The following is a 56,146-nucleotide window of genomic DNA, read 5'->3' as shown; positions in this document are numbered from 1 at the left end:
CGACAGCGCGTCCAGATCGCGGCGCACGGTCATGTCGGAGACGCTGAGCCTGCGCGTCAGCTCATTGACCCGGACCCCGCCGCGCCTGCGCACCTCGTCCAGGATCAGGGCACGGCGCTGCTCCGCGAGAAGATTCTGGTTGTCGCTCACCGCAGGGCCGGTCCTTCCGCGTCGTGTTCGGTCGTCAGGGGCCTCATCCTCCCACGCGGTTCCGGCGCCCGCCGCAGTGGTTGACGGGGCTGGGGGGAGGGGAGGTTCAGTGAGGGCCGGAACGCGACGCGACGGCCCCGCCGTCGTACCGAGTCCTTCCGAGAGCGAGCCACCGAAGTGTCCCCAGAAACACCGGATCCGGAGCCGCGGAGCGGAGCGGCCGCGCTCGAACTTCTGGTCCACGGCGTCGGCGGGGCCACCCCGCAGAAGATGCTGGACGATCCGCGTACGGTCAGGATCACCGGAGACGAGACGGCCGCCGTGTACCGGCGCGCGGATGACGTGGACGCCGAGCTCCACCCCGAGCGCTACCAGGGGCGGCCGGTCCCCGAGGCGTACTGCTGGTCCAATCTCACCTCGGGCAACGGCTCGCGCGCCCTGTGGCTGCTGCTGCTCCCGTTCATGGTGGTCAACCTCGCGCACTGGATGCGGCCGGCCACGAAGGGCCTGGGCAGGTCGCAGCGGCTGTACGGCGTGCTGGTACGGCTGGTCGCCCTCACCCTCACCGTGCTGCTGACGGCCGCGGCCTGCGAGGTCGCGCTCGATCTGACGGCGTGGCAGTGCGCGGGATCGGCGCGGTGTGTCGCGGACCGCTCCTGGCTCGGCTTCCTGTCGCCGGAGCGGCACGGCTGGTGGTCGCAGCCGGGGCGCCGGCTGGCCCTCGCAGCCGTGGTGCCCACGGCGCTGGTGGTGCTGTTGTGGTACCTCTCCAACCGGACGTGGAGCGCGTACGAGGCCCAGCGCCCGCCCACCGACGAGCCCACCGACGAGCCCACCGGCGAACCCGCCGAGCCCACCGGCGGGGTCTCCGGCGACAAAGCCGAGAAATCCGCCGCCACGCACGAGGCTCCGGGCTCCGACGGGGCTCCGGCCGCCGACGAGAGCCGGGCCGCGAGCGACGACCCGGTGACGGTACGGCCCGCCCTCGGCCGCCCCGGCTTCTGGTACGGACGCCGGCTGGTCGCCCGCCTCCGCGCCGCCCACACCGCCGCCGGCTTCCTCACCGTCGCCGCCGCGCTCACGGCCGCGGCCACCGACCACGACCGAAGCGCCGACAGCGGCACGCTCGATCTGCTCGGGCTGCTGCTCCAGGCAATGCTGGCCGGGTGCGCGGCCGTTGTGCTCTGGGTGGTGTGCAGCCGGGGCCGCAGCGAGCGCAAGCGCGACGGCTCCCTCGACAAACTGCTGATCAGCGCCCTGCCCGCCACCGCGCTCGGCGCGCTCGCCCTGGCCGTCGTCCATGCCGCCTGGTCCAGACCCGGCTGGGTCTCCACCGGCGGGCTCCCCGGCAACGTGTCCTTCCTGGTGCTCGCCCTGGCACAGATCGCCCTGATCGTCGTGCTCGCCGTCACGGCTCATGTCCTGCACCGCCGCGCGCCGCATCCACGGATCGCGATGCGAGGCCTCGGCGGACCCGCCGTCGCGATGCTCGCCTGCGCCCTGGGCGGGGTGATGACCGGCGGCGTCGCCCAGCGCGTCGCCGACTGGCTCGACGGGGACGCCACCCCCGGCACGGGCGAGGGCGCGATCGTGGGCCCGCCGGTACTGCTGAGCTGGCAGGCCTCGGTCATTCCCGTACTGCTCGTACTGCTGCTGATCCCGGTGGCCGTCCTCGGCATCCGTACGGTACGGGCCGCCCGCCGGCTGGCCCCACTGGTGGAGCGGGAGTACGGGAAGGAGACGGCGGACCCCCTCCGTACCCGCCAGGTGGCGGGCGTGCGGGCCAGGGCCGAGCTCACCGACTACGCACCCCGGCTCGTCGGAGTCGTCTCCGGGGCCTCCCTGCTGCTCGGCGCGGGCGCCGTCGCCGGGTCCTGGCTGAGCGGACAGGTGCCGGGGGAGGCGGCGGAAGGCACCGACTCCTTCGTCGAGTCCGTGGCCGACACCGCGCAGTCGATCGGCTCCTGGCTGGTCGGTCTGGGCTTCCTGCTCTTCATCACCTGGGGCCGTCGCGCCTACCGGGACGCCTCCGCCCGGCGCACCATCGGCATCCTCTGGGACGTCGGCACGTTCTGGCCGCGCGCGGCCCACCCCTTCGCCCCGCCCTGCTACGCCGAGCGCGCGGTCCCCGACCTCACCTGGCGGATCCTCTCCTGGACCGGTCGCACCGGCGGCCGGCTCGTACTCTCCGGCCACTCCCAGGGCAGTGTGCTGGCCGCCGCGGCCGTCTGGCAGCTGCGTACCGCCACCCGCCACCGCGTGGCGCTGCTGACGTACGGCTCACCGCTGGAGCGGCTCTACGGCCGCTGGTTCCCCGCGTACTTCGGCGCCGAGCGGCTGGGGCAGCTGAGCAAGGAGGTGCACTGCTGGCGCAATCTGTGGCGGTCCACCGACCCGATCGGCGGCCCGGTCCGTGTCCCCGAGGACGGCGACCGCCCGGAGGTCGACCGCGGACCGCTGAAGGACCCGCTCGCCTACAGCCGTACGGTGCTCCACCCGCTGCCCGAGCCGATCCTCGGCCACTCCGACTACCAGGCGGACCCGGTCTTCGCGGAGGAACGCGCCGCGCTGCTCGACCGGTTGCCGCCGGCGGCGCTGCCGGGGCAGCGCGGCGAGCGGGAGCCCGAGAGTCAGGGCAGTTCGGGCAGATCGTCCGCGTAAAGCAGGGTCAGGTCGTCCGTGCTGGTCTCCGGCAGCTGGGCGACCCGGCCCGCGTGCCGCTCCACCATCGATTCGAACGTCTGGCGCGCGGTACGGCCGTTGCCGAAGGCGGGCCCCTTGGGCAGCGCCGTGAAGTACTTCAGCAGCGCCTCGGCCGTACCCTCGCCCAGCCGGTACTCCTGCTCCTCGGACTGCTGCTCCACGATCCGCAGCAGTTCCTCGGGCACGTAGTCGCTGAAGGTGATGGTCCGTGAGAACCGGGACGCGACACCGGGGTTGACCGTCAGGAACCGCTCCATCTCGGCGGTGTACCCGGCGACGATCACCACCACCGCCTCCCGGTGGTCCTCCATCAGCTTCACCAGCGTGTCGATGGCTTCCTTGCCGAAGTCCCGGCCCGAGTCCTCGGGGGAGAGGGCATAGGCCTCGTCGATGAACAGCACACCGCCCCGCGCCCGGTCGAACGCCTCCTGCGTACGGATCGCGGTCGAGCCGATGTGCTCGCCGACCAGGTCGACCCGGGAGACCTCCACGAGATGGCCGCGTTCCAGCACTCCGAGGGAGTGCAGGATCTCGCCGTACAGCCGGGCCACGGTCGTCTTGCCGGTGCCGGGGGAGCCGGTGAAGACCAGATGGCGGCGGACGGACGCCGCTTTGAGGCCCGCTTCCTTGCGGCGGCGGCCGACCTCGATCATGTCGGTGAGCGCGCGGACCTCGCGCTTGACGCTGTCGAGGCCGACGAGCGAGTCGAGTTCGCCGAGGACGGCCTCGGAGGCACGGGCGGGAGCGGTCGCCTCGGGGGTGAGGTCCGAGGTCCGCGCCGCGGCGCTCTGCGCCGGGACCGCGCCGAGGAGCCCGGTGGACTGGGTCGCGGTCAGCACGGCCGACGGTTCCAGGGACGGCGTCGGCGGGGTCAGCACGCCGCTCTCGTCGCTGGTGCAGTCCTCGACGGTCGGCCCGTCCTCCGCGAAGTCGTACCCGCCGCGCGCGCACCGTTCCGTACGGCAGCGGGTGAGTGTCGTACGGCAGCCGTCCATCACATGGAAGCCGTACCCGCCGCTGCCCGTCACCCGGCAGCTGTGGAACGTGCCCCGGCCCTCGGCCGAGACGTAGAAGCCGGCCTCGGCGGGCGAGGTGACCGTACAGCGCTCGATGGTGGGATCGGCGCCCTTGGTGACGATGACCCCGGTCTGGACACCGTCGATGGTGCAGGAGTTGAGCGTGCCGCCGCTGCCGTGGTCACGGAACCAGGCCCCGGTGGACGCCTCCCTGATCCGGCAGTCGTCGAGCTGCGCGGTGGCCCCGTCGCTCACGGACACCGCCGTGTTGCGCACCTGCGAGATGTCCGTGTCCACGACATCGGCGCGCGAGCCGCGGTCGAGGACGAAGAGCGCGTCGGGCACGTCATGCACCCGGCAGGAGTCGAGCACGACGGTCGCGCCGTCGCTGACCCAGACGGCCGGGTAGTCGCCCGTACTGTCGTGGATCTCGCACTGGTTGGCGTCGACGCGTGTGCCCGGGTCCCAGACGGAGAGACCGTTGCGGCCGAAGCGGCGCACAGTCGAGCGGGTCAGCGTCAGCACCGAGCGGGAGCGCAGATCGACGGCGTTCTCCGGGATGTCGTGGATGTCGCAGTCGGAGAGGGTCAGTACGGCGTCGGTGTCCAGGGTTATCCCGTCCGCCGAGGTGCGGTGCACGGAGGAGTCGGTGAGATGGGCCGCGGCCCGGGACGCGATCTGCACGCCGGTGCCCTTGATCTCGTACACCTCGCAGCCGACCGCCTCCAGACCACTGCCCTCGCCGGTGACGGACAGCCCCGAGCCCGAGGCGTGATGGATCCGGCAGCGCTCCAGCCGCGGATGGGCGCCGCCGCGCACGGAGATACCGGACTGTCCCGCGGCGACGATCTCGCAGTCCTCGAACACCCCGCCCGCCCCGTCGAGTACGCCGATGCCGACCCCGGCCGGATTGTCGACGGTGCAGCGGCGGACGGTCGGGCGCGCCGCGCCGCGCACCTCCAGGCCGGCCGCGGAACGCGTCACGATCCGCAGGTCCGACAGCTCGGGGGTGCCGTCCTCGACGAGCAGCGCGGGGGCCGCCGAGTCCTGTCCCTCCACATGCAGGTCCTGGACGGTGGCGGAGGCGCGCACGGTCAGCGGCACCCCGTCGGCGGGCGCGATGCGTACGGAGCCGAGCGAGCCCTCCTGGCCGCGCAGCGTGACCGCTCGCGTGACGATGAGATTCTCCCGGTAGGTGCCCGGGGCGATCGTGAGGACATCGCCGTCACCGGCGGCCTCCAGGGCCCCGGCGAGGGAGGCGTATTCGCCTGTGCGGCGCCGCCAACGCGATGTTCCGGTGTGCGTCACCTGGACCGTGCCCTGTGCCATGGCGCTGCTGTGCCCCCACCTCGTGCGTGTGCGCGTGCTCTGCCGTCCCGGGTACCGGCCCCGGACCCCGGCGCAACGGCGACCGGGCGGCACCACCGTAGCGCGCGTGGCGGCGCGGAGTTGACGCGAACGACTGGTCTCAGCTGCCGGGAGACATCGTCTCAGCTGCCCGCGTCGGTACGTCCCCAGTCGGGACCGGTCGCGGCCCAGGCCCGGTCGAGCCGCTGGTAGCGCCGCTGTACGAGCCGCCATATGATCAACCGCCGGGCGCACTCCACGAGTCCGACGGCCAGCGCCGTCGCGCCGAATCCGGCCAGAACCGCGTGAACGCGCGCGCTGGTCGCGTTCATCGGGCCCCGTACCTGCTTGTTCGTCCTCCGGTCGGTCCACATGCCGAACGTGTCGCCGGCGCGCGGTTTTCGCAGCGGGGCGGAGACCGTGCCGGTGCGCGCGCTGCCGTCCGGCGCGTACCACTTGGCGGTCACGCGGGTGCCCGAGGGGTGATCCGAGACCGACTCGGCGTCGTATGCGATGTGGCGGTGGTCCGCCGCGCGGCCGACGACCACGGCGGTCGTGCGATGCCGCTGCTCGTGCTGGGCGCCTACGGTGTTCCGCAGTGACGCGTCAATGGTGCTGCCGCAGATCCAGCCAACGGCGGGGGTGGCGAGGGCGAACAGCAGCACCGCCGTCAGCGCGACCCACGCCTCCACGAGATCGGTGCCTCGGCGCAGGGGATTGCGCCGCCAGCGCCAGAGTCCCACGATGATGCGCACAGTCCCACACCTCCTTCCCGTGTCCGTCCTAGCCGCGGGAAGCGAGGTTTACCCGCGAAAGACGGCAAGAGAGAGCAAGCTCACCTCGATGCCCCGTGCACGTAATACGCCGGATGCCGGGTGGTGTTCCTGTGACGGGCGGGTTTCGCGCCGGTGTCACGCCGGGGCGAACGGGTGTCCGGGAAGGGTGCGCGTCATTCGAGAACGGTCACCGGATCGCCCACCCGGAGCGTGCCGGTGGACTCGGGGACGAGATTCTGCCCGAAGACCAACTTGCCACCGAACCGGCGGTAGTGGCCGAGGGTGCGCAGCGGCTCCTTGCCGCGCTCGCCGGTGCGTTGGTCCGTGGTGGTGACGACGCACCGGCCGCACGGCTTGGCCACCCGGAAGGTGACCTCACCGACGGCGATACGCCGCCAGTCGTCCTCCTCCCAGGGGCTCGCCCCGGCCACCACGAGATTCGGCCGGAACCGCTCCATGGGAAGAGGGCCCTCGTCCGCGTGATCCCCGCGCGCGATCAGGGAGTTGAGGGCGTCGAGCGACGCGGTCGTGGTCACGAGCAGCGGAAACCCGTCCGCGAAACTCACCGTCTCCCCGGGCCGCGCGTAGGCCGGGTCGACGGGCCGGCGGACGGCGGGATCATCGAGATGTACGAGCCGGACCTCCACCCCGAGGTACCCGCTCAGTGTCCGGTGTACGTCCTGCCGCGTATCGTCCGCGTCGCGTACGTCAGGACCCGCGAGCACCGACTCGACCTTGGTCCCGAAGATCTCCGCCACCACGGTGTCGTCCGCCCGCGGCACACCGATGACCAGCGGGCCGATTCCCGGTGCGGTCAGCCGGATCCCGCCGTCCGGCCGTGGTTCCGCGCGGGCGAGCGCCAGGCGCGGCCGCTGGCGCTGTGTGACCGCCTTCCCCGTCGCGTCGATCAGCGTCCAACGGCGGTCCCCGGCAAGCCCCCAGGGCTCCACGACCGCGCTGTCCGGCGTGCAACCGGCCATCGACTTGACCGGGTGGATCCGCAGGGCGTGCAGAACGGGAGTGGCTGGCTTCGGCATACGGCCATCCTGCCAGCTACCCGAACGCACAGCGGGTCGGTACCCCCCGTCGGTACTCGCGTGCCCGTCGGTACTCCCATGCCCGTCGATACGCCCGCGTGGTCGATACGGCCGAGCTGTCAACCTCCCCGCGCTGTCAGTACCCCCGCGGCTGGTAGGGCCGGTTGTACGGGTCGTCGTACTGCGGAGGCTGCGCGGCGGGCACCGGACGCGGCGCCGCCGGACGCATCGCCTCGTAGCCCGTACCGGGCATGGGACGCTGCGGCTGCGCCTGCTGCTGGGGCTGCTGGCCCGGGTAGCCGCGGGGCGGAGCCTGCTGCGGGATGTACGGCGCGGGCGCGTGCTGGAGCGGCATGGGCCCCGGCGCCGGCTGCTGCTGGTAGCCGCCCCCGTACGAGGAGTACGAGGAAGCCGACGGGGAAGGCCCCGCCGGGAGGGCGGGCAGCGCGGCGGGCAGAGCCGGCAGATAGCTGTTGCCCGTGTCGTAGGCGGAAGGCACTCGGATCGGGGCGATCTGAGGCGTGCCCCGCTCCGCGACCAGGGAGTCGTAGATCGGGGTGTCCGGGAACGACGGCGCGGTGTAGTAACCGCCGCCGTAGGTGGCGCGGGGGGAGGTCATAGAACATAAGTTAAGCCCACCATGTGCCGGTTGGGGAGTCCGATAAGGGGGTTGTTTCGGGAGCTGTGGGTGACTTCGGATCCCCAATGCGAGCGAACATGGGAAAAACGGTCGTCCGATGGTGTTCGGATCGTGTAAAGGGCAGGCTAGCGGGGGGTTACGGCGGATCCCGGAGGTCCGTCGGGCGTTCCAGCGATTAGGTTGGCCGCACGTAATCTTCGGACACCCCGACTCGCGATGGGGGCGAGCATGTCCATGCTTAAGGGAGCCAATCTTCCGGTACAGGCGCAGGCCGTCCGGGTCGAATTGGGATGGCGTTCAGGACCGGGGGTGCCGGACGTCGACGCCTCGGCGCTCCTGCTGGTGTCGGGAAAGGTCCGCTCGGACGCGGACTTCGTCTTCTACAACCAGCCGGCACACGCGTCGGGGGCGGTACGCCACGAGGGCAAGCGGACCGGCGCGGACGGTGTCACGGACACGCTCGCTGTCGATCTCGCCCGGGTCGAGCCCGCCGTCGAGCGGATCGTGCTGGCGGCCTCGGCGGACGGCGGCGGTTTCGGCCGTGTGCCGGGCCTGCGGGTGAGAGTCCTGGACGCGACGTCCGGCGCCGAGATCGCGCGGTACGAGAGCCAGGACGCGACCGTCGAGACGGCGTTCCTCCTCGGTGAGCTGTACCGGCGCCAGGGGAGCTGGAAGTTCCGGGCGGTGGGACAGGGGTACGACAGCGGACTCGCGGGCCTGGCAACGGACTTCGGTATTTCGGTCGACGACGAACCGGCGCCGCGCACCGCCCCGGCGGCCCCGGCATCCGCGCGCCCGGCGCCCGTACGCCCCGAGCCCGTACGCGCCGAGCCTGTACGCCCCACGAGGCCCGCCGCCGCACCGGCTCCGGCACCCGCCGCACCGGCTCCGGCACCCGCACCCGTACGGCTGACCAAGGTGACACTGACGAAGGACGCCCCGTCCGTCTCCCTCACCAAGCAGGGCGGCACCTCCGGCGCGATGCGCGTCAACCTCAACTGGCAGACGCGTAAACAGTTCAGGGGGTGGGGCGCCAAACTCGGCCGGGCCGTCGCCAACCACAGCGATCTCGATCTCGACCTGTGCGCCCTCTATGAACTGACCGACGGACGCAAAGGCGTTGTCCAGGCGCTCGGCAATGCCTTCGGCGCGCTCAACCAGCCGCCGTACATCCATCTCGACGGCGACGACAGGACCGGAGCGGTCTCCAGCGGTGAGAACCTCACCATCAACCTCGACCACAAGGACCGGCTGCGCCGCATCGTCATCTTCGTGACCATCTACGAAGGCGCGCGCAGTTTCGCCGATCTCGACGCGACCGTCACTCTCCAGCCGCAGCACGGCGCCCAGATCGACTTCGCGCTCGGGGAATGCACGGTGCCCTCGACGGTCTGCTCACTGGCCCTGATCACCAATACCGGGTCCGACCTCGTCGTCCAGCGCGAAGCGCGCTTTCTCGTACCGGAACGCGGAGTCAGCCCGCAGCGCACCATCGATCACGCCTATGGCTGGGGTATGAACTGGACGCCCGGCAGGAAGTGAACCGCGCGCGAAAAGCTGGTCCCCGCCACGCGATGGATCAGGGGTCCGGCGCGGTCTCGGGACGGGTGTACGTACGCCCCTTCCAGGCCGCGCCCCGGCCCCGGTAGTGCCGCACCGCCGAGTCGACCGTCATCAGCAGATAGAGCAGCGCCGTGAACGGCAGCAGCGGAGCCAGCCACGGCGACAGCCGGTAGTAACGCAGTATCGGGAGGTACGTCCCGGTCATCACCGCCCACGCGGCGAACCCCAGCCACCCCGCGGCGGTGTCCCCGCCGAACACCCCGGCACAGAGCGCGACGGGCGGCGCCAGATAGACCACTCCGAGGCCCGCCACCGTGAGCACGAGCAGCAGCGGGTTGTGCCGGAGCTGCGCGTACGCGCTGCGCGAGACCATCCGCCAGAGATCGGCCAGCCGCGGATAGGGGCGCACGCTGTCCACCCGCTCCGCCAGCCCCAGCCAGATCCGTCCCCCGCTGTGCCTGACCGCCCGCGCCAGGGACACATCGTCGATCACCGCCTGGTGGATCGACTCGGGCACCCGCGCGCGCTCGGCGGCCTCCGTGCGCAGCAGTACGCAGCCACCGGCCGCCGCCGTGGTGCGCGCGCCCGGGCTGTTGATCCAGCGGAACGGATAGAGCTGCGAGAAGAAGTACACGAACGCGGGCACGATCAGCTTCTCCCAGGCGCTCGCGACCCGGAGCCGCGCCATCTGCGAGACCAGGTCCAGTTCGTGCGTCCTGGCCGCGACGACCAGTTCCCGCAGACTGTCGGGCTCATGCGCGATATCGGCGTCCGTCAGCAGCAGATACTCGGGATCGCCTGCGCGGGCCAGCGCGATGCCGTGCCGCAGCGCCCACAGCTTTCCGGTCCAGCCGGGCTCCGGTTCGCCGGGCGTGGCCACCGTCAGCGGCAGACCGCCGTACCGCGCGGACAACTCGCGGGCCAGTCTGCCCGTACCGTCCTCGCTGCCGTCGTCGATGAGGAATATCTCCGCCCGGCCCGGATAGACCTGCGCCAGCAGGGACGGCAGGGACTCGGGCAGTACGGCCGCCTCGTCCCGCGCGGGTACGACGAGAGCGACGGACGGCCACCGCTTCGGGTCGTCGTGGTCGGCGTCCTCCGGGCGGCCCCTGTGATCACGGCCGCGGCCGTCGTAGCGCGCACCCCCACCGGCCGCGCTCTCACCGGCCGCACCGTCACCGGCCGTACCGTCCTCGCGCGCGGGCAGCCGTTGGTCGGTTCGCCAGAAGAACCCCTGACCCAGCAACAGCCAGCCCCAAGCGGCCAGCGAACCCACGGCGATCCAGGCAACGGTGCTCATTCGCCGCAGTCTGCACCACATGGACCGGACCGCACATGCTGTCGACTATGGTGACTGGGTGAAGATCGCACTCATGGACTCCGGCATCGGTCTGCTGGCGGCGGCCGGTGCGGTACGCCGACTGTGCCCCGAAGCCGATCTCGTCCTCTCCTCGGACCCGGACGGAATGCCCTGGGGTCCCCGTTCCCCACGAGATGTCACCGAGCGCGCGCTGGTCGTCGCACGGGCCGCGGCCCAACACCGTCCCGACGCGCTGATCGTCGCCTGCAACACCGCGTCCGTACACGCCCTGCCCGCGCTCCGCGCCGAGCTGGAGCCGCGACTGCCGGTCATCGGTACGGTCCCGGCGATCAAGCCCGCGGCGGCGGGCGGCGGGCCCTTCGCGATCTGGGCCACCCCGGCCACCACGGGCAGCCCGTACCAGCGCGGTCTGATCCGTGACTTCGCCGCGTCCGCCGAGGTCACCGAAGTGCCGTGCCCCGGACTCGCGGACGCCGTGGACAACGCCGACGAGGCCGCCATCGACCGCGCGGTGGCCGCGGCCACCGCGCTGACCCCCCGTGATGTAAGGGCCGTCGTCCTGGGCTGCACCCATTACGAACTGGTCGCCGAGCGCATCCGTACCGCCCTCGGGCTGCACGGCCTGCCGGCCGTCGTCCTGCACGGCTCGGCCGGCGCGGTCGCCGTACAGGCGCTGCGCCGTATCGGCGGCGTACGGGCCGTTCCGGCGGGGCTGGAGGAAGGCGAGGAAGGTTTGGTCCCGGCTTCGGCGGTTCAGGGGGCCGCCGGGGTGAACGTTCCGGTGACCGGGCGCCTCACCGTGCTGCTCAGCGGGCGCGAGTCCGCACTGCCGGAACCCGCGTTGGCGTATGCCGAGGGGCGGCTGCTCGCCGCCGTGAGCCAGGTGCACTGAAGTACTCCGGGTGCGCCGAAGGACTGAGGACCGGACCGCCGGACCATGTGACGTCGCCCTCCATTCGGCGGTCATAACAGTCCCCCTTGGGTGGAATCTGAGTACGCTGCTTGCCATGAGGGAGTACCCCCGGCAGGAGGGCCAAGGCGCCGAGCCCCTGCCCGAGACCTGGACAGGACGCGCCACCAACCGTGTGCAGTGGCTGCTCGCCGCCGCGGGCGCCGGGTGCGTCGCGCTCGGGGTGGTGCTGGCCGTGGACTCCAACTGGACGTCCGGTGTCGCCGCCCTGCTGATGTCCGTCATCGGCTGTGTGGCGGCGGGCCTGCTGATCCTCTTCGGCACCCTGGCTTTCGTCCATGTGGCGGTCAGGGTCGACGGCGACTGCCTGGAAGTGCGCTGCGGCCACATGGGACTGCCGCGTCGGCGTATCGAACTGGCGCATGTCGTGGACGCGGACTTCGTGCCCCGGGTCACCCCGCGCCAGTGGGGCGGCTGGGGATACCGCTGGCGTCCCGAGATGGGCACCGCCGTGGTGGTGCGCCGAGGGGAGGCGCTTGTCCTCAAGTTGGGCGACGGCAGGACCTTCACGGTGACGGTGGACGACGCCGAGTCGGCGGTGAGGGTCATCCGCAGCCGGCTGCTGCTGCTCCCCAAGCCCAACGCGGCGGGTGTCTGAGCCGTCGTTCCGCTTCGGCGTCCGAGCCGTTCCGCCGGCGTCCGAGCTGTTTCGTGGGACAGCGCTTAGGCCGGGCCGGCCGCCCTTCTCGCCGTCGCCAGGCCCGCGAGCAGGCTCGCGCCCGCCGTCACCGGTGTGAAGCTCAACGCGTTGCCCACGCTCGCCATCGCGGCCAGTGCGGTCAGGGTGGCGCCGGCCGTCAGCACCACCGGAGTGGAGCAGGGCGAGCGCCCCAGTCCGTACAGCAGCCAGCAGAACACCGCTCCGAGCAGCAGTACGCCCACCACGCCCTGCTCCGCGGCCTGCTGGAGCGGCGCCGAGTGCGGCTTGCCGTCGGTGTCCAGAGACTGCGAGACGGTCGGGCTGAGGTCACCGAAGCGGTCCGGGCCCGCGCCCAGCAACGGATTCTCCTTCGCCAGCTCGGCCGCGTCGTGCCACAGCCCCACCCGGTACTGGGTGAGCTGCCCCTCCAGCGAGACCGAGAGCCCCTCGGGCAGCGCCCGCTCCGCGACCGCCCAGGACGTGCCGACGACCATCGCCGTCACCAGCCCGAGACCGGCGAGGGCGAACAGCCTGCGCCGCATCCTGGCCGCCGCCAGCGAGCACAGCAGCACCCCGAGGGCCGCGACGAATCCCACGAAGGAACCGAGCAGCGACGCGGTGCCCGCGGCCGCCGGCGCCAGCAGCCGCAGCGCCGTGCGCGCGGCCGGCCGCCGGGCCGCCGTGGCCGCGCAGCAGGCCGCGCCCGCCGCCAGTACGAGCAGCGCGGCGACCGCGCCGGTGTCGCCGGACGGTGTGACGACGGCCACGGCCGTGCCGAACGTCTCATGGCTCGATACGAGCGCGGCCAGCAGCGCGCCGACCGACACGACGGACGCGGTGGCGACCGGCACCAGCGACCCGCTGATCCGGCCGAATACATATCCTGCGGTGACGGCGAGCACCGCCAGCAGGGCGCCCTCGGGCCTGCTGTCCCGTCCCGCCGCGCTGACCAGCGGCCACACGGCGCAGCCGCCGAGGACCAGCGCGCCCAGCACGTCGGGTCCCCGGTCCCGATCCCCCACGGGGTCGCTGACGTGTTCCCGTACGGCTTCCCGTACCGCGGAGTGCTCTGCCCGCTCAGCCATCCCGTCGACCCCCCGAGCTGTGACGGGCCCCGTCCGATGACGGCCGGATCCGGCCGTCATGGTCGTCAGGGCTGGCGCACACGGTAACCGCAATCGTGGGGATGTGTGGAGACATTGTGGAGGAACGTTACTTCGTTCAGATGACCACCGACTCGACGGGGTCACCCGGCGGATCTCCCACCGCATCACTCGACCGGGCTACTCGACACGGACGGTTCGGCGGGCACTCGACGGGACGATCGGCGGACCGGTCGACGCGACGCCCGGCGGACCGGTCGACGGATCACCGCGCTGCCCGGCGCACAGCGGATCACCGTAGACTCCGCCGGGTGAGCGCCACCATGACCACCGTAGAGCCCCCTTTGCCCGCCCCCGCGTCCAGCCGCGGGCAGCGCCTGCTGCGAAGGCTCGCGAGGCCCGGCGCCGCGGTGGTGTCCGGCGTACTGCTCTACGCGAGTTTCCCGCCCCGCACCCTGTGGTGGCTGGTGCTGCCCGGTTTCGCCCTGCTCGCCTGGAGCCTGCGCGGGCGGCGGGCCCGCGCGGGGTTCGGCCTCGGCTACCTCGCGGGCCTGGGGTTCCTGCTGCCGCTGCTGTTCTGGACGGGCGCCGAGGTCGGGCCGGGGCCCTGGCTCGCGCTCGTCGCGATCGAGGCCCTGTTCATCGGCTTCACCGGACTCGGGATCGCGGTCGTCAGCCGGCTGCCCGTCTGGCCGGTCTGGGCCGCGGGCCTCTGGATCCTCGGTGAGGCGGTCCGCGCTCGGGTGCCGTTCGGCGGATTCCCCTGGGGCAAGATCGCGTTCGGCCAGGCCGACAGTGTCTTCCTGCCCCTCGCCGCGCTCGGTGGTACGCCGGTGCTCGGCTTCGCCGTCGTGCTGTGCGGCTTCGGACTGTACGAGGCGCTGCGCCACGCCCTCGCCCACCGGCGGACCGGAACGCTCCCGCGCCGGGCCGTGGCCGCCGCCGCGGCCACCGTGTTCGTCCCGCTCGCCGCGGCGTTCGCCGCCCTGCCGCTGGTCGACGACTCCGCCGAGGACGGCACCGCGACCGTCGCCGCCGTACAGGGCAATGTGCCGCGAGCCGGCCTGGAGTTCAACGCCCAGCGCCGCGCGGTCCTCGACAACCACGTACGCAGGACGCTCCAGCTCGCCGCCGACGTGAAGGCGGGCAAGGTGCCCCAGCCCGACTTCGTGCTGTGGCCGGAGAACTCCTCCGACATCGACCCGTACCGCAACGCCGACGCCCGCGACGTGATCGACCAGGCCGCCAGGGCGATCGGGGTCCCCATCTCCGTCGGCGCCGTCGTCACCCCGGACACCGGACCGCTGCGCAACACCCAGATCCTGTGGGACCCGGAGCGCGGCCCGACCGACACCTACGACAAGCGGCAGATCCAGCCCTTCGGCGAGTTCCTTCCGATGCGCTCGCTGGTGAAGACGATCAGCCCCGGCTACGCCGAGATGGTGCGCCGGGACTTCGGCCGCGGAACGAAGCCCGGGGTCTTCGACCTCGCGGGCACCGAGGTGGGGCTCGCCACCTGTTACGAGGCGGCCTTCGACGGGGCCGTACGGGACACGGTCACGCATGGCGCCCAGCTGATCTCCGTACCCAGCAACAACGCCACCTTCGACCGCAGCGAGATGACGTACCAGCAGCTGGCGATGTCGCGGGTGCGGGCGGTCGAGCACAGCAGGACCGTGGTCGTCCCGGTCACCAGCGGTGTCAGCGCGATCATCCAGCCGGACGGGACGATCACCCAGCAGACCGGGATGTTCACCCCGGACGCGCTGGTCGCCGATGTGCCGCTGCGCTCCTCGCTCACCCCCGCCACCCGGCTGGGCGCCCTGCCGGAGGGCGTGCTGGTGGCGGTCGCGGTGGCCGGACTCGGCTGGGTGGCCTTCCGTTCCGTACGCAACCGGCGCCGGACGGCGGGCGGTTAGGGTCGGAGCATGGGAACCCCTGACTTCATCCGAGAGATCCGGGCCACCGCCGGACACCAGCTCCTTCTGCTGCCGGGCGTCAGCGCGATCGTCTTCGACGACGACGGGCGTGTGCTGCTCGGGCGGCGCGCCGACACCGGGGGCTGGTCGATCATCGGCGGGATCCCGGAGCCCGGGGAGCAGCCCGCGGTCACGGCCGTGCGCGAGGTGTACGAGGAGACCGCGGTGCGGTGCGTGGCGGAGCGGGTCGTACTCGTCCAGGCGCTGATGAAGCCGGTCACCTACCCCAATGGTGACGAGTGCCAGTTCATGGACATCACCTTCCGCTGCCGCGCGGTCGGTGGTGAGGCGCGGGTCAATGACGACGAGTCGCTGGACGTGGGGTGGTTCGCCGTGGACGCGCTGCCGGCGCTGCAGGAGTTCGCGCTCTTCCGGATCAAGCAGGCGCTCACCGATGAACCCACATGGTTCGAACCCACCACTTCAAAGTGAAGTGTGGGTGCTGACCATATCGGTCGGGGCCGACGCCGCTCCTTAGGGTGCGGAATATGACCGTGCCCACCACGCCCGAATCCGTGCCGGGTCCGGGCCCCCGTACGCCGGGGTCCCGCACCGCCGACCATCCCGTGCCCGCTTCCGACGGTGTTGTCACCGCTTCGGTCCTCCTCGATCTGACGGGCCGCACCGCGCTGGTCACCGGCGCCGCGAGCGGCATCGGCCGCGCCTGCGCGCTGCGTCTCGCGGCGGCGGGGGCCCGGATCAGAGCCGTGGACCGGGACGGTGAAGGGCTCGACTCGCTGGCCGGTGAGGCGGGCGGGCTGCCGGGGGCCGTCGAACCGCAGGTCCTCGATCTCACCGAGCTCGACGCGGCCGAGCGCGCGGCGCGGGGCACGGACATCCTGGTCAACAACGCGGGACTGCAGCTGGTCCGCCCCATCGAGGACTTTCCGCCGGACGTGTTCCATACCGTCCTCACGGTCATGCTGGAGGCGCCCTTCCGGCTGATCAGAGGCGCGCTCCCGCACATGTATGGCCAGGGTTGGGGCCGGATCGTCAATATCTCCTCCGTACATGGGCTGCGCGCCTCCCCCTACAAGGCGGCCTATGTGGCGGCCAAACACGGTCTCGAAGGACTCTCCAAGACCGCTGCCCTGGAAGGTGCCTCGCACGGGGTCACCTCCAACTGCGTCAATCCCGCATATGTGCGCACACCACTGGTCGAGAAGCAGATCGCCGACCAGGCGGAGACTCATGGCATCCCCCGGGAGCGGGTCGTGGCCGATGTCCTGCTCCAGGACTCCGCGCTCAAGCGGCTCCTGGAACCGGATGAGGTGGCCGAGGCGGTCGCCTATCTCTGCACCCCCCAGGCGTCGTTCATCACGGGCACCTCGCTCGCGCTCGACGGTGGCTGGACCGCGCACTGACCTCGGGCGGGCCCACAGTCGGGCCCCACAGGCGGGTCGCGCAGACAGGCCCCACAGGCGGGTCGCGGTCGGGTCGCGGCCGGCCCGCCGACGGGTGACTGGAAGGGCGCTGGAAGGGCGCCGGAAGGGCGCCGGAAGGGCGCCGGAAGGGCGCCGGAGGAGGGGCCGGCGGAGGGGCCGGCGGAGGGGCCGGCGGGTGGCCGCGACGAGGGGCCGAGTTATCCACATCGCATCCGTTGTCCACAGGGCTGGCGCGGCCGGCCGTAGGGCGGGTAATCCTGTGTCCATGTCCCACGACATGACCCACGATCAGGCTTCCTACCTGGAGCTCCTCGCACGCGGCGCGGCGGCGGAGGCGTACGACCGCCCCGCGCTGCTGGCCCGTGCCGAGGGCGCCGGGCCGGACGCGCTCGCCGCGCTGGAGCACGCCAAGCGGCTCGCTCTGCGGGTGCGGGCCGAGCTGGCGGAGCGACGGCGCCGCGAGGCCGAGCTGTCGGCGCTCTTCGAGACCGCGCACGACCTGGCGGGGCTGCGCGATCTGGACGCCGTGCTCCGTGCGATCGTCCAGCGCGCGCGTTCGCTGCTCGGTACGGAGGTCGCCTATCTGTGCCTCAACGACCCCGCGGCGGGCGATACGTATATGCGGGTCACCGAGGGCTCGGTATCGGCCCGCTTCCAGCAGCTGCGCCTCGGCATGGGGGAAGGGCTCGGCGGGCTCGTCGCCCAGACCGCGCGCCCCTATGTCACCGACAGCTATTTCGACGACCCGCGCTTCCAGCACACCAGAACCATCGACTCCGGAGTCCAGGACGAGGGGCTGGTCGCCATCCTCGGCGTCCCGCTGATGCTCGGCAGCCAGGTCATCGGTGTGCTCTTCGCCGCGGACCGCCATGCCCGGGTCTTCGAGCGCGAACAGATCGCCCTGCTCGGCTCGTTCGCCGCGCACGCCGCCGTGGCCATCGACACCGCGAATCTGCTGGGGGAGACGCGGACGGCGCTCGCGGAGCTGGAGAAGGCCAACGAGATCATCAAGGAGCACAGCGCGGTCATCGAACGCGCCTCGGACGTGCACGACCGGCTGACCGAACTGGTGCTGCGCGGCGGAGGTGTCCACGACGTGGCGAGCGCGCTCTCCGAAGTGCTCGACGGCACGGTGGAGTTCGCGTACCCCGATTCCCGATCCGTGACCGCGCTGGAACTGACCGGTACCGAAGGCCGCGCCAAGCGCCACGGCGAGCTCTGGGGCGCGGCCGTATCGGCCGGCGGCGAACTGCTCGGCGCGCTCGTCCTGAGCGGGCACCCCGGGCTCGACCCCGTCGACCAACGCACCCTGGAGCGGGCCGCGATGGTCACCTCCCTGCTGCTGCTTGCCCGCCGCTCCGCCGGGGAAGCCGAACAGCGGGTACGGGGCGAGCTGCTGGACGACCTCCTCGACGCCCCCGACCGCGATCCACGCCTGCTGCGTGAACGGGCCGTGCGGCTGCGCGCGGACCTCGACGCCCCGCATGTGGTGCTGGCCGCCCGGATCGACGGGCCCGTCCCCGGCACGGCCGGCGCCCCGGGAGTCACCGAGCGGGAGACCACCGACCGGCGCCGCCTGTGGTCCGCCGCGTCCCATCTCGCCGCGACCGGACAGGGCCTGGCCGCCACCCGCGACGGCGGCACGGTCCTGTTGCTGCCGCTCGCCCCCGGCGACACCGCGGCCGATCTGGCGAGACGTACGGCCGGACAGCTCGGCGGCGCCCTGCGTGAGCCCGTCACCATAGGCGCGTCCACGGTCGTGGAGGCGCCCGCCGCGCGTCCGGGCGCGATAGCCGAGGCGTACGCGGAGGCCCGGCGCTGCCTCGACGCCCTGCGGCTGCTCGGCCGCTCGGGCGACGGCGCGGCCGCCCAGGACCTCGGCTTCCTCGGTCTGCTGCTCGCCGACACCCGCGACATCGAGGGGTTCGTGGAGCGCACCATCGGTGAGGTCGTCGCGTACGACCTGCGCCGGGGCACGGACCTCGTCCGCACCCTGGGCGCCTACTTCGCGTCCGGGATGAGCCCGGCCCGTACGAAGGACGAACTGCACGTCCATGTCAACACCGTCGCGCAGCGCCTCGAACGCGTCGCCCGGCTGCTCGGCCCCGACTGGCAGTCACCGGCGCGGGCCCTGGAGATCCAGCTGGCGCTGCGGCTGCACGCAATGTCGGAGGCCGTCGTACGGTGAACGGGGAGTTCCACCGTACGACGGCCTCCGACAGCGCCCCTCGGACTCAGCCGATGCGGGAACCGGCGTCATCGGCCCGCCGCGGCGCCGGCACCCCGGTCCGGGCCGGCTCCGCCTCGACATCGGCCAGATCGCGGTGGCGGGTCTCCCGGGCACACGCGATGGCGACGATGGTGAGCAGCGCGGCGGCGATCACATACAGGGCGATCGGCGTCGAGCTGTCGTAGTCGGCGAGCAGCGCCGTGGCGATGAGCGGCGCCGGAGCACCGGCCGCGACCGAGGAGAACTGCGCGCCGATCGAGGCGCCGGAGTAGCGCATCCGGGTCGCGAACATCTCCGAGAAGAAGGCCGCCTGCGGCGCGTACATCGCACCGTGCAGCACCAGACCGACGGTGACGGCCAGGATCAGATTGCCGAAGCTCGCGCTGTCGATCAGCGCGAAGAACGGGAACATCCAGGCACCGACGCCGATGGCACCGATCAGATAGACGGGCCGGCGCCCGATCCGGTCCGACAGCGCACCCCAGGCGGGGATCACCGCGAAGTGCACGGCGGAGGCGATGAGTACGGCGTTGAGGGCGGTCTGCTTGCTCAGGCCCGCCGACGTCGTCGCGTACACCAGGATGAAGGCGGTGATCACGTAGTAGCTGATGTTCTCGGCCATCCGCGCGCCCATCGCCACCAGCACATCACGCCAGTGGTGCCGCAGGACGGCGACGAGCGGCATCTTCTCCGTATCGGCTCCGGCCGCCGCCGTCGCCTTCCGCTCCTCGGCCCTGGCCAACGCCTCCTTGAAGACCGGCGATTCATCGACGGACAGCCGGATCCACAGACCGACGATCACCAGCACCCCGGAGAGCAGGAACGGAATGCGCCACCCCCACGAGGTGAAGGCCGCGTCGGAGAGCAGCGCGGTGAGCGCCGACAGCACCCCGGTAGCGAGCAACTGCCCGGCCGGCGCCCCGGTCTGCGGCCACGAAGCCCAGAACCCCCGCCGCTCGGCGTCCCCATGCTCGGACACCAGCAGCACGGCCCCGCCCCACTCACCACCGAGCGCGAACCCCTGAATCAGCCGCAACACGGTCAGCAGCACCGGGGCCGCCGTACCGATGGTGGCGTGCGTGGGCATCAGCCCAATGGCGAATGTCGCCCCGCCCATCATCAGCAGACTCAGCACCAGCAGCTTTTTGCGCCCGATCCGGTCACCGTAATGCCCGAACACCAACGCGCCGAGGGGGCGTGCGGCGAAGCCCACGGCGTAGGTGAGGAAGGACAGCAGCGTCCCGACGAGCGGATCGGAATCGGGAAAGAACAGCTTGTTGAACACCAGGGCGGCGGCGGATCCGTAGAGGAAGAAGTCGTACCACTCGATGGTGGTGCCGATGAGGCTGGCGGCGACGATGCGCTTGAGGCTTGCGGGGGGTCGGGGAGCGGCTGCTGGGGACGACATCGGTACCACTTCCAGGCGGTTGGCGGGGACGTGTTCGTGTTGCCATACCGTAGGAATCCGCAGGTCAGGCGCACATGTGGTGGGGCAACATAGTTCGAGGGTTGGCTATGCGGGCGGCCACCATGCCGGCTCACGGAAAGGTGGTTCACGGGCTCGAAGGTGGTTGAACGAGTGCCGTCCGGGACGCGTAGTTCAGGGTGATTTGGCGGTGCGGTGCTGACTCCCGTGCTGGTTTGGTGCTGACTAAAAGCCCGCGTCATCACCCGTGCTCACCCCTCCCGTGCTGACTTGGTGCTGACTGCACTCCGTTGAACTCGGACATCTTGGGGCTGATCGGCTCAGGGCCGTTGCGCGGTAGGCGACCTGACTGATAGGCCGACCCGGCTTTGCCGCTCGGCTCTGCAGGCACGGACAAAGCGCTGCGCCTGGGTGTGGTGCGCGTTCGTCCCAGCAGATTCTGCGTCTGCTGGTGGTACACCTGTCGTACCGGTCCTGACCAGGAGAGATGGCAGTTGGTAGCGCGGGCGGTGGGAGGTTGGCCCGCGTATGGTCCGGATCTTGAGCGTGGTGGGCAGCGGAACATTAGGGGGCGGGTTGGGTGTGTCTGGGCGAGCGGCATCGGGTGTGGGCGCAGGTCGGCTATCAGTGGCGCGGGCGAGGTTGGCCCGGCAGCAGTCGGATGGCGCGTACGGATCCGTCGGAATGTACGGAGACGGGGCCGCCCCACTTCTTGTCCCAGGCGAGTTGGGGACGGGTGTGGCGCTTCGCGTGCACGATGGCGCGGTATTCCTCGACCGTCCTTCGGAGAGGAGGCCGAAAAGCCTCGCGTCCACGCCGGAGAACGCTTCTATGCGTGGGCCGTTCAGCAGGAAGACGTGGTCGGTGCCGGCGTATGTGTTTCCGAGGATTTCGTGGCTGATGTCCTGGACGCTGCCGCTGGCGGCATGTTCGAAGCCGTCGAATCGCTTGTAGCCCTGCCGGTCGGTCAGATACCGAGCGGTCGCCTTCCCGGAGCCGGTGAAGGCCATGAGCCCGGCAGCCGCCGTGTGGCCAAGAGTCTCCTGAATCCACGTGTAGTACCTGGGTGTGACGTGGCAGCCGGGTACGGGCTTGAGAGTCACATCGCCCTCCGGAGGAGGCTGGAAGCCCGGCATGACGTTCTCCTGCACGGGCTTGGCATCCAGATTCGCTTCCGTTTCTCCGGAGGTACGACCAGCCACCCGTCTCGACCGGGGGTTTGTAATGCGTCTCTCACACGCCAGGAGTATCGGTGATGAGCCTTTCCTGGGTGGTTTTTGACAGGTTGTATCGATCGGTCTCTCGATACCAGTAGGTCACTCCGTTGATCGTCGAACGATTGTCCTGGGCCCATCGAAGTACGCCCGGCCTGTCGGATGCCGGAATGTTGGAGTGTTCCAGGTACTCGGGGAGGCTCTGTTCGGCGTTGGTGTAGTCGGCGATCCGCTTTCCCAGCATTTGAACGGCTGCGATCATTGCCTGCCGTGTGGTGAGCCCATTCTGCTGGATGAGGATGGCGACGAGGTTGTTCCCTTCTCCGCTGGCGGCTTCCAGTGCATAGGACGCGATGTCGTTCTGCCAGGCCATGATGTCGCAGTAGGCGTCGACCAGGGTGGTGAAGGGGTACGCGTTGTAGGCATCGGAAGGGATCGCGATCCCTTCGACGGCCTCCAGGATGTCGCTGACCATGGCCGTTCCGATGGCTGCTCGCCGGATGCGCACGTATTCGTCGACGGACGTATATGAGTGGCCAGATGCTTCGATCAGCCATGCGTCCCACAGGGCGTCGTAGTGGTCGGCCCATCTGTCTTGAACCAGTGGGTCAGCCACGGCGATTAGGCGGGCGGACATATCCGCCGTTGCACGAACCATCGGATCTTGTTCCTCGGGTGAGCAGGTGCCTGTCCGGCTGGCCGTGCGCAAACGTACGTCGAGGGACGCCCAGTCGGCCTGTCGGCCTTGTGAGGTCAGACGCGAGCAGTAGTCGTCGGAGATCTCGGCGATGGCGATGCAGTCCGCCCAGATGTTCAGGTGCTCGACCGGCGTGTGCGGGGGGAATGTGTAGGCGGCGGCCCATCCGGAACGCATAGCCGCCATGCGTTCGCGGTTGCTGTAGACCGGAATGACCCTGAAGTCCTCCGCCCACTGGAGCACGTGCTCCTCGGTTGCGGCCGCGTGCGGGTGGGGCGTGACCGGCCAGGGTTCGTCGAATCGTGGTAGATCGTTGATGTCCATGTGTGTGTCCTCGTGGCGATGAGGTGGTGCTGAACGGAGTCTCGGAGGTGGGGAGTTGGTGTGATTCGGTGCTCGGCCGGTGCGGTGCGCCGGTGTCGGGGCCGGGGTCATTTTCTGCGGTTGGCCCAGATGATGGCGGCGGCGAGGATCAGAGCCGCTCGGGTGTACTTCGGGTTGGTCGCGGGCCGGGCGCGGCCTGGTCGGTTCGCAGTGGCCACGCGCAGGGTGAGGTCGTTGTCGGCGAGGTTGCGCAGGATGTCGCGGCCCTGGTGGAGGCTGCTGGGTGCGGCGATCATGAGGTCGAGTGCGGTGCGGGCGGCTTGCTGTTCGGAGAGGGTTTCCCGGGCGAGGCCGAAGACGATGGTGCGCAGGTTCTCGGCGAAGACGTCGGTGATGGACAGTTCGGGGCACAGGTGGCGGATGGATCCTTCGAGGTTGGCGAAGGACTTCCCGAGGAGGGCGATGACGGGGCTGGACCGGATGCCTCGGCGGGTGGAGTGGACCAGGACGGCGGTGAGGGTGACGCCGAAGTCGAGTTCGTCCAGGGAGGCGGAGGTGGCTTTCGGGACGAGGGTGTTCATGTCGGTGCGGAACCCGGCGAGATCGGCCCAGGGTGTGGGGTGTCCCATCTCGACCCAGGTCCGCGCGAGGCCGGCGCCGTCGTTGGCGGCGACATTGAACAGTGCGAGGACGAGGCTTCTGCTGATGGTGGTCTCGATGCGGCCGACCATGCCCCAGTCGATCAGGTGGGCCGGGTGACCGGGGGCGACGAAGATGTTTCCCGGGTGGGGGTCGGCGTGGAAGTAGCGGTCGAGGAAGTACCCGCGGTACATGAACGCCATCAGGTCCCGGCCGATGCCGGTGCGCTCGTCAGTGGTGAACGCGGCGGGGTCGGCGTCGCGGATGGACGTGCCTGGGGCCAGGGACTGCACGAGGACCCGCCTCGTGGGGGCGATGAGGACCTGGGGGACGGTCAGGTGCTTGAACCCCTCCGTCAGGCGGTGGGCCTGGCGCATGTTGGCGGCTTCCTTGCGGAAGTCGCTCTCGCCCTCCATGGCGTCGAAGAGCACCCCGAGCATGGCGGGCACATCGATCACCGTGGTGAACCGGGGCGCGGCCCGCACGGTCAGGCGCGCCGCCCGGCGTAGAACAGCCATGTCCTGGGCCATGATCCGCTCGACGCCGGGGCGTTGGATCTTCACCGCGGCCGGGGTGCCGTCCGCCAGGTCGGCGCGGTACACCTGGGCCAGTGACGCGGCACCCAGCGGCGTATCGGTGTCGATATCGCGGAACAAGCGCGGCCAGCGGGGACCGAAGTCCTTTGCCAGGACCGGCTCGAACACCTCGAACGGAACCGGGGTGACCTGGTCGTGGAGCTGGCGGAGCTCCGCGATCATCGCCGGGGATACGAAGTCGGGGCGGGTGGAGAGCATCTGCCCGACCTTGATGTAGAACGGGCCCAGCGACTGCAGCGACTCCCTTACCGCCCGTGCCCGAGCCTGCCCGCTCTCTTCCTCGGAGCTCCCGCGCCCGGGGCGGCGTAGCCCGTCGGCGAGCAGGCGCCCCAGGACAGCCGAGACGTACCGCGCGCGAGCGTACACACAGCCTCCAGTGACAGGGCGGCCCCACGACCGCCAGTACGGGGAACTTCGCGCGGCGCAAGGGGAGAGCTGTGCCGACGAGAATTTCCCGGGCCCCGCTGGTTTCCGGCTCGCCCAGCCGTTGTTCGCTGTCCTACGTGGTCCGGCCGGTCGGGAAGCCCTCGCGGACGGCGGACGGCAGCCCTGTCATGGCCGACAGCGTGCCTGCCGTCGCCCCGGGGGCGAGGGTGGCGAGGAGTATCTGGACGAGGACCTGGTAGGTGCACTCGCTGCCGCTCGCGCCCTCCCGGGCCCGGAATCGGCGCCCGCACCGTACGTCGTCGGCCAGTTCCGCCAGGGAGACCGTTCGGCAGGCGAGCGAATCCACCAGCAGCCCGTCCTCCCCCCGGACGAGAAGCCGCTCCCCAGCGGTGCCCGGCGGTGGACCGGACACACTGCCACCACTGTCCCTGTTGTGGCTCATCGGGTCAGCCATATGCTGGCGAATTTTCGGACAGGCGGGCGATATCCGCCCGCAGAGTGGCCAGTTCCGCGCGAAGGCCATCCAGTTCCGCCGTCGCGTCCCCCTCACCCGCGGAGCGTCGGGAGGGCATCGACGCGTATCTCTCCGCGTATCTCTCCGCGTTTCCCTCCAGCAGAGAGATGAACGCTGCCTGGAACCTGTCCTCCGGCTCCGCCGCACGCTCGATGAGCTGGTTGACGGCCTCTTGGCCGTCGTCGATGACGCCACCTTGCGGCGGGGGCTGACTCATGAGGAGGTGTTCCTCCCTGCTGGGATGCGAGCACGCGCATTCTGATCGCCCGCGATGCTCCGGCCCTGGGGCCGGAGTTCGGACGGAATGTGTTTCCTCCCCTCAGTGCACGCCAGTACAGTCGTGTGAGGCAACCCCGTCTGCGGGGGCTTGGGAGGCATTGAGCGCCGGCCGTCTGCGCCGGGGCGCTGCATGTGCACCCGCCGCACTGCCGGGACCGTTCTCGCCGCCCGGCCCCACGAGGGAATCCTGTGAGAAACTGGCCGCCAGGACGGCGGGCGGTCCATCACTGGGGCAGCATGGCAACGGTGCGGATGCGGCGCCGGACCGCGACGCCGACGGGGTTCTCCCGGTGCGCGACCGGGGACTGACGCTCCGGTCTGTGAACCCGGAGGCCGGCCTTGGCGCCCGTGCCGCCCGGATCCGGACAGTTGACCGCGACCAACAGGGGAAACACCGGCCCGGGCGACCGTCGACAGCGAACCCGCCTCAGTGCCGTGGGCGTATGGCCTGCGCCCGGCAGCGCTGCGGCAGATACGGGCGCCGGAGCGTGAGCCGGAGTCACGGAGCGGGCCCGTGCCCGTGCCCCCATTACCCAGGCCGCGCGCCGTCCCCGGACAGCCACGGATGTGCTGGTATAGGGGCTGTAGCGCTGAGCACCCGCGCAAGCGGCCGACGAAGGCACCAGTCCGCGGCCCGCCGACCGCCGGGTCGAACCGATGCCGCGACACCCGTGCCACCCGCTGACCATGCCGATCACCCCCCGACGCGCAACCACATACCTTGCGCCAACCGCGCGGGTAACCAGTACCGACCCGAAGGCCGGGAAAAGCGCACCACAGCCGCTACCTCCACCGGGCCGCCCGTGTTGACGCCCTGTCCGGCGGACCCGCGGGGAAGGCTCACACCGCCGCCGCGGCACCGGACAGCTTCCGGGCATCCCAGGCCACCCGGCCCTGAACCTACCGGGACAGCCAGGGATCCGTCCCGAACCCGCCCACCACCTGCTCAACCTGACGCACTGCCACACGAAGGTGAGGCCCGGTGTCCGACGAACCCCGCGACTGCGAGAACATCCTGGCGCACAGCGCGAGCGCCATCAGGCCGCTGATCCGCTCCCAGGTCAACCATCTGCCCGCACACATCCGGCACATCACCGGAATGCACTTCGGCTGGTGGACCGACGACCGCATCCACCTCGACCGCCCGGCCGAGGGCAAGGCCTTGCGCCCCGCCCTCGCACTCCTGGCCTGCCAGGCTGTCGGCGGCGCCCCGGAACAGGCCCGTCTCGCCGCCGTGGCCGTGGAACTGATCCACAACGCCAGCCTGCTCCACGACGACATCATCGACCACGACCCCGTACGCCGGCACCGTCCCGCCCTGTGGCCGCCAAGGGGATTCCGGCGGCGATCCTCGCCGGCGACGCCCTGTTCTTCGCCGCCGTCCAGGCTCTCACCGAAGCCCCCCACGCCGAGCACACCATCCCCGTCCTCCTGGAGAGCGTCCAGCAACTGATCGAGGGCGAGTACCTCGACACCCTTCTGGAGACCGGCACCGACGTCAGTGAGGACCGGGCCCTGTCCGTAGCGGCGGGGAAGACCGCGGAACTCCTCGCCTGCGCCTGTGCCCTCGGCGCCACCGCAGGCGGTGCCGACGCGGAGCGCGTGGGCCATCTGCGGGCCTTCGGCCGGCACCTGGGTATCGCTTTCCAGTGCGTCGACGACCTTCTCGGCATCTGGGGCGACGAACAGATCACCGGCAAACCCGCGCTCTCCGACCTGCGCCAGCGCAAGGTCTCCTTGCCGGTGGCCGCCGCCATGGCCGGACACACCCCGCAAGCCAACGCCCTGCGTGCCCTCTACCGCAGGAACACCCCTCCCAGCGAAGAGGAGTGCCGACACGCGGCCGAGCTGATCGAACAGAGCGGCGCCAGGGTCCGGACCCTGCAACGCGCCCGACGCCACAGCGCCCACGCCCGCGAACGCCTCGCACTGAGCCGGCCAGCGCCCGTGGCCGCCGCCGAACTCGCCACCCTGGCCGAGATGATCAGCCGCCGCGACCACTGAACGAACTCCACAGCCAAGCCAACTCCGGCGCGGGTGCCGCCCGCATCCAAACTCTCCTCGGCTCCCGCCCCGTCAGAACCAGGAACAACCATGGCCTCCATCGACCTGGGACTCCCCCAACCGCCCCCGCCCACCCCGCCGCGCCGCCGCTGCCGGAAGATCCACGTCGGCAATGTCCCCGTGGGCGGCGACGCACCCGTCAGCGTCCAGACCATGACGACCACCCTCACCGCCGACGTGGACGCAACCCTCCAGCAGATCGCCGAGATCACCGCCGCCGGTTGCGACATCGTGCGCGTCGCCGTCCCCTCCCAGGACGACGCCGACGCCCTCCCGCGCATCGTCGCCCGGTCGAAGCTGCCGGTGATCGCGGACATCCACTTCCAGCCACGCTACGTCTTCGCCGCCATCGATGCCGGCTGCGCCGCCGTCCGCGTCAACCCCGGCAATATCCGCAAGTTCGACGACCGGGTCGGTGAGATCGCGAAGGCCGCCGCCGCGGCGGGAGTCCCGATCCGGATCGGTGTCAACGCCGGCTCCCTCGACTCCCGTCTGCTCGCCAAACACGGGAAAGCCACTCCCGAGGCCCTGGCCGAATCGGCCCTATGGGAGTGCTCCCTGTTCGAGGAACACGGCTTCACCGACCTGAAGATCGCGGTCAAGCATCACGACCCACTCACCGTTATCGCCGCCAACCGCCTGCTCGCCACGGCCTGCGACTACCCCCTCCACCTCGGCGTCACCGAAGCCGGCACCACCCTGCAGGGCTCCATCAAATCCGCCGTCGCCTTCGGCATCCTCCTCGGCGAAGGCATCGGCGACACCATCCGCGTCTCCCTCTCCGCCCCACCCGTCGAACAGGTCAAAGCAGGAGCCCACATCCTCCAATCACTCGGCCTCCGGCCCCGGAAACTGGAAATCGTCTCCTGCCCCGGCTGCGGACGCCTCCAGGTCGACATCCACAACCTCGCCGCGAAAGCCGAGGCCGCGTTCGACGGGTTCCCGTATCCGTTGCGGGTGGCGGTGATGGGCTGCGTCGTCAACGGCCCCGGCGAGGCCCGCGAAGCCGACATCGGCGTCTCCTCCGGCAATGGCAAAGGCCAGATCTTCGTAAAGGGCAAAGCCATCCGTACCGTCCCCGAAAGCCAGATCGTCGAAGCCCTCCTCGAAGAAGCCCTCCGCCTGGGCGAGTCAATGGACACTGCGCAGAAGACAGGGCCATGACCACGCCTTCCGCCCCGCACGCCGCCCCGCATCCAGCCTCCACTGCGGCCGAGGCTCAGCCGCATGACTTCCCCACAGCGCAGGAACACGCGGTCTCAGATCCCGGTCGGGACTGGCTCTCCCCGCGCCCAGAGAGTGATACGACCCGCCCCTGCGTAACCGCTCCCAGACAGGCAACCGCGCCCAACGCATCCCCTGCGGCGTCGGTCACCCCTCGAAATACCCCGCATACCGGAGCAACCGCCGAAGCGGTCCTCAGCAGCCCTGTCCGAACTGAACAAGGAACCTCCCATGTCCGAGTACCGCTACACGGTGCGCCACGGCGATCCCCCCACACCCGCCTACCAAGCCGCAGATCCGCCACTGCCCTACCCCACCGGCTGGTTCTGCCTCGGCCCCTCCACTCTGTGGAAGCCGGGATCCGTACAGACCCAACGCTTCATGGGCCGCGACATCGTCGTCCACCGCACCCGCTCCGGCATCCTGCAAGCACAGGAGGCCCACTGCCCCCACCTGGGCGCCCACCTGGGCGCGGGCGGCCACGTCGACGGAGAACTCCTGGTCTGCCCCTTCCACCAGTTCGCCTTCGACACCGAGGGCACCTGCGTACGCACCCCCTACGGCACACCGCCCAAGACCGGCCTGGAACTGCTGCCCTCCCAAGAACGATTCGGAATCGTATGGGTGTGGCACCACCCCGACGAGCCGACCCCCACCTGGGACCTGCCACAGACCCAGGGCATCGACGCCGGCCCTCTGTACCGCTCCACCGACCTGACAGGAAACCCCCAGGAATTTGTGGAGAACGCCTTCGACTACCAGCACTTCCTGTACATGCACAGGGTCACCGTCGAGGAGATGGCACCACCCGAGTTCAGTGACACCAGCGCCCGCGTCCAGCTCGCGATCAGCGGCATCCAGTACATCCGGCACCTGCCGCTCCTGCGCGACACCCGGATGGAACTGACCATGACCCTGATCGGTCTGGGAGCCATCTACGCCACCGTCGACCTCCCCCAGTACGGCGTCCACGCCGTCCAGTGGGCCACCGCCACCCCCATCGCCCCCTGGCGGATTCGGTTCTGGATTATCACCCGCGCCGACTTCACGGGCACCACCGCCCTGCCCCCGCTCCTGTCCAACACCCTCGCCCGTCCCGCCACAGCGCTCCTCACCCGGGCGATTCACGAGTTCGGATGCAGCGTGTCCAGCCAGGACCTCCCTATCTGGAACCACAAGAAATTCATCCCTCACCCGAAACTCAACAACCAGGACGGCCCGGTGGGCCCGTACCGCCACTGGATCCGCCGCTTCTACCCCTGATACTCCGGGGAGCCAAACCGCCAACGCGCGGTCACGAGGGGCCGAAGCTCGACGGCAGCCGGCGCCACGTACAGCCTCGTGGCAACGAACACGATGGCGGCCAGCACCTGACGGGGTGTGACCGAGATACGCGCCAAAGGGGCAACGAGATGATCTTGACGCCTTGAGCGCCCGCCGCCCATCACTCATTCGGCTCAGTGTCGTTGATGGTGATGTTGAGCGTCGTCTGGGGCCTGGGGTGGGTTGTGACATCGATTGAACGGACCGCGTATCCGCGGTTCAAGCGGCTGATCACCGCGCGCGAGCTGCATCTGTTCTTCTCCCCGAGCCGCGATGAGCTGGAGTGGGCGGCCGATGCCACGGACTGCGATGAGCATCTGCTGGCCCTGCTGCTGATGCTGAAGTCATACCGGCGTATGGGGTGTTTCCCAGAAATGGAGGACGTCCCGGAGACGGTGGTGGACTTCGTCCGGCGGGCGGTGGAGCTGCCGGAGGGCACGCTGTCGGTGTACCGGGCGGAGCGGACCGCCAAGCGCCACCGGGCCTGGTCCGCAAGTAGGCCGGCGTGACGTACGACCAGGCGAAGGCCCGGGGGATCGTCGAGCAGTCGATCCGCGAGGAGGCCGCGGCGAAGAACCGCGCGGCGGATCTGATCAACATCGCGCTGGAGAAGGTGGTGGAGGCCGGGCTGGAGCTGCCGGGGTTCTCCACCTTCGACAAGATGGCCTCGAAAATCCGCACCGAGGTGAACGCCTCGATCCGCGCGGGTATCCACGACCGCATGAGCGACGCTCAGCGGGCGGGAGTCATGCGGTTGCTGGAGGAGCGCGACAGCGACGGGACGACGCTGTTCAACCGGCTGAAGAGGCCCGCGCAGGGCCCGACCTAATCGCACTTCAAGAACCTGACCAAGCGTCTGGAATGGCTGGACGAGCTGGGCGACACCGATGTGTGGATGGACGGAGTCGCCGCAGGGAAGATCACCGAATTCGCCGGGGAGGCGGACGCGGCGGATGCCTCGGAGCTGCGGGACTTCGTCCCCGTCAAACGCATCGCGCTGGTCGCGGCCCTGACGCACAAGGCCAGGACGCGGGTGCGGGACGACCTGGCGACGATGTTCCGCAAGCGCGTGGCGACGAAGATCAAGAAGGCCAAGGCGGAGCTGGAGGAGATCCGGCTTGCCGAGCGGGAGATCGTCGAGGCTCTGATCGGGAACTACCGCACCGTGCTCAAGCACATCGACGAGGGCGGCCCGGCCCAGGAGGCGTTGGAGAAGGCCGCGGCCATGACCGCCGAGGTCCGCCAGGCCGTTCAGGGTCTGGACGAGGAGGCATCGGCGGACGAGATCGCGACGCGGCTGGAGGGCAGGGTCCCCTCGGCAGTCCTCGCCCTGGTGAAGGCCCAGGTGGTACAGGCCGGAGGGTTCGGCGCGGTCACGAAGGCCGTTGAAGGCTTCGGTGGATTCGCGAAGCAGTACGAGCGGATCGGGAGGGTCTCCGCCCACCACGGCAACTTCTGGGAAGTGCTGCTGTACGGGCAGATCGGCCGGGACCGGGCGGTGATGTTCGACCTGGCCGACAACGACAAGCTGGAGTTCACCGCGACCAGTGAGGACAGCCGGGTGCTGGACGCGCTCGCGCACGCCCAGCGGCACCAGGCGGCCCGCGGCGAGTACATCACCGCCTTCAACGAGGAGGGCAGGGAGGTCGACCTCTCCTTCGCCACCCAGAACTGGCGCAAGGCGGTGGTCGACAAGACCCGGACCGGACAGTTCGTCCGTAAGCACTTCGAGGCGATGGTCTTCACTGCCCTCGCGGAGGAACTGCGCACCGGCGACGTCGCAGTGGTCGGCTCGGAGGAGTACGCCGACTGGTCCGAGCAGCTGCTGGCCTGGGAGGTCGTTCAGGAGACGCTGGGGTCCTATCTGGTGGAGGTTGGCCTGTACGAGGCGGGCGAGAGCGCTGAGTTCGACGCGAAGTTCTTCCGCCGGCAGCCTACCGCCGGGCCGAAGAGATCTTCGAGGAGAAGACCCGGCTGCTGGCCAACCCTCTCGCCTCACCCGAGGACGTCGAGGACCTGGACGGCTTCACGCTGCACCGGCTCCGCCACAGCGCCCTGACACACGACGCCGAGGACGGCACCTCGACCCCGATGCTGCGGGCCCACTCCCGCCATGCCTCCGTCCGCTCCCTGGAGCGATACGCACGGCCCGGCGTCGACTCGGTCGCTCGACACCTCGCCGAACGCGATTCCGCTGCACGTCGCCGCACGCAAATCCGAGCGGATCAGGGCGTCAAGATCATCTCGTTGCTCCTTTGGCGCGTATCTCGGTCACACCCCCGGTACCCGTGCGGCTGAGGCCCGCGGGGCCGCGGCCGCGCTCAAGGTGAACTCTGGCAGGGAGCACATGGCGAACAGCGCGCCCATGGCCGCGGACGCCCGCAGGAATTCGCGCCGGGGGAGGCCGCCACGGTCGTCGGACGAGGGATGAGCCGGGAGGCGAGGGGACATCGTCGGTCGCTCCTTCTGAGAGATGAGTGCCCGGCGCCGGTGCGCCGGAAGGCGCGCGACGGAGTCATGGCCCCGGTCCGGACCCGGCAGAGCACACACGTGCCTGTCACCGCATGCGCGCGGCCTCTTGGACGAATCAGTGCCAGGTGACTTCGTGTTGTGGGTGCCAGGTCCATGAGGGCAGGCCGGGAATGGTGCCGGAGGGCCGTGGGATGCCTCGGATCGAGTCGTCCCAGGCGGAGACTTCCAGGATCAGGTCGGTGCGGGCTGCCTCGTCGAGGTTCTTCAGATCGATCGACCAGGCCTCCCCGTGGTACAGGTCGTTCGTGATTTTCGTTCCCGCACCGGTCAGCGTCGCTTCGCCGCCGCGGTAGTCGAGCACCAGGTGGGCCTCGGCCAGGTCGGCGAGTGCCGTCGCGCTGCTGTTGATGCGCCACCGGCCCGTACTCAGGGAGGTGATCTGCGGGGCGGCCGGGGCTGCGGGGAGCCGGTAGGAGTACCTGGTGAAGGGTTTCGTGGCCTGGGCCGCTTTCCATCCGGTGGCCGGGGCCAGGCCGGCGGCGGGGAAGATGTCGGCGGTGATCCTGCTGCCCGCAGCGGCGCTGAACCGTACAGTCGGCCGCAGGCCCGTCAGGTTGGCCGTGCCGGTGAGCACAAGGCGGTCGCGGCCGTTGAGCGGGGCGACCACCGCGCCCAGCGACTCGGTCTCGGTGAGCACGATGATCCTGGCGGACGGGGTCGTGATGCCGGCTTTGCGCACCAGCAGCGAGGTGCGCTGCCCGGCGGGGAGCGTCGCGATGCGCTCGTTGCCGGTCACCGTCTGGGTGATCGTCCCCAGTTCGCCGGTGATCTCGGTCGCGCTGTCGAAGGCGAGTGCGCGATTCGTCCAGTCCGGGGCCCAGTAGACCCAGGTGGGGACGTCGTCACCGGCGAGCTTCGCCAGTGGTTCGACTGTGGCCCAGCGCAGGTCGACACCGTTCAGGTCGGTCATGACGGGGAAGATGTTGTAGCGGTCCACCGGCATGGTGAGTGGTGTGGCGGGCAGTGTGATGGTGCCGCCGGACGTGTTCACGCGGATCTGGACGTCGGAACGGGTCGGCAGGATGACGTTGCGCTGGGTGTTGTTGACGAAGGCGAAGCCGCGTCCGGTGCTGTCGAAGCGGCCGATGTAGCGCAGTCGACGGGTCTGCGTGGGGTCCATGATCTGTCCGGGGTCGCGGGCGATCCGCGTCCTGATGAGTTCGTCGGCGCATGTGGTGACGAAGGTGTGCAGTCTCCGGTAGTGCCGGTAGGAGTCGCTGGTCTGCCCGAACTCGCCCAGCGGGGCCTGGAAGTCGTAGGTGAGCGGCCAGTTCCCGCTCAGACCCGGCATCTGGGTGCCGCCGTGGAACATGTAGTAGCCCAGGTAGTTCGCGCCTCGCCCCACGCTGTCGTAGGCGTGCGTCGCCACGTACTTGCGCTCGACGAGGAAGCGGTCGTCTCCGCGCATCGGGCTGCCCGTGCCGAGCTCGCAGAACCCGCGCGGGTAGTCGAGCGTGTCGTAGGTCGCCCCGCCGATGTCGGTGTTGGCGGTCCACTCGTCGGTGCCGTAGATGAAGCCGGACGTGGCCGAGGTACCGGCGCCCAACTCCCATCCCCGGTAGGTGTAGGCACCCTGGAGGGGGATCGCGGTGTCCTTGTCGAATCTGGAGTTGGCGGTCACCGTGTAGTACGGCACCACCATGCCGTGGGCCGTGCACGTGCGCCGCAGGGTGGAGATGTGCGCCGGATCGCCTTCGGCGAACTCGTTCTCCAGTTGGATGCCGACGATCGGTCCGCCGTCCTTGACCCACATTCCGCTGAGCTGAGCGGCGATCTGGGCGAAGTAGGCGTCGACCTTGGTCAGGTACCCGGCGTCGTTGGAGCGTGCCCCGGACAGGGCGAAAGAGGGGATCCCGCCGTCCGTGGCCTCGGCGTTGACGTACGGGCCCACCCGCAGCCAGACCATCAATCCCTGCCGCTGAGCGGCGGCGACGAAGGCCCGCAGGTCCTTGCGTCCCGACCAGTCGAAGGTGCCTTCGGTCTGCTCGTGGTGGTTCCAGAACACGTACGTGGCCACGATGCCCAGGCCCCCGGCACGCATCTTGCCCAGCTCGCGCTCCCAGAGCGGGGAGGGATGACGGACATAGTGGAACTCACCGCTCACCGGGTACCAGGGCTCCCCGTTCCGGGACCACCCGTTGCGGGTCACGCCGTAGGCGACCCCGCCCGCGACGCCACCGGCGTTGGTGAGTGGCGTGTCGGGCCGCGACTCGGTGGCGGTGGCGTCCAGCCGGTAGGGCACGAGCGTGCGGGTCCAGAGCTGGGCCGGGTCGCCGGTGTCGGAGCGGATCTCTATCGCGGCGCCGGCGGTGGTGGAGGAGTCCATGACCGAGAGCAGTTTGCCGCTGGCCCTGCCGGCGATCTTCACCCGGCCCTGCCCGGCGTCGACCAGCTTCCACTGCTGGTTGGAGGCGCCGCTGCCACTCCACTGGATCACCCGCGCCCCGTCGTCGGTCCGGCCGCCCGACACATCGAGCACCTTGCCCGAGTTCATCATGGCGATCATCACCCAGCCATCGCCCTGATCGACCACGGTCCACTCCTGGTTGGGTGTGCCGGTGGCCGTCCACTGGATGATCTCCGCACCGTCGTCCGGTGCGCGGCCGTAGACGTCGAGCACATAGCCGCTGTGTACGTTCGTGAAGGTCAGGGGAGTTCCGGCCACACCGGCCGCCGCGTATGCCCGCGAGGGCCGGATGAGGTCGCTGAGCACGGGACCGGCGGCCAGGGCCACCGCCCCGGCTCCCAGCATCCGCATCACGCTACGTCGGCGTAGACCGCCGTGCTCGGTGCTCATCTGATGGTTCATGACGTCTCCCAGGGGGGCTAGGTACCGTCTTGCGGCTCGTGATGTGCGCGTCGTCCGTGCGCATCGTCCGTGTGCTGGTGCTGGTGCTGGTGCTGGTGCTGGTGCTGGTCGCCGGCTGTGGAACATCGGGTGGAGGCCCGGGGGCACAGGCCCCACCGCAGGGTGGAGCAGGGTGGAACTGTCGGCCGTGGTGGTGCCGTTGGTGCTCGGAGTCCACTTCCGGCCGCTGTCGCCGCCTCAGGGCGAGACGACGGCCGGGGTGCCTCGGCGGAGCTGGCGCCCGCGGCGTCCGGACACACTCCGGTCCCCGTGGTGGCGGGGGCCGAAGCAGCCGGGCGGTGGTTCGACGGCGGGGGGTGGACGCCGATGGGAACGTAAACACTCCGCCACGCGACTGTCCCGTTGGCGCGACTGGACTGTTGGATTCAGTGCAGCACGCGCCTCAGAGCGCGTCAATATCTGTACCTTTCTGTTTCGTCTTGTTGGATTCACGGGATGGTGGCGACTGCTGCGGGGAGATCGTGCCGCCGCGGCCGGAGCGTGGGCGGGGGCGCGGCCACTCCTGGCGCGGTGGACGGCAGGGGTGGCTGACTGGGGGCTGCTCTCGCCGCGCGCGGGGGGTGGTAACACCTCCGGCGTGGCAGCGGGTGGGGCACCAAGCCGCTCAGCCTGAACGCCGACTACATCGCGCTCCAGCGCAAGCACAACTCCGGCGACCCCACCCTCATCCCCTCCTCCGAGCAAGGGGATTCCGCCTGGCACCTATCCGGACGATCTCATCGATGAGCGAGGAACCATCGGTGGTGGTGCGGTGTTCGCGGCATCGGTCTACTCGATGACCATCGATCGGGCACTCGGGAATGTACGCCTTTCGCGTTCAACCGGAGGCCGATCCAGGGGACTTGGGCATTGCTCCGTGCCCCCCGAGGTCTACGCGAACCGAACTGGCGCAGCCGGCCGGCCGGCGGTGCGACTCGTGGCCCGCTGAGTCTCCTTCGGGAGGAGTCGGCGGGCCACGATGCGGTCCTGGGGCGGTCCGCGTTCTTCGGCGGCAGCGAGGCAGGCTCGGTCTCACGTCCATCGCAGTCGGTCGCCGGTGTTCTCCAGTGTTCCGTCATCGGCGATGTTCGTCCCCTGGAGCCAGGAAGACAACTGGATACCGTTGATGCTCTCGCTGCTGGTGAGGTCAGCGGGTCTGGCCGCCGCGGCCAGCGGGAGCTCGATGTTGCGACGCGTCCAGCAGGCCGTGGTGGCGGCGACCGCGGCCATGGCGGGCAGCCGGACAGCCCGCTCGTCGGTTCCCTTGAGGTCGATGTAGCCGTCGGGGAGGTAGTGGGTGTAGTTGGCGGCGTACCAGGGTCCGATCAGGTAACGGGCACTCCCGGCGAGGACGGCTGTCACTCGGGCTCCGGCGGCGTCTGCCCCTGAATAGGAGCCCAGGGTGGGCCAGTTGATGGGTACGACGCTGTTGCCGTCCGCTGCCGGAGCGGTGCCCGTCGTCCCGGCCCCGAATACGCCGGTGAGTCCGATCACGCTGGTTGCTCCGAGGAGGCGACGTCGGGAGAGTTCAGGCGGGTCGAACATGGGCGGACTCCTACTCGCGAGGGGCATCGGACAGCAAGAGGCGTGGCTGTGTGGCAGCGCACCGACGGTTCGCGGAGGCGGTCGCGACAAGCCCGGGGACGGTTCTCATTCGAAGAACTTGAGGCTGTACCCGACGTCGGTGGTGGCGCCGGGGACGTTGGCTCGGCGGTACGTGGTGTTGGCCCACCGGACGGCCGTGCCGGTGTACCAGTAGCGATCGGACCATGAGTACGGTGTGCCCTTGGCGACCGCGTGGAACACGGTCGGGAACCGGTTGCCGGACGGCGGACCGGCGGCGACGTCGCCGCGCGGCAGGACGAATGTCTGGTGGCTGGCCGGGACCGTCGGCATTCAGTGTGGGGTCCCGGCCCGGCATCATGGTTGACCGCTGAAGGTGAAGGGCACCCCGTCGATGGCCCATTTGTCACCGGGCAGGGCGACCTCGGTGGCGGCGGAGTAGCCGGTGTCCGGGCCGGTCGCCGTGAAGGAGGCCCGTCGACAGCGGCGGCCCCCTGGCCCCTCACGCGACCCTGTTGACCGAGATCGGTGTCCAGGGCGCGCACAGCCTCCGCCTCAGCGATCTGGCGGTAGAGATCAGTCCAGCCGGCAGCCAGGGCTGAGCGGGTCGTCATCCAACCCGAACAAGAGAGTGGGGAGACGAACACGGCGCAGCTCAGACGTCGTAGTGGAGATCATCGGTGCAACCGGCCACCCGCGACTGAACAGGGAGATCGCGCTCGCACCCCACCTACCCACTGACCTCACGGCCCCTCTGCTCGACAGCGGGCTCCACCGGACAGGCGGGAGTTTGAAGACACGTCCTGGGCACGTGGCGGTACCAGGGTTGCGAGGGCGGGGCCGTCGGGGCGGACGGTGATGCCGTACAGCGCCCTCGTCGGTGTGGATTGGAAGGTCAGGGTGTGGACCGGCAGCAGGTGTTCGAGGAGAACGGTCGATTCGCGGAGCGCGAACTGCAGACCGAGGCAGGCTCGGGGACCGATGCCGAAGGGGAGGTAGGAGCCCGGGTGGGTGGGTCGGCCGTCCGGAGTGATGAAGCGCATGGGGTCGAAGTGCTCCGGGTCCGGCCATAGTTCGGGGTCGCGGTGTGTGAGGTACGGGCAGACCAGAATGTCGGTGCCCGCCTCGATGGTGTAGCCGGCGAGGGTGTCGCCCTCGGTGGCATGGCGGGGGAGGATCCAGACGGACGGGTAGAGGCGAAGTGTCTCGTGGACCAGAGCCTGGATGGCGTGGCGGCGTTGTGCTGAGCCTTCGCCGCCGGCGGCGAGGGCTTGTTCGCGGGTGGTGGGGTGCTGGTCGAGGAGCAGATAGAGCCAGGTCAGGGTGGTGGCGGTGGTCTCGTGCCCGGCCGCGAGCAGTGTGACCAGCTCGTCGCGGATCAGCCGGTCGGTGTACTCGGGGCGCTCGGTGGCGGCGTCGATCAGGACGTGCAGCAGGCCGGGGCCATGAGGGCCGGCCTGCCCGCTGCGAGCTGCCTCGATGGCGTGCCGGGCGACCGCGTCGATCCGGGCGAGATCGGCGGCGACGGCGTCCCGGGCGTCGGTGACATCGGCGGGGAGAGTCGGAAGGATGGCAGCCACGGCGGCTACTGCGTCCAGTTCGCGCTCGGTCCCGTCATCGAGGGGGTTCCCGGTGAGAGAGCGCCAGATGGCGTCCAGGGCGAAGCGGTGCATCTCCCGCCCGACATCGAGGCTCTGCCCGGTACGGGCGTACCGGGCCCAGCGCGCGGCGGTGGTCCGGGCGGCCTCGGTGATCCGCTGTTCGTAGCGGCGCATACCGGGGCCGGTGAACTGGGACTGTAACAAGCGGCGTTGGCCCTTCCACGCCGCACCGGTGGCGGCGAGGACTCCGTCGCCGATCAGCAGACGGGCGCGATGGGAGCGCTTGACGTACCGCTCCGGGTGCCGGGCGAGTACGTGCTGGACGGCCTGCGGGTCGGTGACGAGAACGGTGGGGGTCGGCCCGAGCCGGAACGCGGCGACGCCGCCGAACCGCTCGCGCACCTGGGAGAGCAGATCGACCAGTTCGCCTCCCCCCGACCGCCATCGCTCCACGAGTTCAGGCTCGGCTTCGGGGACCGGCCGTCCCGTCGCGGGAACGTGTGAAAGGGAGCCGGGACTGGCTTCGAGGTCCATATTCCTCTCCTGGTCAACCGCCGTGCTTGCCCGTAACGGAGCACTGGCACCACGGACTGTACGAGAGCGGGCGCACCCGGTGACAGCCCGCCTCGCCTTGGCCGCATTCCGGGCATGACCCGGATCCCGCCATCCTTCCGCCGGGCAGCCGACATGCCGGTCACAGCCAGGCCGGCCCGATGCGGGGCACGCGGCGGCGTCCGGCCGTACCGTCCCGTCGCCTCGCGCGGGCGACGGGACGGTACATGTGCGGGCGGTCAGTAGACCGTGGCGCCATAGGTGTTGAGGGCTTCTACGAGGGGCTGGAAGAAGGTGGTGCCCCCGCTCGCGCAGTTGCCGCTGCCGATCGAGGTCAGGCCGAGTCCCGTGCTTCCCGCGTACAGCGGGCCGCCGCTGTCACCGGGTTCCGAGCAGATATTGGTGCGGATCAGTCCGGTGAGGGTGCCATTGGCGAGATTCACGGTGTAGTTGAGCCCGTTGACCTGTCCGCAGCGCACACCGGTGGTGCTGCCGCTGGCGCAGGCACTCAGGCCGACCGTCGGGTTGGCGGCGGCGGTGATGTCCTGGACGGTGCCGTTGTGGAGGTAGATGACGCCCTGGGTGTCCGTCGGAGTGGTGGAGTATCTGGCGATCCCGAAATCATTGCCGGGGAAGGAATTGCCGACGAGCTGGCCGAGCGGGTCCGGCGGGTTCGGGTCGTCCGGCGGCCATTTCCGCTCGTACAGGATCTGACCGATCCGGTAGCAGTGTCCGGCTGTCAGCCAGTAGTACGCGGTGCCGATGCGCACGTTGAATCCGAGGGTGCACGGCACCCATTTCAGGTCATAGGCAGCCTGCCCGGGTAGCGGGCCGCGAGGCTCCAGGTGTCCCTGGGTACGTTCGATCAGTAACGCGCCGGCGAGGTCACCGGCCGCGTGCTTGAGCTTCGCGATCTCGGCCTGGCTCACGCTCTCGTCGACCGTCACCCGGACCCGGCCGGCCTTCTGGTCGACGGCCCAAGCGGTTCCGGTGATCCCCGAGTTGAGCAGAGTGTCGCCCGCGGTGGCGAGTTCGGCGCTGCTGAAGGCCCGAGCGGCCTGGGGCCGCGCCTGGTCGTGGGCCGTGGCGTTCGGTGTCAGGATGACGGTCAGGGTGAACAGACCGGCCAGCGCTGCCAGCAGCCGCCATCGCCCCGGTCTGGGGTTAGGGCCGTATCTGGTTTCGGGTCTGCGTTTGAACGGACGCATGCGCTCAATTTCCATGTGTACCTCCGGCCTGAAGGGCGGGACAGCACCTGGCCGCCGACCACCGGCTGTCGCCGTTGGCCGCTGACTACTTGCGTACCAGGCGGACTGGCGTACGGGCGTACGGGCGTACTGGGGTACTGGCGAGACACGGAACGCGGACTCGTATGCCGGGCATCAGGCTCCCACACGACCACGCAGTGAACAGCAGTATGTTTCCGGACTGCGGCAGCCGCCGCTCCGGCACCAGAAGTGCTCCGCAGCCTCAGCGACAGAGCCGGTCACGCGCCGCCTCACGCACCACGAACGCCGACGGCACGTTCGTCCCCGCCCGTTGTCGCACTGGTCACGTGCGTGATCGCTCCCGGCGGAGGCTCGCCGGAGCCCCCTCGCCCCGCCTCGGTCGGGGTCGGGAAGCTCGCCCTCCGGACCGTCCGGCCGGATGTCTCGATTGTGAATGGTGCACACCATGGGGCGGTGTTCGCCCGCGGCCGTTGATGTCCTCGGCAGCAGACCGTGGCCGGTACGCACTTCGCCGGTGCCGGTCCGGGCCGAAACGTCCTGGTGAACCGGGACGTCGGCGTCCGCGCTCAGGTACGGCGGGCCCGCCAGAGCCATACCGCCGTGCCGACCATCAGGGCGAGGCTTCCCAGGTTGCCCAGGAGGGCCGCGATTTCGCCCGCCGCCGAGCCGCTGATCAGGTTCCACGTGACGATGACGGTGGTCGGCACGATGACGGTGAGCAGCACGCCGGTGGTCTTCTGGACGGCGGTCCAGTGCACTGAGGTGCAGAGAAGGACCGCGCCGGTGACGCGGAACAGGAAGCCGAACACCGGGCCGGGGTCGAACGCCGCGTCGGGGCCGATGGAGAAGATCATCGTGAAAGGCAGCGAGAGGGTGAGCATCAGGAGCGGGACCAGGGGGTGCACCTTGCCGCGCCGGGTGGGTGCGTCCACGTCGCGCCGGGCGGATGCGTCCACGTCGCTCCGGGCCGGGGTGCCGGTGGTCCCGTTCCCCGCCTCGGCCAGTGCCGTCGCCGCGATCGTGCGGGGGTCCCCCAGCTCCGCGAGTATCTCGCCGATCGCGGCGTCGGGGCGCTCGGTGCGCGTCACCTCGATGTGTTCGGCGAGGTCGGCGAGGAGTTCCTGGCGGCGGTCGGCGGGGAGCGCGGAGCTCTCGCGTTCGACGGTGGAGAGGTAGTCGCGTGCGGGGTCGGCAGAGGTCTTCATGAGAGGTCTCCGGTGGAGGGGTGGGGGGTGGTGAGGAAGGCGTCGACGGTGTCGCGGAAGCCGGGCCAGACGCGGGTGAACTCGTCGAGCGCGGCCCGGCCGCTGTTGGTGAGCGCGTAGTAGCGGCGGGGTGGTCCGGAGGCGGATTCCTGCCAGGTGGTGGTGACCAGGTCGTCACGGCGGAGCCGGGAGAGCAGCGGGTAGACGGTGCCCTGGCTGGTGGCCAGGGCACCGGAGTCCTCCAGGGCGTGGAGGAGTTCCACGCCGTAGCGGGGGCGGTCCCGCATCAGGGCGAGTACGCAGTACTCCAGGACGCCCTTGCGTAGCTGGGTGGCTGCCCGGGCCTGTTTGGCCGAATCACCTGGTTCCATGCGATGCAAGATACCTGGTGGGGCAAGTAGGCAGAAAGGGGGGTCCCCTCCAGAGCGTCGCCAGCGGTTGATTTCGAGGTTCGTCAGGACGAGCAGGGCACACAGGAGGTAGGTGGCGCGGGCGGGGTCGGCGCGGAGCTTGGTGAGGATCCGCCGGCTCTTGAGGTGGGCGAAGCCGTGTCGTCCGGTCCACCGGCTTCCGGCCGCCGGGGAGTTATGTCCAGTGCAGCGCCGCCCGGCGCTTCCAGTACTCGGGGGCCGGTTCCGCCAGGACCGCGAGCCGGGCGAGCTGGTCGGCGTCGAGGCGTACCTCTTCGGCGGTGACATTGCCGGCGAGCTGGGCGGAGGTGGCAGCGCCGGAGAGCACGATGTCGGCCCACGGATGGTGAAGGACGGCGGCGAGGGCGACGGCGTCAGGAGTGGTGCCGGTCTCTACGGCAAGATCCGCGAGGACGGGCGGCAGTCCCTCGTTGGCGAGACGGCCGTTGGCCATGGCCTCCTTGACGATGACGGAGCAGCCCGCGTCGTGTGCTTCCGCGAGGGCGGCTCCGGCGGAGGGCTCCAGCAGGTTGTGGGTGGCCTGGACGCTGGTGAACAGCGTCTCGCCGTCGACGGTGACCGCGAGCGCGGCGCGGATGGCGGCCGGCTGCTCGGGGCCGCTGGTGGACAGCCCGATGGTGACGCCCTCGGCGGCGAGACCGGCGAGCCGTTCGTGGAGAGCGCGATCGGTGAGCGCGGAGCTGTCGGGGGTGACGGAGTGGATCTGATAGAGGTCGAGGCGCTTGCCGAGGAACGCGCGGGTCTCGGCGATCTGACGGTCGAAGGTCGCCATGCTGTGGTCCTTGACCTCGTGCACCTCCGCGTCGGTTCGCCAGCCGGCCGTGTAGGTATAACCCCACTTGCTGCCGATCACGGCATCGCCGATCTCGGGCCGGCCCCGCAGCCATTCGGCGATGAACTCCTCCGCTCTGCCGTAGGAACGGGCGGCGTCGAAGTACCGCACACCCAAGGCGTAGGCACTGTCCAGCACTTCGTGGGCACGCGCCCGCATCGCATCGACGGTCCGGTCGACGGGCAGGTCCCTGCCCCGGCCGAGGTTGATGTAGTCGGGACGGCCGACCGCCGCGATGCCGAGTCCGATCCGGGTGTGCGCGGCTGCGGCGAGACGTTCGAATGGCACGTCGGTTGTCCTCCGTCGTACGGAGCGGAGTACGGAGTACGGAGTATGGGACCTTTGCGGTCGCTCCGCCGTGGTGGACGGCCACCGCTCGGGAACACCGCACTGGTCCTCGCGAGCAAGGCTCCAGCGTACCGAGAACACTCCCGGCCTGCCCGTCCGGGGAACTGGCCGACGAGTTCGAGCGCCCTCCAGGACGTCGTGTCAGCCCTGGCGGGGAAGCTCGCCAGGTCGCGGGGCGATGACGGTGATGCCGGTACCGGACCCCTCACTCAGCCCCGCCAGCGCGGCCGGCACCTCGTCCAGCCCGATGATCGAGTTCACCAGCAGGTCGGGGCGCAGCCTCCCGGTACTCACCTGACCCATCATCTCCGGGTACGCGTGGGCCGCCATCCCATGGCTGCCGAGGATTTCAAGTTCCAACGCGACGACGCGGTTCACGGGTACGGCCGCGCCGTCCGACGGCATCAGTCCGACCTGCACATGCCTGCCCCGTGGCCGCAGACTTTCCACGGACGCCGAGCAGGTCGCCACGGAGCCGAGCGCGTCGAGCGAGACGTGCGCGCCGCCGCCCGTCGCCTCCCGGACGGCGGCGGCCACGCCGTCGGTGACCGTTGTGGCGTCCACGCATGCCTCGGCGCCGAACCTCCTGGCCAGTTCCAGCGCCCCCGGCGCGACATCGACCGCGACGACCCTGGCACCGCAGGCCACCGCGATCATCACCGCGGACAGACCGACTCCGCCGCACCCGTGTACGGCCAGCCACTCGCCGGCCCGGATACGGCCCCTGGCCACGACGGCCCGGTAGGCGGTGGCGAACCGGCAGCCGAGGGCCGCGGCGGTGAGGTAGGACATGTCCTCCGGCACGGCGACGAGATTGACGTCGGCCCGGTGCACCGGAACGTACTCGGCGAACGACCCCCAGTGGGTGAAGCCCGGCTGCTCCTGGCGCCGGCAGATCTGCTGATCGCCCGCCGCGCACGCGGGACAGCTCCCGCAGGCGCAGACGAAGGGCACGGTAACCCGGTCACCCACGCGCCAGTTGGTGACAGCCGCGCCCACCGCCTCGATCCGGCCCGCGAGTTCATGACCGGGCACATGCGGCAGGGTGATCCCCTCGTCGTGGCCCATCCAGCCGTGCCAGTCGCTGCGGCACAGTCCCGTCGCCCCTACCCGCACCACCACGCCGGCGGCCGGGGGCACCGGATCGGCCACCTCCCGCACCTCTGGCAGCCGCCCGAATTCCTCGAACACCACAGCTCGCACGGGCACCACTCCCTTGTCGTCGGCCGGTCCACAGCCGGATCCGATCCGAGCCCCATTCGACCATCGGAATCAGACGAACATCGCCACACACGCGGCCCGGATCCGGCGACCGCGGGACCGTCGGCACGGTTCTGGGCCGCCCGGGCGTTCACGTCGGAGTGCGTGGCCGCCCCGTGGTCTCCGTTCCGGCAGGCACCCCAATGCCACCACACCTGCTGTGGAAAGAAGGAAGGGGCGACTGCGGCGGCCACGACCGGCATGCACGCCGCCAGTTCCTCCCAGCACCGCTCACCCCAGTACCGCTCACCCCAGTACCGCTCACCGCCTCCGGGCCGGGAGGTCGTCGTGCTCGTCGACGCGCCCGGCCGCCCACCGCAGGAGAAAGCCCAGAGCCTCGTGGGAGGGCGAGTCGGAGGGCGCGGTGTAGGCGACGAGGAACTGGTCGGGGTGGGTGTCGACGGTGAACTGCTGGACATCGAGCGTGATACGGCCGACGACCGGATGCACATACGTCTTGGTGAGCTGTCGCGGCCCCCGCACCTGGTGGCCGGCCCACCAGGTGCGGAAGTCCGGGTCCCGGACGCTGAGTTCACCGACCAGGGCGGCCAGCGCGGGGTCGTGCGGGGTACGGCCGGCTTCCATCCTCAGGACGGCGACGCACTCGCGGGCGGCGCGGGGCCAGTCCGCGTACAGCGCCCGGAAGGGGGCGTCGAGGAAGGTCAGCCGGATCAGGTTGCGCTCGGCCGGCGGCAGTGCGCCGAAGTCGGTCAGGAGCGCCGTGGCCGCCCGGTTCCAGGCCAGTACGTCCATGCCGCGATGAAGCACCATGGCGGGAACGTCGTGCATGGTCTCCAGCAACTGCCTCAGCCTGGGCGCGACGTCGGATCGGCCGGACTGCCGTTCCGGAGCGGCCGGGGCGACATCGGCCAGGGTGAAGAGGTAGGCGCGCTCGTCCGAAGCCAGGTGGAGCGCGTCGGCCAGGGCATTCAGGACAGGGCGGGAGACCCGTCGGGTACGCCCCTGCTCAAGCCGGACGATGTAGTCGACGCTCACATGCGCGAGCTGGGCCAGCTCCTCCCTGCGTAGGCCCGGAACGCGCCGCAGCCGGCCGTCGTCCGGGAAACCCGCCTGGTGCGGGTCGGATTCCGCGCGGCGGGCGCGCAGGAAGTCGCCCAGCTCGTTGTGGGCGGAGGAAGCGCCACGGTCTGCCATGTCCTCCAGTGTCGTCATGTTCGGGGCGGTGTGCCTGGTACTGGCCTGCACAGGCAGGGCCTTCCCTGGCCTTCCCGGGTGCCGCCACAGCGGATGGCGCGGGGAAACCACACAAGTAACTTGGCAAAGTTACTTGTGTGGTTTTACGATGAGCCCATGAATACGAACACCGGGCCGCGGCAGTCCGCTGCGACAGCCCAGCGCCTCAACGACGCGATCAAGCGGCTGCGCGCACGCCTGCGCGCGGAGTCGGGGCAGTACGCGATCGGCCTGACCGCCACGCAGCTCGCCGTACTGGCGAGCGTGGTACGGGAGGGCCCGGTCACCGCGGCCCTGCTCGCCTCGCGGGAGCACGTCAGCCCGCAGTCCATCGCGCAGAGCCTGGCCGTGCTCAAGGCCGCCGGGCTGGTCCACAGTGAAACCGACCCGCAGGACGGCCGCAGAAAGCTGATGAGCGCGGATCCCTCCGCGACCGAACTGATCGACAAGCTGCTCGCGGGGCGCGCCTCCTTCCTGGCGCGCGCCATCGACCAGGTCGTCGCGCCGGACGAGCTCAAGGACGTGGAGAAGGCCATTGGATTGCTGGAGCGACTGGCCGCGGCGGACCTGAGCGACGGCGGCATATGAGAACCGGAACCGCCCGGGCCGACGCTCCGACGCGCGGTGCCGCGCACCAGCCCTTCGCGTGGACGTTCACCACCCCGCTCTACGTGGGCTCCAGTCTCAACCCCATCAACAGCTCCATCATCGCGACCGCCCTGGTGCCGATCGCCAACGAGCTGCACGTCTCGGTGGGCAGCACGGCCGTGCTGGTCTCCTCGCTCTACCTGGCCAGCGCCGTCGCACAGCCCACCGCGGGCAAACTGGCGGAGGTATTCGGCGCGCGCCGGATCTTCCTCTCCGGCATCGTTCTGGTGCTGCTCGGCGGTGTGGTCGGCGGCCTCGGCCAGAACCTGGCGATGCTGACCGTCGCCCGGGTCCTGGTCGGTATCGGCACCTCGGCCGCCTTCCCCTGCGCGATGGTGCTGATCCGGCGCCGTGCCGAGGACGCCGGTCTTGACGCCCCACCGGGCGGGGTGCTCGGCGGCATCGCGATCGCGGGCATGGCCACCGCCGCCGTCGGCCCGCCGATCGGCGGACTGCTGGTCGGTGCCGCGGGCTGGCGCTGGGCCTTCCTGATCAATATCCCGGTCACCGCGATCGCCATGGCGATGGCCGTGCGCTGGCTGCCCAAGGATCCTGTGCTCGTCGATGGCGACCGCGAGCACAGTGGTTTTCGCCGGATCGCCGACCGGATCGATCTGCCCGGCATCCTCGGCTTCGCCGCGTCGATGAGCGCGCTGGTCATCTTTCTGATGGGCCTCCCGAAGGTCCAGTGGGCCGCGCTCGCCGCCTTCGTACTGATCGCCGTGCCCACCGTCGCGTGGGAGCTACGGAAGACCGCGCCGTTCTTCGACTTCCGCGGGCTCGCCGCCAACGGCGCCCTCGCCCGTACCTATCTGCGGCAGGCACTCACCCTGCTCGGCGTCTACTCCGTGATGTACGGACTGACCCAGTGGATGGAGGCCGCATACGGGTTGTCCACCGTGGCGGCGGGACTTCTGCTGCTGCCGATGGGGGCTGTCTCCGCACTGCTCTCACGCCCGCTCGCCAGCCGCAACCTGGTGCGCGGACCGCTGATCGCCTCGGCGGTGACCATGCTGCTCGGGTCGGTCGGCATCATGCTGCTCACCTCCAGCAGTCCCGCGATCGCGATCGTGCTGGTGACCCTCGTCTTCGGTGTCACGTCCGCCGCCACCACCGTCGGGAACCAGACAGCGCTCTACCTCGCGGCGCCGCCCGACCAGATCGGCACCGCCTCCGGGCTGTTCCGGACCTTCGGATACCTCGGAACCATCACCTCCGCCGTGATCGGCAGCCTCGTCTTCCGCGACGGGGCGAGCGACCGCGGTCTGCACACCCTCGGCATCGTGCTGGTCGTGGCGGGCCTCGCGGCCCTGTTGCTGACCGTCCTCGATCGCCGGCTGATGGGCCGAAAGACCAGCCAAAGCCGGCCGAGCGACACTCCCACCCCCAACACATCAGACACCACAGAGAACCCCCACCAAGGAGAACCCCGCATGAGCTCCCCCGCCCTGCCCACGATCGCTCCCGAGCGGACCGCCCTGCTGGCGATGGACTTCCAGAACGGGATCCTCTCCCTCGCATCCGACCCCGACGCGCTCGTCGAGCGGGTCAGGGGCGCCATCGCCGACGTCCGCACCGCCGGCGGCACCATTGGCTACGTCCGCGTCGCTTTCACCGAGGACGACTGGGCGGCGGTCCCCGACACCAACAAGACGTTCACGACGGTCGCCGCGGCGAAGATGCTGCACCACGAGGACGCCACTGCCCAGATCGACGAGCGGATCGCCCCCGAGGACGGCGACATCGTCGTACGCAAGATCCGCCACGGCTCGGTCTCCACCACCGATCTCCACGAGCAGCTGAGCGACCGGGGCATCGACACCTTGGTGCTCGCCGGGATCAGCACCAGCGGCGTCGTCCTGTCCACGCTCATCGACGCCGCCGACCGCGACTATCGCGTCTATGTCCTGTCCGACGGGATCGCCGACCGTGACCCCGAGACCCATCGGGTGCTGGTCGACAAGGTGTTCCCGTCCCGGGCCCATGTCATCGACACCGCCGGGCTGCGCGAGCTGCTGCGGTCCGCCTGACAGTGGCCGCGGTTCAGGCCCGGGGTCCGCGGCCTGCCCATCCGCGGCCGGTCCCCGCCACTCTCCCGTACCGCGTGCGGCAACCGCTCGGGGTGCCCTGCCTCCCATATTTTGCGTAGATAGGTCTAGGGCGTGTTGTGAAAGTAGCGCCGTCCGCCCGCAGGGCGTCGCGAGCCAGGCGGGACTTTCACAACATGCCCTGGCTGGGCCCAGGCGGGGAACCGCCGTTCGCCGTCCGCACCGTCGTGGGACACCGGCATGCCCGCTGCGTCCGACCTTTCGTCAACAGGCCATTGGGAGAAGGAAAACGTGAGCGAGCGCGTGGTGCTGGTCACTGGAGCTCTAGGTCCTGTCTTCAAAGTAGCGCCGTCCGCCCGGAGGGTGGGCTCGGCGGCGGTCGGTGCGTGCGATCGCAAGGCGGAGGGTCGCCCCAGTACTGGATGTACTGGGGCGATCCCGACAACGCGGCGAGCGTGCGTGCCGGACGCCTCCGAGCAGGCGGGACTTTGAAGACAGGGCCTAGCGGGCATCGGACGGGCGACGGCGACCGCCTTCGCCCGCGACGGTGCGTCGGTCCTCGTCTCCGGGCGGCGCGACGAGGAGGGTACGGCGCTGGCCGCCGAACTCCGGGAGTGGGGTGGCAGGGCCGAGTACATCCGGGCCGACGTCAGTGTGGAGGACGACGTCCGCTCCCTGGTCGAGGGGGCCGTCAAGATCTTCGGCAAGCTCGACGCGGCCGTCAACAACGCGGGCTACACCGGTAGCCCGGGCCCTCTGGCCACCCAGACGGCCGAGGCTTACGACACCGTTTTCAACACCAACGTCCGGGGCCTGCTGTTCTGTCTGAAGCACGAGCTGCGCGTGATGATCGAGCAGGGCCACGGCAGCATCGTCAATCTCTCCTCGACCTTCGGCGAGCGCGGCAGCAAAGGTGCGGGCCTCTACACGGCCAGCAAGCACGCGGTGAACGGGCTCACCCGGTCCGCGGCCCTTGAGGTCGCCACCGAAGGCATCCGCGTCAACGCGGTCGCCCCCGGCCCCGTGGCCACCGGCGGCCTGGACAGCTTCACCGGCGGGAAGGAGGCGAGCGCGGCCCTTGCCGCCGGCGTCCCCATGGGACGCCTCGCCGACGTTGACGAGATCGCCGACGTCATCAAGTTCCTCACCTCCAATGAGGCCAGGTTCATCACCGGCCAGATCATCGCCGTCAATGGTGGCAAGACGGCCCTGTGACCATGCCGACCTTCACGGGGCGGCGGGCGCGAGCGGCGATGACTGTTGTCTCGGCGATGGAGAGCACAGCGGTGTGCTGTGGTGGGTTGCGGTACACGGTACAAGTCACCGATGTCGGCAGCACGTTCCCGGAAGTCCGGGGTTTCACGGCGCGTCAGCCGGCCCCGCACTCGGTGGGGCTTGAGGCCGAGCTCCGCCAGGATCCGACCCACCCGCGAGGAGAGATCACCGGTTCTGCGAGCCGCGCGCCCGCTACGGCAGCCAGCGCTCCAGTGCCATGTCGGCGATGTCCTGGAGTTCGTCGCGGCCGAGGCCGTCGGCGGCCTGGACGGCGATGCCGAACGCCACCGTCATGACATATCGGGCGAGCTGTCGGGGGTCGGCGTCGCGCGGAAGATCGCCCTCGTCGACGGCCCGCTGGAAGCGCTCCTCAAGGCGTAGACCCGAATCGTTCAGCCACTCCACCAGCATGTCGTGCGCGGGCCGACCCGCATCGCTCGACGCCAGCGCACCCTGCACGACCAGGCATCCCGCAGGGCCTCCGGGACGCGTCGTGGTCCGAACCGCTCCGCGGAGAATCGCCTCGGCCACCCCTCGCGCGGTCGGCTCCTCCAGGGCGCGCGTCCCGTAGTCGGCCGGACCCTCGGTGTAGCGCTCCAGAGCTTTGCGGAACAGCTCCTCTTTGTTGCCGAAGGCCGCGTACAGGCTTGGCTTCGTGATGCCCATGGCCTTGGTCAGATCGGTGAGGCTGACCCCCTCGTATCCCCGTTCCCAGAACACCCGCATGGCGCGCTCAAGCGCCTCGTCGATATCGAATTCTCTGGGCCGCCCCATAACGGCGCTCCGCGAACCAGCCATGTGTGCAGCGTACTCCCGGGTGACGACCCGCACGACTTCTATACCGATCGGAATAGAAAGCTTGTACTCTCGGTTCCTACCCACGACGGCAGTCACCACGGCGAGTTCGTGGAAGGGCGTCGTCGCAGGTCGATCATCGTCCGGATACACGCCCGCGGTTCGGGGCGGCAGAGGGGGCAGCATGTCCGAGAAGGAAGTACGCGAAGTCTTCGAGCGTTACATCGAGGCGCTCAACGCCCATGAGTTCGACCGGATGACCGAGTTCATTCATGACGAGCTCACCGAGAACGGCCGGCCGGTCACGCGGGACGACGTCATCGCGGAGCTGAAGGGGCACGGCGACGCGGTGCCGGACTTCACCTGGCGGGTACGGGACGTAGCCATCGACGGTGACCGCGTCGCGGCCCGTCTGTTCAACAAGGGCACCCCCGCGAAGGAGTGGTTCGGCGTCGCTCCGACCGGCGAAACGATCGAGTACGCCGAGTACTCCTTCCACAAGGTGCGTGACGGACGCTTCTACGAGATGAACTACCTGATCGACGCCCAGGCCGTACAGCGACAACTCGGCATCTGACCTCCGGAAGCGACCCTCGCCTGCGGCTGAAGCCACCGCACCTCCGAGAGCCCGGTCACCGGCCGGGCTCTCGTTGTGTGTCGACCATGTCGCGACTCGGATGTCTCCTGTGTCGCCGGAGGGATACCGCCTACAGGCGGAAGCCGCCGGTGGCGACGATGAGTTCGGAGTTGCCGCGCAACCGGGACGCGTTCATGTCGGTGTCGGTGGTGGCGGGGACGACGGTGTTGACGGTGATGCCGCGGGGGCCGAGGTGCTGGGTGAGGGGCAGTGTGAGGGCGTCGATGGCTCCCTTTGTCATGGTGTGGCCGATGGGATCGGGGAGGGCGACGCGGGAAGTGCCTGAGCTTGTTCTTTGTCTTCCGGCCTCGAATGGCGGAGCGAAGCCACTCGTGAGCAGGCATCTCGTGCCCGATGGCCGATCATCGGGCTTGGTCGCGGCCTGACCCGGCGGCCTGTCTCTCTCCGCGTAGTGCCGTGACCGGCGGCGTCCGAAGGTGGCCAGTCACCACGTTCGGCAGTTGAGGACGCAGTCGACGGCCATGTACAGGGTTTCCGTCTCGGATCGCAGGATCGATTTCTCGGCGGGCAACGCCCGCTCGGTCGCGAGTCCGTTGAGGACGGTCATCAGGAATCTCGCACGTCGAGTGTTCTCTCCCGCGGCCAGCGCGCCTTCCTGCGTGAGGATCGCCAACCAGGACTCGACACGGCGTTGCCCTTCCCGGTCCATGGCGAGATACGCCGCGCGCACCTCGTCGGTCGGCTCGGGGGCGATGAATGTCTCGAAGAGCTTGCCCCATGCCTCTCGTGCCTGTTCCCCCACTCCGGCAGGCGCGAGCACCTGCCGGAGGCAGTTCACAAGCCGGTCCCGTGCCGGAACCGAACGGTCGTGGATCCCGTCCTCGGAGACCACGTGGTCATAGATGACGGCGAGCACCGCATCCCGCAGTTCGCGCTGCGTCGGGAAAAAGTGTCTGAGTGATCCGGTGCTCACCCCGGCCCGCGCCGCGACCGTCCGCACGCTCAGGTTCACCGAGGGGTCCTCTCCGATCATCGCCGCGGCCGCCGCGAGGATCCTGTCCCGTGTGCCGGCGCTCTTCTTCTCTGTCACTGCCGTTGCCTCTCATCACGCCGTACTAGTACACCGTGATAGCTTAGCCCCCACGTCACTAGTACAGCGTGATAGTGCGGGATTCGGACGAACGCCAGGGAGGCTGAGGGATGTTCGAGGAGCGGCGGCGGCGTCGAGCCGCGAAGCGCGTGCGACCGGGGGACGGGCGGCCCCTGCAACGCTTTCGCTGGTGGCAGTTGCCGGGCCGCGCGCTGTTCCACCTTCCTCTGACGCGGCACGACGGTCGTCGGACGATGTACGCGATCGATGTCCGGCACTGGCAGAACCAGAGCTCCGGCAACGTCAAGGCGCACCTGTACCTCGACGGCAAGCTCCACGCCGAATCCAGGATCCCCGCCACCTTCCCCGTGCCGGGCGGCACGATCGAGGTGTCGATGAGCGGCTTCGGGATCAAACGCTGCCACTACGTCACCACCGCGGGTGCGGAGTACCAGCTCGTCCCGCACCCTGCCTCCGCCGAGGGCCGCCGCGCCCGCCTCGACCGCGACCATCCGGCGCTGAGCCGGTGGATCGGCTTCTGCTCCCTCATCGCGCTCCTCATAGGTGCCGGTCTTCTCGTCGTGCAGATCGTTGAACCGCTCTCCCGGATACCTCCCATCGCCTCACGCGTCGGGAGCTTCGAGTCGCCCGTCCACCTACCGCTATGGCTCAACATCACACTCGGGGTCGCGGCAGCGATGGGCAGCATGGAGCGAGCGCTTCGACTACGCTACAACTGGCTGCTCGACGGCGCGGCGAACTAGGGCGGGTTTTGAGTCGTGATCAACCCGCGGTTCGCGTGAGGTCCTTGATCCAGATCATGGAGGCGCGGAGGTGCGGGCCGGCGAGGTAACTGGCGGGGGTTTTGTCGTAGCGGGTGCCGATGCCTCGCCAGGCTTTCAGCTTGTTGATCAGCCGCTCGACGGTGTTCCTCTCCTTGTAGAGGACGGCGTCGTGGTGGGCGCGGGCAGTGGTGGAGTCCACGCTGACCAGAGACAAGTCCGCCTCGCCCCGCTCCGCCGCCTCCGCGATCAGCCCCTCCAGCAGGGCGTCGAAGACGCCCGCATCACGCCACTGGCGGAAGCGGTTGTGGACGGTCGGCCGGGCGCCGAACTCCGCCGGCATCTCCCGCCACTGCCCGCCCGTCCTGAACCGCCAGATCACACCCGCGAACTGCAGCCGCAGCCGTTCGGCATACGGGCCGTACTCGCCGATCGGCAGGTACGGACCGATGAACTCCCACTCGGCACCACTCAGTTGCACTCGCGTCACTCAAGACGGTCTACCGGTCCAGGCTCCACCGCAAGGGCAAAACCCGCAGATTGATCACGACCCGATACGCGGCCTAACCGCCCCAGCCGGTAGCGGCCACCACCTCACGGGCGATGTCCACGACGGGCCGCCCGTCCGTCACCACCCGCACGGTGTCAGCAGCTACCCGCTCGTCCAAGAGCCGTGCCTTGCGGGCGCTCGCCTTCAGCTCCTGCTCCAGTTCCGAGCCGAGCTCCCGGCCCGCCAACCGCTCGCCGGCGGTGGTGTCGGATGCGGTGAGCAGAACCCGTACGATCCGCACGCCTGCCCCCATGGCACGCTCGAACATGCCCGTCGTCTCGGGCAGCACACTCAGGGTGTTCGTGTAGATCAGGCGGCGGTAACCGCGCTGGGCGAAGTTCCCCCATACGGCAGTCAGATTGCTCTCGGTGATCTCCGAGCGGTGCGGATCCCCGTCTGGGGCCGGATGCACCTGCCCCATGAAGTCACCTTCGATGACTGCGTGAGAAACCGCCACGGCTCGCAGCCGTGCCGAAACCTCCCAGGCCACCGTCGTCTTGCCGACACCGGCACGCCCTCCGATGAGCAGTACCTCCGCGTGATCCATGAAGGCAGCTTGCCAGCTCGCGACCACGTCACACGATCCGATATCGCTCTACGCCTATGGCCGCAGCCCCACTCCACCAGCAAGATCACGATCTACAGCTGGAGTACTGGCCGCAGAGCCCGAACCGCCCGCACCGACAGAGGAGATCGTGCCGACATACGCCGCCGACCCCGGCGACCACGACGCCGTCCTCGACCAATTCCTCGCCACACACCGGGATTGGGAGAAGCGGGGATCCTGGACCGACAACACCACGCACGCGATCCACGAATCACAGATTCTGCGGATCGAACGGGTCCACGAAGCCGAACCCCGCGAGATCGCATGGACGGTCGCCGCCGACGAGATCCCGGTCTCCGACCGCATGTGGCACCTCGCCATGACCGGTCTCACCCCAGCCCCAGTCCTGCTCACCCTGTTGAACAGGCTTGCCGAGCAAGACGCATGGGAGACCGCCGTCGGCAGCCCTGTTACAGAGAAAACACCGAGGCCGCCCGTCCCCTCACCGACGCGGGCTGGGAACACACCGTGGACGGACGATGGATCTGATGGCAGACCCCCCAAGGCACGCAGGAGTTCAGTTCGACGCCTTCGTCGCGCAGAGCCCGCACATCACCCTCGCCACCTGGACTCTGTCGGCCGGCCCACCTGGGCGATCCACGCCTCCCCCTACGCATCCGTCCCGATGACCGCCCGTCTGACCGGGGAACTCGCGCACGGCACCGGTACCCGCCAGCCCAGCCCAGCCCCGGCACGCCACCGCAGCTCACTGCGAAACCAGCCGCCGTCGCATCGACCGCCCCTAAGCCCCAGGCCGGCCGACGCCGCTGACCGATGGGCAGGGGTGTGGCCCCGCGGACGGGGGATGCCGCGAGGCCACACTCGCACCGTACCGCGCCTGCGTTCTCACGGGGGCTTGGCGGGTTGTCCTACACCTTGAGCCCTCGCCGACGGATGCGAGGGACGATTGGTGCACCGGTCCACGCGGACGCTGCGGCTGCTTCATCGCCACATGTTGAGTCTGATCTGGTCGAAGAGTGTTTCCCACTCGCCTTCTTCGTCTGTGAAGGGTGCGGGGTCTACGGCGGTGATCTCCTTGGTCATGCGGTCCACGATCTGTGCACGCTGCTCGTCGTCGTCCGGCTCCAGCTTCCGGAAGTCCACCCGCCCTCTGTTCAGGACGGTGAGAGCGTGTACGAGGCTCGAAACGTCCTCGTGCATCAGCTGGTAGTCGCTCTCTCCTTCCGGAAAGGCGTAGATCCGCCCGTCCCGGGGGTCGAGTGCGACTGTGGCGAAGACGAAGTCTCCGAGCTCCTCCCATGTCTCCGCCTCCGGCCGCAGCTCAGATCCATCTCGTTCGAAGGACGCCTTCAAGCTCGGACCGAAACGCAGTCGCTGCGCACTGTCGCCCTCCAGATCCATCCGAGGGCCGAAGAACTTGCTCTCCGGCAGTCCGACAGTTGCCAGGAATTCGGCCGTCGGCCCATGCAGATGCCCAGGCGCCGCCTGTGGAAAGTATGTGATGGAGGTAAGACCGAAAGCCTCGATCACAGCTTCCGGAGTGACGTGGGTAAGCATGCTGGACCTGTCTGTCATGGACGCCCTTGCCTCTGGTGACGACCCTTCAATTCTGCCATATAATCGCGGTGTTCTCGGTCTCGTTCGGGATCCTTGACTGAGAGCTTCTGGTCGTATGCGTTGGCGTGCTCTACTTGAAGTTTCGGATTCTTCGATTTGAAGTACTAGTCGAGCCACTGGTCGCACTCTGGGGACTTTTGGCAGGGCTCCCGTTCGGTGTAGACCTTGGTGATTTTAGCTTGTTCGCCGTGTCGAAGAACCGGGTATCCGATTGTTCGCTCCGAGTGCGGTCCTTCGCTGTCGCCGACGAGAATGATGGGCTTCCCAGTCTTAGGGTTCACGTATTGCGCCGCGGCTCCGCCGTGGTCTTCGAGGAGGTCGATGGTCTCGTCGGCGCTTTCTTGTCGACGGCGTCTTCGGCCTTGTCCATTACGGTGGCGAGTTTGTGGAAGCGGCTGTCCTTCTTCACCGAGCTGCGGCGTTTGGCGCCCCGGTTTTGTGGGTGCTTTTCTTCTTGTCGAAGTTGTCGCGGGTTTCCTGGTAGCCGCCGGTGGCCCGGTCGAAGTCGTCGAACTCGATGGCGAGGTCCTGGGCCATGTCCGCGCTGCCGACGGTGTAGTCGGAGAGGTCCTCGCTGCCACCGGTGTCGAGGTGGTCGGTGAAGACGTCCTCGATCTTGCCGAGGATTTTCGCCTCGATCTTGTCGGTGACGATGGCGGTTATCTCACCGATGGCGTAGTCGATGATCTCGTGCAGGGCGAAGCGGCAGGCGCGGTGGCACCGGCGGTGAGCAGTCCGCTGAGGCCGGCGGTGAAGAACATGCCGACGACACCGGCGGTGGCGGCCGTTGCGGTGGCGCCGAGTTCGACGATGCAGGCGGCTTTGCAGCCCTCGATCAGGCCGGCGCAGTCGTCGAGGGCGCCGGCCAGGTCGTCGAATCCCTCGCCACCTACTGCCGACGAATCTCTGACTCATCACACTAGTGTGATGCGCCTGAAATCGCGGGCTTAAGTCTCTTGCTGGTTTTCGGTGGCTGGCGGAGTGACCTTAGTGAGGTAGGCGGCGAGGGATTTGAGGATCTCGTCGGCGGTCT

Annotated in this window: 51 protein-coding genes and 1 pseudogene (1 of these 52 cut by a window edge); 21 read left to right on the top strand and 31 right to left on the bottom strand. The window is 69.8% G+C overall.

Annotated features, from left to right (window positions below):
• Positions 1-150, bottom strand: the beginning of a protein-coding gene (locus tag ACFRMN_RS06005) for a DeoR/GlpR family DNA-binding transcription regulator (protein ID WP_383013925.1). The gene continues 735 nt to the left of window position 1, outside the view; the window shows 150 of its 885 coding nt (coding positions 1-150); its start codon is at positions 148-150; its stop codon lies beyond the left edge, outside the window.
• Between the two features lie 177 nt (positions 151-327).
• Here ACFRMN_RS06005 and ACFRMN_RS06000 point away from each other — a divergent pair, with 177 nt between their 5' ends.
• Positions 328-2,811 (top strand): hypothetical protein, encoded by a 2,484-nt coding sequence (locus ACFRMN_RS06000; protein ID WP_383013922.1) that lies wholly within the window; start codon positions 328-330, stop codon positions 2,809-2,811.
• Here ACFRMN_RS06000 and ACFRMN_RS05995 read toward each other — a convergent pair.
• From ACFRMN_RS05995 to ACFRMN_RS05980, 4 genes are all read right to left on the bottom strand, one after another.
• On the bottom strand, positions 2,781-5,198 hold the full coding sequence (locus tag ACFRMN_RS05995; protein ID WP_383013919.1) for a right-handed parallel beta-helix repeat-containing protein: 2,418 nt from the start codon (positions 5,196-5,198) through the stop codon (positions 2,781-2,783). The two genes, ACFRMN_RS06000 and ACFRMN_RS05995, sit on opposite strands and share 31 nt — an antisense overlap.
• Positions 5,199-5,359: 161 nt before the next feature.
• A complete protein-coding gene (locus ACFRMN_RS05990; RefSeq protein ID WP_383013916.1) occupies positions 5,360-5,971 on the bottom strand; it encodes a hypothetical protein in 612 nt (203 codons plus the stop codon).
• Between the two features lie 194 nt (positions 5,972-6,165).
• Complete coding sequence (locus ACFRMN_RS05985) at positions 6,166-7,029, bottom strand: MOSC domain-containing protein (protein ID WP_383013913.1); 864 nt, start codon at positions 7,027-7,029, stop codon at positions 6,166-6,168.
• Between the two features lie 136 nt (positions 7,030-7,165).
• Positions 7,166-7,648, bottom strand: a complete 483-nt coding sequence (locus ACFRMN_RS05980) for a DUF6643 family protein (RefSeq protein ID WP_383013911.1) — start codon at positions 7,646-7,648, stop codon at positions 7,166-7,168.
• A 255-nt stretch (positions 7,649-7,903) separates the two neighbouring features.
• Here ACFRMN_RS05980 and ACFRMN_RS05975 point away from each other — a divergent pair, with 255 nt between their 5' ends.
• Complete coding sequence (locus tag ACFRMN_RS05975; RefSeq protein ID WP_383014531.1) at positions 7,904-9,211, top strand: TerD family protein; 1,308 nt, start codon at positions 7,904-7,906, stop codon at positions 9,209-9,211.
• A 37-nt stretch (positions 9,212-9,248) separates the two neighbouring features.
• Here ACFRMN_RS05975 and ACFRMN_RS05970 read toward each other — a convergent pair whose 3' ends face one another.
• Positions 9,249-10,532 (bottom strand): glycosyltransferase, encoded by a 1,284-nt coding sequence (locus tag ACFRMN_RS05970; RefSeq protein ID WP_383013907.1) that lies wholly within the window; start codon positions 10,530-10,532, stop codon positions 9,249-9,251.
• Between the two features lie 58 nt (positions 10,533-10,590).
• Here ACFRMN_RS05970 and ACFRMN_RS05965 point away from each other — a divergent pair, with 58 nt between their 5' ends.
• Both ACFRMN_RS05965 and ACFRMN_RS05960 read left to right on the top strand, forming a co-directional pair.
• A complete protein-coding gene (locus ACFRMN_RS05965) occupies positions 10,591-11,445 on the top strand; it encodes a glutamate racemase (RefSeq protein WP_383013904.1) in 855 nt (284 codons plus the stop codon).
• Positions 11,446-11,560: 115 nt separating this feature from the next.
• Positions 11,561-12,121 (top strand): hypothetical protein, encoded by a 561-nt coding sequence (locus tag ACFRMN_RS05960; RefSeq protein WP_383013901.1) that lies wholly within the window; start codon positions 11,561-11,563, stop codon positions 12,119-12,121.
• Between the two features lie 65 nt (positions 12,122-12,186).
• On the opposite strand, the gene ACFRMN_RS05955 is transcribed toward ACFRMN_RS05960, so the two are convergent.
• Positions 12,187-13,248 carry an O-antigen ligase family protein gene (locus ACFRMN_RS05955; RefSeq protein ID WP_383013897.1) on the bottom strand — a complete coding sequence of 354 codons (1,062 nt, stop codon included), beginning with the start codon at positions 13,246-13,248 and terminating at the stop codon, positions 12,187-12,189.
• A gap of 329 nt (positions 13,249-13,577) precedes the next feature.
• Here ACFRMN_RS05955 and lnt point away from each other — a divergent pair, with 329 nt between their 5' ends.
• The 4 genes from lnt (at position 13,578) to ACFRMN_RS05935 (ending at position 18,818) form a co-directional block, all read left to right on the top strand.
• Positions 13,578-15,185 (top strand): apolipoprotein N-acyltransferase, encoded by a 1,608-nt coding sequence (gene lnt / locus ACFRMN_RS05950; protein ID WP_383013894.1) that lies wholly within the window; start codon positions 13,578-13,580, stop codon positions 15,183-15,185.
• A 9-nt stretch (positions 15,186-15,194) separates the two neighbouring features.
• The gene (locus ACFRMN_RS05945; RefSeq protein ID WP_383013891.1) at positions 15,195-15,677 is read left to right on the top strand and encodes an NUDIX domain-containing protein; all 483 of its coding nucleotides are present in this window, start codon (positions 15,195-15,197) and stop codon (positions 15,675-15,677) included.
• Between the two features lie 56 nt (positions 15,678-15,733).
• Positions 15,734-16,609 (top strand): 3-hydroxybutyrate dehydrogenase, encoded by an 876-nt coding sequence (locus ACFRMN_RS05940; protein WP_383013888.1) that lies wholly within the window; start codon positions 15,734-15,736, stop codon positions 16,607-16,609.
• A gap of 286 nt (positions 16,610-16,895) precedes the next feature.
• Positions 16,896-18,818 (top strand): helix-turn-helix domain-containing protein, encoded by a 1,923-nt coding sequence (locus ACFRMN_RS05935; protein WP_383013885.1) that lies wholly within the window; start codon positions 16,896-16,898, stop codon positions 18,816-18,818.
• 46 nt (positions 18,819-18,864) lie between these two features.
• Here the strand turns inward: ACFRMN_RS05935 and ACFRMN_RS05930 are convergent, their stop codons facing one another.
• The 5 genes from ACFRMN_RS05930 to ACFRMN_RS05910 all read right to left on the bottom strand — a co-directional run bounded on the left by ACFRMN_RS05930 (position 18,865) and on the right by ACFRMN_RS05910 (position 24,874).
• Positions 18,865-20,268: an MFS transporter gene (locus tag ACFRMN_RS05930; RefSeq protein ID WP_383013882.1), complete on the bottom strand. Its 1,404-nt coding sequence runs from the start codon at positions 20,266-20,268 to the stop codon at positions 18,865-18,867.
• Positions 20,269-21,519: 1,251 nt separating this feature from the next.
• Complete coding sequence (locus ACFRMN_RS05925) at positions 21,520-22,521, bottom strand: hypothetical protein (RefSeq protein ID WP_383013879.1); 1,002 nt, start codon at positions 22,519-22,521, stop codon at positions 21,520-21,522.
• Positions 22,522-22,628: 107 nt separating this feature from the next.
• Entirely contained in the window at positions 22,629-24,122 is a 1,494-nt protein-coding gene (locus ACFRMN_RS05920; RefSeq protein WP_383013876.1) for an ABC1 kinase family protein, read from the bottom strand.
• 133 nt (positions 24,123-24,255) lie between these two features.
• Positions 24,256-24,585, bottom strand: coding sequence for a hypothetical protein (locus ACFRMN_RS05915; RefSeq protein ID WP_383013873.1), 330 nt, complete (start codon positions 24,583-24,585; stop codon positions 24,256-24,258).
• 4 nt (positions 24,586-24,589) lie between these two features.
• Positions 24,590-24,874, bottom strand: coding sequence for a hypothetical protein (locus ACFRMN_RS05910; RefSeq protein WP_383013870.1), 285 nt, complete (start codon positions 24,872-24,874; stop codon positions 24,590-24,592).
• 1,044 nt (positions 24,875-25,918) lie between these two features.
• On the opposite strand from ACFRMN_RS05910, the gene ACFRMN_RS05905 reads away from it, so the two are divergent.
• The 7 genes from ACFRMN_RS05905 (at position 25,919) to ACFRMN_RS05875 (ending at position 31,606) form a co-directional block, all read left to right on the top strand.
• Complete coding sequence (locus tag ACFRMN_RS05905; RefSeq protein WP_383013867.1) at positions 25,919-26,389, top strand: polyprenyl synthetase family protein; 471 nt, start codon at positions 25,919-25,921, stop codon at positions 26,387-26,389.
• The gene (locus tag ACFRMN_RS05900) at positions 26,272-26,940 is read left to right on the top strand and encodes a polyprenyl synthetase family protein (RefSeq protein WP_383014529.1); all 669 of its coding nucleotides are present in this window, start codon (positions 26,272-26,274) and stop codon (positions 26,938-26,940) included. Before ACFRMN_RS05905 ends, ACFRMN_RS05900 begins: the two co-directional genes overlap by 118 nt.
• 90 nt (positions 26,941-27,030) lie before the next feature.
• Positions 27,031-28,164, top strand: coding sequence for a flavodoxin-dependent (E)-4-hydroxy-3-methylbut-2-enyl-diphosphate synthase (ispG, locus tag ACFRMN_RS05895; RefSeq protein ID WP_383013863.1), 1,134 nt, complete (start codon positions 27,031-27,033; stop codon positions 28,162-28,164).
• A gap of 291 nt (positions 28,165-28,455) precedes the next feature.
• Entirely contained in the window at positions 28,456-29,487 is a 1,032-nt protein-coding gene (locus tag ACFRMN_RS05890) for a Rieske 2Fe-2S domain-containing protein (protein ID WP_383013860.1), read from the top strand.
• A gap of 245 nt (positions 29,488-29,732) precedes the next feature.
• Complete coding sequence (locus ACFRMN_RS05885; protein ID WP_383013857.1) at positions 29,733-30,056, top strand: DUF4158 domain-containing protein; 324 nt, start codon at positions 29,733-29,735, stop codon at positions 30,054-30,056.
• Complete coding sequence (locus ACFRMN_RS05880; RefSeq protein WP_383013854.1) at positions 30,053-30,376, top strand: hypothetical protein; 324 nt, start codon at positions 30,053-30,055, stop codon at positions 30,374-30,376. Before ACFRMN_RS05885 ends, ACFRMN_RS05880 begins: the two co-directional genes overlap by 4 nt.
• Positions 30,377-30,442: 66 nt before the next feature.
• On the top strand, positions 30,443-31,606 hold the full coding sequence (locus ACFRMN_RS05875; RefSeq protein WP_383013850.1) for a hypothetical protein: 1,164 nt from the start codon (positions 30,443-30,445) through the stop codon (positions 31,604-31,606).
• Between the two features lie 528 nt (positions 31,607-32,134).
• Here the strand turns inward: ACFRMN_RS05875 and ACFRMN_RS05870 are convergent.
• The 10 genes and pseudogenes from ACFRMN_RS05870 to ACFRMN_RS05825 all read right to left on the bottom strand — a co-directional run bounded on the left by ACFRMN_RS05870 (position 32,135) and on the right by ACFRMN_RS05825 (position 45,103).
• Positions 32,135-34,888 (bottom strand): beta-galactosidase, encoded by a 2,754-nt coding sequence (locus ACFRMN_RS05870; protein WP_383013847.1) that lies wholly within the window; start codon positions 34,886-34,888, stop codon positions 32,135-32,137.
• Positions 34,889-35,959: 1,071 nt separating this feature from the next.
• Positions 35,960-36,472, bottom strand: a complete 513-nt coding sequence (locus ACFRMN_RS05865; RefSeq protein ID WP_383013845.1) for a hypothetical protein — start codon at positions 36,470-36,472, stop codon at positions 35,960-35,962.
• A gap of 105 nt (positions 36,473-36,577) precedes the next feature.
• Positions 36,578-36,857: pseudogene (locus ACFRMN_RS05860) on the bottom strand (hydrolase); the annotation flags it as partial.
• Between the two features lie 376 nt (positions 36,858-37,233).
• Positions 37,234-38,625, bottom strand: coding sequence for a cytochrome P450 (locus ACFRMN_RS05855; RefSeq protein WP_383013842.1), 1,392 nt, complete (start codon positions 38,623-38,625; stop codon positions 37,234-37,236).
• Positions 38,626-38,882: 257 nt separating this feature from the next.
• Positions 38,883-39,851: a S1 family peptidase gene (locus ACFRMN_RS05850; protein WP_383013840.1), complete on the bottom strand. Its 969-nt coding sequence runs from the start codon at positions 39,849-39,851 to the stop codon at positions 38,883-38,885.
• 587 nt (positions 39,852-40,438) lie between these two features.
• On the bottom strand, positions 40,439-41,077 hold the full coding sequence (locus ACFRMN_RS05845) for an HAAS signaling domain-containing protein (RefSeq protein ID WP_383013838.1): 639 nt from the start codon (positions 41,075-41,077) through the stop codon (positions 40,439-40,441).
• Positions 41,074-41,448, bottom strand: coding sequence for a PadR family transcriptional regulator (locus ACFRMN_RS05840; protein ID WP_383013834.1), 375 nt, complete (start codon positions 41,446-41,448; stop codon positions 41,074-41,076). The genes ACFRMN_RS05845 and ACFRMN_RS05840 overlap by 4 nt, the downstream gene beginning before the upstream one ends.
• 214 nt (positions 41,449-41,662) lie before the next feature.
• On the bottom strand, positions 41,663-42,628 hold the full coding sequence (locus ACFRMN_RS05835; RefSeq protein ID WP_383013831.1) for an aldo/keto reductase: 966 nt from the start codon (positions 42,626-42,628) through the stop codon (positions 41,663-41,665).
• A 201-nt stretch (positions 42,629-42,829) separates the two neighbouring features.
• The gene (locus tag ACFRMN_RS05830; protein WP_383013828.1) at positions 42,830-43,891 is read right to left on the bottom strand and encodes a zinc-dependent alcohol dehydrogenase family protein; all 1,062 of its coding nucleotides are present in this window, start codon (positions 43,889-43,891) and stop codon (positions 42,830-42,832) included.
• Positions 43,892-44,209: 318 nt separating this feature from the next.
• Positions 44,210-45,103, bottom strand: coding sequence for a helix-turn-helix transcriptional regulator (locus tag ACFRMN_RS05825; protein WP_383013824.1), 894 nt, complete (start codon positions 45,101-45,103; stop codon positions 44,210-44,212).
• A gap of 156 nt (positions 45,104-45,259) precedes the next feature.
• Between ACFRMN_RS05825 and ACFRMN_RS05820 the strand changes: the two genes are divergently transcribed.
• The 3 genes from ACFRMN_RS05820 to ACFRMN_RS05810 all read left to right on the top strand — a co-directional run bounded on the left by ACFRMN_RS05820 (position 45,260) and on the right by ACFRMN_RS05810 (position 49,053).
• On the top strand, positions 45,260-45,730 hold the full coding sequence (locus ACFRMN_RS05820) for a MarR family winged helix-turn-helix transcriptional regulator (protein WP_383013821.1): 471 nt from the start codon (positions 45,260-45,262) through the stop codon (positions 45,728-45,730).
• On the top strand, positions 45,727-47,820 hold the full coding sequence (locus ACFRMN_RS05815; protein WP_383013818.1) for an MFS transporter: 2,094 nt from the start codon (positions 45,727-45,729) through the stop codon (positions 47,818-47,820). Before ACFRMN_RS05820 ends, ACFRMN_RS05815 begins: the two co-directional genes overlap by 4 nt.
• A 528-nt stretch (positions 47,821-48,348) precedes the next feature.
• Positions 48,349-49,053, top strand: a complete 705-nt coding sequence (locus ACFRMN_RS05810; RefSeq protein WP_383014526.1) for an SDR family NAD(P)-dependent oxidoreductase — start codon at positions 48,349-48,351, stop codon at positions 49,051-49,053.
• 252 nt (positions 49,054-49,305) lie between these two features.
• Here the strand turns inward: ACFRMN_RS05810 and ACFRMN_RS05805 are convergent, their stop codons facing one another.
• A complete protein-coding gene (locus tag ACFRMN_RS05805; protein WP_383013815.1) occupies positions 49,306-49,887 on the bottom strand; it encodes a TetR/AcrR family transcriptional regulator in 582 nt (193 codons plus the stop codon).
• A 205-nt stretch (positions 49,888-50,092) separates the two neighbouring features.
• On the opposite strand from ACFRMN_RS05805, the gene ACFRMN_RS05800 reads away from it, so the two are divergent.
• Entirely contained in the window at positions 50,093-50,485 is a 393-nt protein-coding gene (locus ACFRMN_RS05800) for an ester cyclase (RefSeq protein WP_208517059.1), read from the top strand.
• Between the two features lie 130 nt (positions 50,486-50,615).
• Here the strand turns inward: ACFRMN_RS05800 and ACFRMN_RS05795 are convergent, their stop codons facing one another.
• Together ACFRMN_RS05795 and ACFRMN_RS05790 are read right to left on the bottom strand one after the other, a co-directional pair.
• Complete coding sequence (locus ACFRMN_RS05795; protein WP_383014523.1) at positions 50,616-50,885, bottom strand: SDR family oxidoreductase; 270 nt, start codon at positions 50,883-50,885, stop codon at positions 50,616-50,618.
• Positions 50,886-50,990: 105 nt separating this feature from the next.
• Positions 50,991-51,596 (bottom strand): TetR/AcrR family transcriptional regulator, encoded by a 606-nt coding sequence (locus ACFRMN_RS05790; RefSeq protein WP_383013812.1) that lies wholly within the window; start codon positions 51,594-51,596, stop codon positions 50,991-50,993.
• Between the two features lie 110 nt (positions 51,597-51,706).
• Between ACFRMN_RS05790 and ACFRMN_RS05785 the strand changes: the two genes are divergently transcribed.
• Positions 51,707-52,360, top strand: coding sequence for a hypothetical protein (locus ACFRMN_RS05785; protein ID WP_383013809.1), 654 nt, complete (start codon positions 51,707-51,709; stop codon positions 52,358-52,360).
• Positions 52,361-52,379: 19 nt separating this feature from the next.
• On the opposite strand, the gene ACFRMN_RS05780 is transcribed toward ACFRMN_RS05785, so the two are convergent.
• Together ACFRMN_RS05780 and ACFRMN_RS05775 are read right to left on the bottom strand one after the other, a co-directional pair.
• The gene (locus ACFRMN_RS05780) at positions 52,380-52,868 is read right to left on the bottom strand and encodes a transposase (RefSeq protein WP_383013806.1); all 489 of its coding nucleotides are present in this window, start codon (positions 52,866-52,868) and stop codon (positions 52,380-52,382) included.
• Positions 52,869-52,941: 73 nt separating this feature from the next.
• A complete protein-coding gene (locus tag ACFRMN_RS05775) occupies positions 52,942-53,475 on the bottom strand; it encodes an AAA family ATPase (RefSeq protein WP_383013803.1) in 534 nt (177 codons plus the stop codon).
• Here ACFRMN_RS05775 and ACFRMN_RS05770 point away from each other — a divergent pair.
• Positions 53,474-54,415: a DUF317 domain-containing protein gene (locus ACFRMN_RS05770; RefSeq protein ID WP_383013800.1), complete on the top strand. Its 942-nt coding sequence runs from the start codon at positions 53,474-53,476 to the stop codon at positions 54,413-54,415. The genes ACFRMN_RS05775 and ACFRMN_RS05770 overlap by 2 nt on opposite strands.
• Before the next feature lie 62 nt (positions 54,416-54,477).
• Here the strand turns inward: ACFRMN_RS05770 and ACFRMN_RS05765 are convergent, their stop codons facing one another.
• The 4 genes from ACFRMN_RS05765 to ACFRMN_RS05750 form a co-directional block, all read right to left on the bottom strand.
• Entirely contained in the window at positions 54,478-55,053 is a 576-nt protein-coding gene (locus tag ACFRMN_RS05765) for an SUKH-4 family immunity protein (RefSeq protein WP_383013797.1), read from the bottom strand.
• 164 nt (positions 55,054-55,217) lie between these two features.
• Positions 55,218-55,394: a nucleic acid/nucleotide deaminase domain-containing protein gene (locus tag ACFRMN_RS05760; RefSeq protein WP_383013794.1), complete on the bottom strand. Its 177-nt coding sequence runs from the start codon at positions 55,392-55,394 to the stop codon at positions 55,218-55,220.
• Positions 55,391-55,522 (bottom strand): hypothetical protein, encoded by a 132-nt coding sequence (locus tag ACFRMN_RS05755; protein ID WP_383013791.1) that lies wholly within the window; start codon positions 55,520-55,522, stop codon positions 55,391-55,393. The genes ACFRMN_RS05760 and ACFRMN_RS05755 overlap by 4 nt, the downstream gene beginning before the upstream one ends.
• A complete protein-coding gene (locus tag ACFRMN_RS05750) occupies positions 55,519-56,028 on the bottom strand; it encodes a hypothetical protein (protein ID WP_383013788.1) in 510 nt (169 codons plus the stop codon). Before ACFRMN_RS05750 ends, ACFRMN_RS05755 begins: the two co-directional genes overlap by 4 nt.
• Positions 56,029-56,146: the final 118 nt, after the last annotated feature.

Origin of the sequence: Streptomyces sp. NPDC056835 (assembly GCF_042789485.1) — a bacterium.
Lineage (GTDB): Bacteria > Actinomycetota > Actinomycetes > Streptomycetales > Streptomycetaceae > Streptomyces.
The sequence above is the reverse complement of the archived record's forward strand: the minus strand, read 5'-3'. Positions and strand labels throughout refer to the sequence as shown.

What these genes read in the sequence shown, in the direction of transcription:
- ACFRMN_RS05995 (WP_383013919.1), bottom strand. Translation starts at nt 5,198, where the DNA reads ATGGCACAGGGCACGGTCCAGGTGACGCACACCGGAACATCGCGTTGG.
- ACFRMN_RS05985 (WP_383013913.1), bottom strand. Translation starts at nt 7,029, where the DNA reads ATGCCGAAGCCAGCCACTCCCGTTCTGCACGCCCTGCGGATCCACCCG.
- ACFRMN_RS05980 (WP_383013911.1), bottom strand. Translation starts at nt 7,648, where the DNA reads ATGACCTCCCCCCGCGCCACCTACGGCGGCGGTTACTACACCGCGCCG.
- ACFRMN_RS05975 (WP_383014531.1), top strand. Translation starts at nt 7,904, where the DNA reads ATGCTTAAGGGAGCCAATCTTCCGGTACAGGCGCAGGCCGTCCGGGTC.
- ACFRMN_RS05970 (WP_383013907.1), bottom strand. Translation starts at nt 10,532, where the DNA reads ATGAGCACCGTTGCCTGGATCGCCGTGGGTTCGCTGGCCGCTTGGGGC.
- ACFRMN_RS05960 (WP_383013901.1), top strand. Translation starts at nt 11,561, where the DNA reads ATGAGGGAGTACCCCCGGCAGGAGGGCCAAGGCGCCGAGCCCCTGCCC.
- ACFRMN_RS05955 (WP_383013897.1), bottom strand. Translation starts at nt 13,248, where the DNA reads ATGGCTGAGCGGGCAGAGCACTCCGCGGTACGGGAAGCCGTACGGGAA.
- ACFRMN_RS05945 (WP_383013891.1), top strand. Translation starts at nt 15,195, where the DNA reads ATGGGAACCCCTGACTTCATCCGAGAGATCCGGGCCACCGCCGGACAC.
- ACFRMN_RS05940 (WP_383013888.1), top strand. Translation starts at nt 15,734, where the DNA reads ATGACCGTGCCCACCACGCCCGAATCCGTGCCGGGTCCGGGCCCCCGT.
- ACFRMN_RS05935 (WP_383013885.1), top strand. Translation starts at nt 16,896, where the DNA reads ATGTCCCACGACATGACCCACGATCAGGCTTCCTACCTGGAGCTCCTC.
- ACFRMN_RS05930 (WP_383013882.1), bottom strand. Translation starts at nt 20,268, where the DNA reads ATGTCGTCCCCAGCAGCCGCTCCCCGACCCCCCGCAAGCCTCAAGCGC.
- ACFRMN_RS05925 (WP_383013879.1), bottom strand. Translation starts at nt 22,521, where the DNA reads ATGGACATCAACGATCTACCACGATTCGACGAACCCTGGCCGGTCACG.
- ACFRMN_RS05915 (WP_383013873.1), bottom strand. Translation starts at nt 24,585, where the DNA reads ATGAGCCACAACAGGGACAGTGGTGGCAGTGTGTCCGGTCCACCGCCG.
- ACFRMN_RS05910 (WP_383013870.1), bottom strand. Translation starts at nt 24,874, where the DNA reads ATGAGTCAGCCCCCGCCGCAAGGTGGCGTCATCGACGACGGCCAAGAG.
- ispG (WP_383013863.1), top strand. Translation starts at nt 27,031, where the DNA reads ATGGCCTCCATCGACCTGGGACTCCCCCAACCGCCCCCGCCCACCCCG.
- ACFRMN_RS05890 (WP_383013860.1), top strand. Translation starts at nt 28,456, where the DNA reads ATGTCCGAGTACCGCTACACGGTGCGCCACGGCGATCCCCCCACACCC.
- ACFRMN_RS05875 (WP_383013850.1), top strand. Translation starts at nt 30,443, where the DNA reads ATGGACGGAGTCGCCGCAGGGAAGATCACCGAATTCGCCGGGGAGGCG.
- ACFRMN_RS05870 (WP_383013847.1), bottom strand. Translation starts at nt 34,888, where the DNA reads ATGAACCATCAGATGAGCACCGAGCACGGCGGTCTACGCCGACGTAGC.
- ACFRMN_RS05865 (WP_383013845.1), bottom strand. Translation starts at nt 36,472, where the DNA reads ATGTTCGACCCGCCTGAACTCTCCCGACGTCGCCTCCTCGGAGCAACC.
- ACFRMN_RS05855 (WP_383013842.1), bottom strand. Translation starts at nt 38,625, where the DNA reads ATGGACCTCGAAGCCAGTCCCGGCTCCCTTTCACACGTTCCCGCGACG.
- ACFRMN_RS05850 (WP_383013840.1), bottom strand. Translation starts at nt 39,851, where the DNA reads ATGCGTCCGTTCAAACGCAGACCCGAAACCAGATACGGCCCTAACCCC.
- ACFRMN_RS05845 (WP_383013838.1), bottom strand. Translation starts at nt 41,077, where the DNA reads ATGAAGACCTCTGCCGACCCCGCACGCGACTACCTCTCCACCGTCGAA.
- ACFRMN_RS05840 (WP_383013834.1), bottom strand. Translation starts at nt 41,448, where the DNA reads ATGGAACCAGGTGATTCGGCCAAACAGGCCCGGGCAGCCACCCAGCTA.
- ACFRMN_RS05825 (WP_383013824.1), bottom strand. Translation starts at nt 45,103, where the DNA reads ATGGCAGACCGTGGCGCTTCCTCCGCCCACAACGAGCTGGGCGACTTC.
- ACFRMN_RS05820 (WP_383013821.1), top strand. Translation starts at nt 45,260, where the DNA reads ATGAATACGAACACCGGGCCGCGGCAGTCCGCTGCGACAGCCCAGCGC.
- ACFRMN_RS05815 (WP_383013818.1), top strand. Translation starts at nt 45,727, where the DNA reads ATGAGAACCGGAACCGCCCGGGCCGACGCTCCGACGCGCGGTGCCGCG.
- ACFRMN_RS05805 (WP_383013815.1), bottom strand. Translation starts at nt 49,887, where the DNA reads ATGGGGCGGCCCAGAGAATTCGATATCGACGAGGCGCTTGAGCGCGCC.
- ACFRMN_RS05800 (WP_208517059.1), top strand. Translation starts at nt 50,093, where the DNA reads ATGTCCGAGAAGGAAGTACGCGAAGTCTTCGAGCGTTACATCGAGGCG.
- ACFRMN_RS05785 (WP_383013809.1), top strand. Translation starts at nt 51,707, where the DNA reads ATGTTCGAGGAGCGGCGGCGGCGTCGAGCCGCGAAGCGCGTGCGACCG.
- ACFRMN_RS05770 (WP_383013800.1), top strand. Translation starts at nt 53,474, where the DNA reads ATGAAGGCAGCTTGCCAGCTCGCGACCACGTCACACGATCCGATATCG.
- ACFRMN_RS05775 (WP_383013803.1), bottom strand. Translation starts at nt 53,475, where the DNA reads ATGGATCACGCGGAGGTACTGCTCATCGGAGGGCGTGCCGGTGTCGGC.
- ACFRMN_RS05765 (WP_383013797.1), bottom strand. Translation starts at nt 55,053, where the DNA reads ATGCTTACCCACGTCACTCCGGAAGCTGTGATCGAGGCTTTCGGTCTT.
- ACFRMN_RS05750 (WP_383013788.1), bottom strand. Translation starts at nt 56,028, where the DNA reads ATGAGTCAGAGATTCGTCGGCAGTAGGTGGCGAGGGATTCGACGACCT.